General features: G+C 71.0%; 54 protein-coding genes, 1 tRNA gene and 1 pseudogene (2 of these 56 cut by a window edge). 42 read left to right on the forward strand and 14 right to left on the reverse strand.

The window, feature by feature from the left end; translation table 11 throughout:
• The 9 genes and pseudogenes from ACIPUC_RS22445 to ACIPUC_RS22485 form a co-directional block, all read left to right on the forward strand.
• Positions 1-158 carry the 3' end of a DUF2637 domain-containing protein gene (locus tag ACIPUC_RS22445; RefSeq protein WP_446591627.1) on the forward strand. 508 nt of this gene lie to the left of the window's left edge, so the window shows 158 of its 666 coding nt (coding positions 509-666); the start codon falls outside the window, past its left edge; its stop codon occupies positions 156-158.
• 19 nt (positions 159-177) lie between these two features.
• On the forward strand, positions 178-366 hold the full coding sequence (locus tag ACIPUC_RS22450) for a mobile element transfer protein (protein ID WP_392064169.1): 189 nt from the start codon (positions 178-180) through the stop codon (positions 364-366).
• Between the two features lie 20 nt (positions 367-386).
• The gene (locus ACIPUC_RS22455) at positions 387-542 is read left to right on the forward strand and encodes a hypothetical protein (RefSeq protein ID WP_446591629.1); all 156 of its coding nucleotides are present in this window, start codon (positions 387-389) and stop codon (positions 540-542) included.
• A gap of 12 nt (positions 543-554) precedes the next feature.
• The gene (locus ACIPUC_RS22460) at positions 555-887 is read left to right on the forward strand and encodes a SpdD-like protein (RefSeq protein WP_446591630.1); all 333 of its coding nucleotides are present in this window, start codon (positions 555-557) and stop codon (positions 885-887) included.
• Between the two features lie 5 nt (positions 888-892).
• Positions 893-1,435, forward strand: coding sequence for a GGDEF domain-containing protein (locus tag ACIPUC_RS22465; protein ID WP_446591888.1), 543 nt, complete (start codon positions 893-895; stop codon positions 1,433-1,435).
• A gap of 94 nt (positions 1,436-1,529) precedes the next feature.
• The gene (locus tag ACIPUC_RS22470) at positions 1,530-1,709 is read left to right on the forward strand and encodes a hypothetical protein (protein WP_446591631.1); all 180 of its coding nucleotides are present in this window, start codon (positions 1,530-1,532) and stop codon (positions 1,707-1,709) included.
• A gap of 4 nt (positions 1,710-1,713) precedes the next feature.
• Positions 1,714-3,108: pseudogene (gene repSA / locus ACIPUC_RS22475) on the forward strand (replication initiator protein RepSA).
• Between the two features lie 11 nt (positions 3,109-3,119).
• A complete protein-coding gene (locus tag ACIPUC_RS22480; RefSeq protein WP_138903323.1) occupies positions 3,120-3,293 on the forward strand; it encodes a helix-turn-helix transcriptional regulator in 174 nt (57 codons plus the stop codon).
• The gene (locus ACIPUC_RS22485; protein ID WP_446591632.1) at positions 3,290-4,663 is read left to right on the forward strand and encodes a tyrosine-type recombinase/integrase; all 1,374 of its coding nucleotides are present in this window, start codon (positions 3,290-3,292) and stop codon (positions 4,661-4,663) included. Before ACIPUC_RS22480 ends, ACIPUC_RS22485 begins: the two co-directional genes overlap by 4 nt.
• A gap of 217 nt (positions 4,664-4,880) precedes the next feature.
• Here ACIPUC_RS22485 and ACIPUC_RS22490 read toward each other — a convergent pair.
• Positions 4,881-4,952, reverse strand: a tRNA-Arg gene (locus ACIPUC_RS22490).
• 100 nt (positions 4,953-5,052) lie between these two features.
• On the opposite strand from ACIPUC_RS22490, the gene ACIPUC_RS22495 reads away from it, so the two are divergent.
• The 25 genes from ACIPUC_RS22495 (at position 5,053) to ACIPUC_RS22615 (ending at position 31,195) form a co-directional block, all read left to right on the forward strand.
• The gene (locus tag ACIPUC_RS22495) at positions 5,053-5,532 is read left to right on the forward strand and encodes a response regulator (RefSeq protein ID WP_446591890.1); all 480 of its coding nucleotides are present in this window, start codon (positions 5,053-5,055) and stop codon (positions 5,530-5,532) included.
• Positions 5,533-5,741: 209 nt separating this feature from the next.
• Positions 5,742-6,713: an ArgS-related anticodon-binding protein NrtL gene (gene nrtL, locus ACIPUC_RS22500; RefSeq protein ID WP_446591633.1), complete on the forward strand. Its 972-nt coding sequence runs from the start codon at positions 5,742-5,744 to the stop codon at positions 6,711-6,713.
• Positions 6,714-6,732: 19 nt separating this feature from the next.
• Positions 6,733-8,124 carry a diaminopimelate decarboxylase gene (lysA, locus tag ACIPUC_RS22505; protein ID WP_446591635.1) on the forward strand — a complete coding sequence of 464 codons (1,392 nt, stop codon included), beginning with the start codon at positions 6,733-6,735 and terminating at the stop codon, positions 8,122-8,124.
• 160 nt (positions 8,125-8,284) lie between these two features.
• Positions 8,285-9,574, forward strand: coding sequence for a homoserine dehydrogenase (locus ACIPUC_RS22510; protein ID WP_446591892.1), 1,290 nt, complete (start codon positions 8,285-8,287; stop codon positions 9,572-9,574).
• A 6-nt stretch (positions 9,575-9,580) separates the two neighbouring features.
• Positions 9,581-10,651, forward strand: a complete 1,071-nt coding sequence (thrC, locus tag ACIPUC_RS22515; protein ID WP_446591636.1) for a threonine synthase — start codon at positions 9,581-9,583, stop codon at positions 10,649-10,651.
• 281 nt (positions 10,652-10,932) lie between these two features.
• Positions 10,933-11,859: a homoserine kinase gene (gene thrB, locus ACIPUC_RS22520; RefSeq protein WP_446591638.1), complete on the forward strand. Its 927-nt coding sequence runs from the start codon at positions 10,933-10,935 to the stop codon at positions 11,857-11,859.
• Between the two features lie 427 nt (positions 11,860-12,286).
• Entirely contained in the window at positions 12,287-14,428 is a 2,142-nt protein-coding gene (gene rho, locus ACIPUC_RS22525; RefSeq protein ID WP_446591639.1) for a transcription termination factor Rho, read from the forward strand.
• Positions 14,429-14,712: 284 nt separating this feature from the next.
• Positions 14,713-15,813 (forward strand): LCP family protein, encoded by a 1,101-nt coding sequence (locus ACIPUC_RS22530; protein WP_446591641.1) that lies wholly within the window; start codon positions 14,713-14,715, stop codon positions 15,811-15,813.
• Between the two features lie 183 nt (positions 15,814-15,996).
• The gene (gene rpmE / locus ACIPUC_RS22535) at positions 15,997-16,215 is read left to right on the forward strand and encodes a 50S ribosomal protein L31 (RefSeq protein ID WP_446591643.1); all 219 of its coding nucleotides are present in this window, start codon (positions 15,997-15,999) and stop codon (positions 16,213-16,215) included.
• 126 nt (positions 16,216-16,341) lie between these two features.
• Positions 16,342-17,421, forward strand: a complete 1,080-nt coding sequence (gene prfA, locus ACIPUC_RS22540; RefSeq protein ID WP_446591644.1) for a peptide chain release factor 1 — start codon at positions 16,342-16,344, stop codon at positions 17,419-17,421.
• Positions 17,422-17,473: 52 nt separating this feature from the next.
• The gene (prmC, locus tag ACIPUC_RS22545; RefSeq protein WP_446591645.1) at positions 17,474-18,319 is read left to right on the forward strand and encodes a peptide chain release factor N(5)-glutamine methyltransferase; all 846 of its coding nucleotides are present in this window, start codon (positions 17,474-17,476) and stop codon (positions 18,317-18,319) included.
• Positions 18,320-18,377: 58 nt separating this feature from the next.
• Positions 18,378-19,025, forward strand: a complete 648-nt coding sequence (locus ACIPUC_RS22550; RefSeq protein WP_446591646.1) for an L-threonylcarbamoyladenylate synthase — start codon at positions 18,378-18,380, stop codon at positions 19,023-19,025.
• Positions 19,022-19,654, forward strand: coding sequence for an arsenate reductase/protein-tyrosine-phosphatase family protein (locus tag ACIPUC_RS22555; RefSeq protein ID WP_446591647.1), 633 nt, complete (start codon positions 19,022-19,024; stop codon positions 19,652-19,654). Before ACIPUC_RS22550 ends, ACIPUC_RS22555 begins: the two co-directional genes overlap by 4 nt.
• A gap of 170 nt (positions 19,655-19,824) precedes the next feature.
• Complete coding sequence (locus ACIPUC_RS22560; RefSeq protein ID WP_446591649.1) at positions 19,825-21,054, forward strand: serine hydroxymethyltransferase; 1,230 nt, start codon at positions 19,825-19,827, stop codon at positions 21,052-21,054.
• Between the two features lie 116 nt (positions 21,055-21,170).
• On the forward strand, positions 21,171-22,505 hold the full coding sequence (locus tag ACIPUC_RS22565) for an MraY family glycosyltransferase (protein ID WP_446591650.1): 1,335 nt from the start codon (positions 21,171-21,173) through the stop codon (positions 22,503-22,505).
• Positions 22,506-22,779: 274 nt separating this feature from the next.
• The gene (locus ACIPUC_RS22570; protein WP_446591652.1) at positions 22,780-23,217 is read left to right on the forward strand and encodes a hypothetical protein; all 438 of its coding nucleotides are present in this window, start codon (positions 22,780-22,782) and stop codon (positions 23,215-23,217) included.
• Positions 23,218-23,458: 241 nt separating this feature from the next.
• Positions 23,459-24,268 (forward strand): F0F1 ATP synthase subunit A, encoded by an 810-nt coding sequence (gene atpB, locus ACIPUC_RS22575; protein WP_446591894.1) that lies wholly within the window; start codon positions 23,459-23,461, stop codon positions 24,266-24,268.
• Between the two features lie 77 nt (positions 24,269-24,345).
• Positions 24,346-24,570, forward strand: a complete 225-nt coding sequence (atpE, locus tag ACIPUC_RS22580) for an ATP synthase F0 subunit C (protein WP_030545783.1) — start codon at positions 24,346-24,348, stop codon at positions 24,568-24,570.
• 42 nt (positions 24,571-24,612) lie between these two features.
• Positions 24,613-25,155, forward strand: coding sequence for a F0F1 ATP synthase subunit B (locus ACIPUC_RS22585; protein ID WP_362392985.1), 543 nt, complete (start codon positions 24,613-24,615; stop codon positions 25,153-25,155).
• Positions 25,152-25,967: a F0F1 ATP synthase subunit delta gene (locus ACIPUC_RS22590; RefSeq protein ID WP_446591653.1), complete on the forward strand. Its 816-nt coding sequence runs from the start codon at positions 25,152-25,154 to the stop codon at positions 25,965-25,967. The genes ACIPUC_RS22585 and ACIPUC_RS22590 overlap by 4 nt, the downstream gene beginning before the upstream one ends.
• Positions 25,968-26,096: 129 nt before the next feature.
• Positions 26,097-27,692, forward strand: coding sequence for a F0F1 ATP synthase subunit alpha (gene atpA, locus ACIPUC_RS22595; protein ID WP_446591654.1), 1,596 nt, complete (start codon positions 26,097-26,099; stop codon positions 27,690-27,692).
• Between the two features lie 20 nt (positions 27,693-27,712).
• Positions 27,713-28,630, forward strand: coding sequence for a F0F1 ATP synthase subunit gamma (locus ACIPUC_RS22600; RefSeq protein WP_446591656.1), 918 nt, complete (start codon positions 27,713-27,715; stop codon positions 28,628-28,630).
• Positions 28,630-30,072: a F0F1 ATP synthase subunit beta gene (gene atpD, locus ACIPUC_RS22605; protein ID WP_384372729.1), complete on the forward strand. Its 1,443-nt coding sequence runs from the start codon at positions 28,630-28,632 to the stop codon at positions 30,070-30,072. The genes ACIPUC_RS22600 and atpD overlap by 1 nt, the downstream gene beginning before the upstream one ends.
• Positions 30,073-30,212: 140 nt before the next feature.
• Positions 30,213-30,584, forward strand: coding sequence for a F0F1 ATP synthase subunit epsilon (locus tag ACIPUC_RS22610; RefSeq protein ID WP_030008701.1), 372 nt, complete (start codon positions 30,213-30,215; stop codon positions 30,582-30,584).
• A gap of 164 nt (positions 30,585-30,748) precedes the next feature.
• Positions 30,749-31,195, forward strand: a complete 447-nt coding sequence (locus ACIPUC_RS22615; protein WP_257554150.1) for a DUF2550 domain-containing protein — start codon at positions 30,749-30,751, stop codon at positions 31,193-31,195.
• A gap of 64 nt (positions 31,196-31,259) precedes the next feature.
• Here ACIPUC_RS22615 and ACIPUC_RS22620 read toward each other — a convergent pair whose 3' ends face one another.
• From ACIPUC_RS22620 to ACIPUC_RS22630, 3 genes are all read right to left on the reverse strand, one after another.
• Complete coding sequence (locus ACIPUC_RS22620; protein ID WP_446591658.1) at positions 31,260-33,158, reverse strand: glycosyl hydrolase family 18 protein; 1,899 nt, start codon at positions 33,156-33,158, stop codon at positions 31,260-31,262.
• Positions 33,159-33,273: 115 nt separating this feature from the next.
• On the reverse strand, positions 33,274-33,918 hold the full coding sequence (locus tag ACIPUC_RS22625; RefSeq protein WP_446591660.1) for a response regulator: 645 nt from the start codon (positions 33,916-33,918) through the stop codon (positions 33,274-33,276).
• Positions 33,915-35,099 (reverse strand): sensor histidine kinase, encoded by a 1,185-nt coding sequence (locus tag ACIPUC_RS22630; RefSeq protein WP_446591661.1) that lies wholly within the window; start codon positions 35,097-35,099, stop codon positions 33,915-33,917. The genes ACIPUC_RS22625 and ACIPUC_RS22630 overlap by 4 nt, the downstream gene beginning before the upstream one ends.
• 165 nt (positions 35,100-35,264) lie before the next feature.
• Between ACIPUC_RS22630 and ACIPUC_RS22635 the strand changes: the two genes are divergently transcribed.
• Positions 35,265-35,810: a hypothetical protein gene (locus ACIPUC_RS22635; RefSeq protein WP_446591663.1), complete on the forward strand. Its 546-nt coding sequence runs from the start codon at positions 35,265-35,267 to the stop codon at positions 35,808-35,810.
• A 10-nt stretch (positions 35,811-35,820) separates the two neighbouring features.
• On the opposite strand, the gene ACIPUC_RS22640 is transcribed toward ACIPUC_RS22635, so the two are convergent.
• The gene (locus tag ACIPUC_RS22640; protein ID WP_446591665.1) at positions 35,821-36,393 is read right to left on the reverse strand and encodes a cob(I)yrinic acid a,c-diamide adenosyltransferase; all 573 of its coding nucleotides are present in this window, start codon (positions 36,391-36,393) and stop codon (positions 35,821-35,823) included.
• 196 nt (positions 36,394-36,589) lie between these two features.
• Here ACIPUC_RS22640 and ACIPUC_RS22645 point away from each other — a divergent pair, with 196 nt between their 5' ends.
• The 3 genes from ACIPUC_RS22645 to ACIPUC_RS22655 all read left to right on the forward strand — a co-directional run bounded on the left by ACIPUC_RS22645 (position 36,590) and on the right by ACIPUC_RS22655 (position 40,714).
• Positions 36,590-37,438, forward strand: coding sequence for a 3-hydroxyacyl-CoA dehydrogenase family protein (locus ACIPUC_RS22645; protein ID WP_030708166.1), 849 nt, complete (start codon positions 36,590-36,592; stop codon positions 37,436-37,438).
• Positions 37,439-37,631: 193 nt separating this feature from the next.
• On the forward strand, positions 37,632-37,955 hold the full coding sequence (locus tag ACIPUC_RS22650) for an STAS domain-containing protein (RefSeq protein WP_215148886.1): 324 nt from the start codon (positions 37,632-37,634) through the stop codon (positions 37,953-37,955).
• Between the two features lie 182 nt (positions 37,956-38,137).
• On the forward strand, positions 38,138-40,714 hold the full coding sequence (locus tag ACIPUC_RS22655; RefSeq protein WP_446591667.1) for an ATP-binding protein: 2,577 nt from the start codon (positions 38,138-38,140) through the stop codon (positions 40,712-40,714).
• A 56-nt stretch (positions 40,715-40,770) separates the two neighbouring features.
• On the opposite strand, the gene nucS is transcribed toward ACIPUC_RS22655, so the two are convergent.
• Positions 40,771-41,442, reverse strand: coding sequence for an endonuclease NucS (nucS, locus tag ACIPUC_RS22660; RefSeq protein ID WP_446591668.1), 672 nt, complete (start codon positions 41,440-41,442; stop codon positions 40,771-40,773).
• A gap of 220 nt (positions 41,443-41,662) precedes the next feature.
• Between nucS and ACIPUC_RS22665 the strand changes: the two genes are divergently transcribed.
• Positions 41,663-42,055 carry an SCO5389 family protein gene (locus ACIPUC_RS22665; protein WP_446591669.1) on the forward strand — a complete coding sequence of 131 codons (393 nt, stop codon included), beginning with the start codon at positions 41,663-41,665 and terminating at the stop codon, positions 42,053-42,055.
• A 56-nt stretch (positions 42,056-42,111) separates the two neighbouring features.
• Here the strand turns inward: ACIPUC_RS22665 and ACIPUC_RS22670 are convergent, their stop codons facing one another.
• Complete coding sequence (locus tag ACIPUC_RS22670) at positions 42,112-43,143, reverse strand: LLM class flavin-dependent oxidoreductase (protein ID WP_446591670.1); 1,032 nt, start codon at positions 43,141-43,143, stop codon at positions 42,112-42,114.
• 229 nt (positions 43,144-43,372) lie between these two features.
• On the opposite strand from ACIPUC_RS22670, the gene ACIPUC_RS22675 reads away from it, so the two are divergent.
• Entirely contained in the window at positions 43,373-43,699 is a 327-nt protein-coding gene (locus ACIPUC_RS22675) for an ATP/GTP-binding protein (RefSeq protein WP_446591671.1), read from the forward strand.
• Here ACIPUC_RS22675 and ACIPUC_RS22680 read toward each other — a convergent pair.
• The 7 genes from ACIPUC_RS22680 to mce all read right to left on the reverse strand — a co-directional run bounded on the left by ACIPUC_RS22680 (position 43,696) and on the right by mce (position 53,895).
• Complete coding sequence (locus ACIPUC_RS22680; protein WP_446591672.1) at positions 43,696-44,565, reverse strand: ABC transporter permease; 870 nt, start codon at positions 44,563-44,565, stop codon at positions 43,696-43,698. The two genes, ACIPUC_RS22675 and ACIPUC_RS22680, sit on opposite strands and share 4 nt — an antisense overlap.
• Positions 44,562-45,689, reverse strand: coding sequence for an ABC transporter ATP-binding protein (locus ACIPUC_RS22685; RefSeq protein WP_446591673.1), 1,128 nt, complete (start codon positions 45,687-45,689; stop codon positions 44,562-44,564). The genes ACIPUC_RS22680 and ACIPUC_RS22685 overlap by 4 nt, the downstream gene beginning before the upstream one ends.
• Positions 45,690-45,834: 145 nt before the next feature.
• Positions 45,835-46,614, reverse strand: coding sequence for an ABC transporter permease subunit (locus ACIPUC_RS22690; protein ID WP_446591675.1), 780 nt, complete (start codon positions 46,612-46,614; stop codon positions 45,835-45,837).
• A 2-nt stretch (positions 46,615-46,616) separates the two neighbouring features.
• Positions 46,617-47,666: an ABC transporter ATP-binding protein gene (locus ACIPUC_RS22695; protein WP_446591677.1), complete on the reverse strand. Its 1,050-nt coding sequence runs from the start codon at positions 47,664-47,666 to the stop codon at positions 46,617-46,619.
• A 103-nt stretch (positions 47,667-47,769) separates the two neighbouring features.
• Positions 47,770-48,708, reverse strand: a complete 939-nt coding sequence (locus ACIPUC_RS22700) for a cellulose-binding protein (RefSeq protein WP_446591679.1) — start codon at positions 48,706-48,708, stop codon at positions 47,770-47,772.
• 194 nt (positions 48,709-48,902) lie between these two features.
• The gene (scy, locus tag ACIPUC_RS22705; protein WP_446591681.1) at positions 48,903-53,285 is read right to left on the reverse strand and encodes a polarized growth protein Scy; all 4,383 of its coding nucleotides are present in this window, start codon (positions 53,283-53,285) and stop codon (positions 48,903-48,905) included.
• A gap of 181 nt (positions 53,286-53,466) precedes the next feature.
• Positions 53,467-53,895 (reverse strand): methylmalonyl-CoA epimerase, encoded by a 429-nt coding sequence (gene mce, locus ACIPUC_RS22710; RefSeq protein ID WP_446591683.1) that lies wholly within the window; start codon positions 53,893-53,895, stop codon positions 53,467-53,469.
• Between the two features lie 137 nt (positions 53,896-54,032).
• On the opposite strand from mce, the gene ACIPUC_RS22715 reads away from it, so the two are divergent.
• Together ACIPUC_RS22715 and meaB are read left to right on the forward strand one after the other, a co-directional pair.
• Complete coding sequence (locus ACIPUC_RS22715) at positions 54,033-55,235, forward strand: acetyl-CoA C-acetyltransferase (RefSeq protein WP_446591685.1); 1,203 nt, start codon at positions 54,033-54,035, stop codon at positions 55,233-55,235.
• Between the two features lie 52 nt (positions 55,236-55,287).
• Positions 55,288-55,543 carry the start of a methylmalonyl Co-A mutase-associated GTPase MeaB gene (meaB, locus tag ACIPUC_RS22720; protein ID WP_446591687.1) on the forward strand. It continues 707 nt past the right edge of the window, so the window shows 256 of its 963 coding nt (coding positions 1-256); it begins with the start codon at positions 55,288-55,290; its stop codon lies off the right edge, out of view.

Raw genomic sequence — 55,543 nt, forward strand, 5'->3', positions numbered from 1 at the left:
CCGCCGTGCCGGTCCCGCCCGCTCTGCTCGACCACGCCCAGAAGATCGCGGACGCCCACCAGGCACAGACCGGTTCCCCGATCGACTCGGCAACTCTGCGCAGCCGCCTCGGCGTCCCGCCCGCGCTGGCGGACGCCATCGCCGTCCAACTCGCCTGACAGGAAGGGAGACAGACCAATGCGCCCGAACCGCTTCTACCAGGTCATCCGCTTCGGCCCCGTGACGGTCGGCAGCTACAGCGATGGCCGCGGCCGCACCCTGCACACCGCTGTGTGCACCGCCCCCGGCTGCGACTTCTCCGCCGATTACCGCAGTCGCGCCGCCGCCGAACTCGCTGCCCGGACCCACCGCTGCAACCCGCGCTGATCACAAAGGAGACCCGCGTCATGGACGTACCGCTCTGGCTCGCCCTGATCGTCGTCGGCTTCCTCGGCTACAAACTCATCCGCCCGCCGCTGTGGCTCGTGGCTGTGCTCCTCATCGGCGGCTACCTCCTCGCCGACAGCTTCCTCGCCCCGCTCATCGACCCGATCACCAAGTAGGGAGAGCCCGCCATGCTCCGACCCCGCATCCCGGTCAACCCGCTCCCGACCGGCATCGTCACCCCGCTCGTACAGCCCTGCGGCGTCGAACACACCCGTGAGTCCGCGCCGATCGCCCGCGACCACCACGACTCGGCCGCGGCGCCCATCGCCCCGGCCCGCACCACGGTCCAGCTCACCCCCGGCAGCGTGGTCGCCCTCGCCGCCGGCGGTGGAGCCGTCGTCCTCGTCGTCGGCGCTGTCCTCGTCTCGATGCTCCTGGCGGTTGCCATCACCGGTCTCTCCGTGGCCGTGATCGCGGTGGTCCTGCGGCTGCTGGTCAAGGACCTTCAGAGGAGCCGGTGACCGAGATGGACACGCATGTCATCGCTGCGGGCTTACCGGCCCTGGGCTGGGCCCTGCACGGCGGAATGCTTTGGCACCGCCTGTCCACCGCCCGCCGCGACCCCCTGACCGGTCTCCACACCCGCGCAGGTTGGACCGCCCGCGCCGAACGCCTCATCGCCAGGCACCCGGCCGCGTTCGTGCTCCTGGTCGACCTGGACGACTTCAAGGCCATCAACGACACCCACGGCCACGCCGCCGGAGACGCCGTCCTCACCGCCACGGCACAACGGCTGAGTAGCTGGTGCGGACGCCACGGGATCGCCGCCCGCCTCGGCGGAGACGAGTTCGCCGCCGTCATCACCAACCTCGGCGCCGCCAGCCTCTTCGACCTCTGGTCCGCGCTGGACACCCCGGTCACACACAACGAACACGTCGTGCCGGTCTCCGCGTCGGTCGGCAGTTGCAGCCTCGACGCCCTGCCGGTCCCGACCCTCACCGATGCCCTGTCCGCCGCCGACGCAGAGATGTACGCGGCCAAGGGCCACGGCAGGCGCAACACACGCTGAGCGGCCCCCGGGGCGGCCTCGGTCGCCAAACTTCCGCCACCCCGGGCGCCTGGACCCCCTCCTGATCCAACGGACCCGAAAGGGAAGCCTCATCATGCCCCAGCACGCCCAGCCCAAGCCCGTCTGCCGCGACTGCGACGGCTTCGCCACCGCCACGATCACCACCGGCACCCGGACCCCCGAGGGCGCCCGCACCACCATCCGCGTCCACTGCCACGCCTGCCGAGGACTCGGCCACACCGTCCCCGCCGTCCTCGTTCGGATCGGCAGGTGAGCACGTGACTGACGCCGCCACCATGGCGGGCCTGGACCCGGCCACCCTGAGCGACTTGCTCCGGGTGGCCGGGGCCCCCGGCTTCGACCGCCTCCACGAACAGATCCGCCGCACCGGCGGATGTGCCGCCCCGATCCGCCTCTCCGGCGGCACCAAGCTCCTCGACCCGGCCACCCGGACCGTGCTCCACGCCTACAACACCGACACCGAACCCGGCGGCGTCCTCCGCGTCGCCTGCGGCAACCGCCGGGCCTCCCGCTGCCCCGCCTGCGCCTGGACGTACGCCGGCGACACCTACCACCTGATCCGCGCCGGACTCGTCGGCGCACCCGACAAGGGCACCCCCGAGACAATCCGCGATCACCCCCGCGTCTTCGCCACCCTTACCGCCCCGTCCTTCGGCCCGGTCCACAACCGCCCCGGCCCCCGACCCTGCCGCTGCGGCATCGGGCACCCCGAGGACGCGCCCGAACTGGGCACCCCACTCAACCCCGACTCCTACGACTACGCGGGCGCCGTGCTGTGGAACAACCACGCCTCCGAGCTGTGGCGCTACTTCACGATCTACCTCCGCCGAGAGATCGCCCGCCGCGCCGGCCTGACGCAGAAGGCCGCCCGCGAACAGTCCCGCGTCTCCTTCGGCAAGGTCGCGGAGTACCAGAAGCGCGGGGCTGTGCACTTCCACGCCGTGATCCGCTTCGACGGACCGGACGGGCCTGACAGCCCGCCGCCCGCGTGGGCCACCCTCGACCTGCTCACTGACGCCATCCGGGCCGCTGCCGCCCGCGTCCGCGTCGTCGTGCCGGCCAACACGGAGCACGGCTTCGAAGAGGATTGGGTGCTCGAGTGGGGCGAGCAGATCGACGTGCAGCCCATCGGCGCCTTCGGAGACGGGGAGGAACTGACGGAGTAGGCGGTCGCCTCCTACGTCGCCAAGTACGCCACCAAGGCCGCCGAGACCACCGGCACCGTGGACCACCCGGTGGGCAACAAGGAAGCGCTCATCCTCCTCGGCGTGCCCGATCATCCCCGGCGGCTCATGGAAGCCTGCATGGACCTCGACGCTGCCTATCCGGACCGGAGACTGAGGGCCTGGGCTCACATGCTCGGCTTCCGCGGCCACTTCTCCACCAAGTCCCGCCGCTACTCGACCACCCTCGGCGCCTTACGCCAGGTCCGAGCGGACTACCGCGCCGCACAGCAGCGCGCCTCGCTCGGCTTGCCCGACCCCGACGACCACCCGGAGGGCACCCTCCTGGTCGTTGCCCACTGGGCCTACGCCGGCCACGGCCACACACCCGGCGAATCCTGGCTCGCCGCCAACATCCACCGCGACATGCAGCTCAATCGTCAGACCGCCCGCGAAGCCTTGCTCGATTTGGAAGGAGATGTGACGTGAAGGACGAGCTGATGACCACGGCCGAGGTCCTTTCCGAGCTGAAGGGGATCTCGCGGCGCACCTTCTACCGGTGGCGTGAACTCGGCAAGGCTCCTAAGGCGCTCACGCTGCCGAATGGTGAGTTGAGGGTGTGGCGGTCCGACTTTCAGGCTTGGCTGCGATCGCGGGAAGGGGCGGCCGCGTGAAGTCGACGGACGTGAGGGTGTGGTCCATCCGCGTGAAGCCCGGGAAACGTCCCTCGTATCAAGTGCGCTGGAAGGTCGCCGGGCAGCTCTTTTCTGAGACGCGAAAGACGAAGGCGCTCGCTGACAGCTTTCGGTCGAAGCTGCTCCGGGCCACGCGCGACGGGGAGGAATTCGACACGGCATCCGGCCTCCCGGACTCCATGGCGGAGCGAACGGCCAGCCTGAGCTGGTACAGCTTCGCGCTGAGGTACCTCGCGATGAAGTGGCCTCATGCAGCACCCAACACCCGGGACGGCATCAACGAGTCGTTGACCTCCGTGACCCTCGCACTTCTGGATGAGCGCCCTGGCCGACCCGCGGATGCCCTCCTGAGGAAGGCCCTCCGTAGCTGGGCTTTCGTCCTGCCTGGACCGGATGAGCGCGACCTGCCGGACGAGATCGCCAACGCGTTGCATTGGGTCGGCAAGGCCTCCCGCCCGCTTGTGGATCTAGCCGATCCCGTTGTGGGAAGGGCCGTGCTCGATTCCTTGAAGATCAAATTGGATGGCACTGCGGCAGCGGCGGAGACGGTTCACCGAAAGCGGCGGACCTTGGTCAACTCCATGCACTACGCCGTCGACCTCGGTGAGTTCCAGGAAAACCCGCTGTCCGCGGTCCGGTGGCAGAAGCCGAAGGTCGCCAATGACGTAGATCCGCGGGTGGTGGCAAATCCTGAGCAGGCGCGTTCCCTGCTCTGCGCGGTCTCCTACGTCGGCGGCTATCGAAGGGCTCGTGGGCGGCGCCTGGTCGGGCTTTTCGCGGGCATGTACTTCGGGGGCTTCCGGCCGGCCGAAGCGGTGGGCCTGGCCCTTCCGGATCTCACGCTCCCGTCCGCCGGGTGGGGTGAGGCGGTGCTGCACCGCTCCCGGCCAAGCGTCGGCAAGCAGTGGACCGATTCCGGCGAGAGCCACGACGACCGCGGGCTGAAGAATCGGCCTGCCGAGGAGGTCCGCCGGGTGCCGATTCCGCCGCAGCTGGTTGCCGTGCTGCGGGATCACGTGGACACCTTCGGGACTGCCGACGACGGGCGGCTCTTCTACAGCGAGGGCGGGGGAGTGGTGTCGTCGTCCACCTACTACCGGGCCTGGCAGGAGGCCCGGGTCCTCGCCCTGCCGCCGGCCGCGGTCGCTTCACCGCTGGCCCACCGGCCGTACGACCTGAGGCACTCGGCGCTGTCCACGTGGCTGAACGCCGGTGTAGATCCAACTGAGGTCGCCGCACGGGCGGGCAACAGCGTGGAGGTCCTGCTGGGTCGGTACGCGAAGTGTCTCGACGGTCGGCAGGAGGTCGGCAACCGCCGTATCGAGGAGCTGCTCCGCGAGTACGAGTGAGAGCGGCGGAGCTGCTGCGGTCCAAGGCCCCTGGGTGAATCCCGGGGGCCTTCGCATTGCTGGGGCTGACCTGCAAGATTCCGGCGGGGGCTGGGCCGCGAATAGGCCGCAGCGGCTGTCATACGGGTGCACAGGGCGGCAGTTGGCTGCGCATACGCGAAGACCCCGTTCTCAGCGTTCTCGCTGATGGCGGGGTCTTTGGGCACTTCCTGCGAAGTGCCCCCGGCAGGATTCGAACCTGCGCACACGGCTCCGGAGGCCGTTGCTCTATCCCCTGAGCTACGGGGGCGTGTCGTTCGCTGTGCGGCGACGGGTTGAACACTACCAGCTTCCGCGGGGTGATCAGGAACCCGTTTGCGGGGGAGGAGGAGGTGGGTCGCCCGGAGGGGGTGGAAGTGGCGAAAACCCGGACGCGGGGGGTTGGGCGGACCTACTCTCGAGTTGTGCCAGGCGTCTCGGGCCGGGTGCTTGTTGTCGACGACAACAAGGTCATCCGGCAGCTGATCAAGGTCAATCTCGAGCTGGAGGGCTTCGAGGTCGTGACCGCGAACGATGGTGCCGAGTGCCTGGACGTCGTGCACCGCGTGTGTCCTGATGTGATCACGCTCGACGTGGTCATGCCCCGGCTGGACGGGTTCGGGACCGCCGCGCAGTTGCGGGCCGACCCGCGGACCAGTGCGGTGCCCGTCGCGATCGTGAGTGCCTGTACGCAGCACGAGGTCGAGTCGGGGATCGCGGCCGGGGTCGATGCCTTCGTCGCCAAGCCCTTCGAGCCCGCCGAGCTGGTACGGGTCGTACGGCGGCTGGTCGAGGGGAAGGACCGGCGCGACGGGAGGAAAGGGGCCCCCGCCGGGCGGGGGAGGGGATGACCCGGGGGATGACCCGGGGGATGAGCCGCGGGAGGATCCGCGGGAGGATCCGCGGGTGGATGACCACCGCTCGCCGCTCTGCTTCCGTATGTCTGCCGTGCCTCGTCCACGCGTCTTCTGCGTGCCGCCGGTAGGTCTTCGGCGCCGGCTCATTTCACATGGCGAAACCCTTCGCGGGGCGGGCCGCCGTCTCGCCTAGGCTGGGTCTCGTGAATCCCGCCGATCTTCCCGATGCCGTCGTGCGCGCCGTGCGCTGCGCCGTCGAGGACGGGGAGCTGGGCGCGGACGCGGTCGTGCCCGGGCGGGTCGTCGTGGAGCGGACCCGGCCCGGCGGGGTGGGGGACTACGCCACCCCGGTTGCCTTTCAGGTCGCCAAGAGTGCCGGGTGCACGCCGCGCGATGTGGCGGACGTACTGGCACGCCGGCTCGGCGCGGAGCCGGGGATCGAGCGCGTCGAGGTCACCGGGGCGGGGTTCGTCTGTTGCGTCTTGGCCCCTCTGTCCGCGCCGCTGGTGATCCGGGACCTGGGGCGCGTGCTCCTGCCCTCCGGGTCCGTGGGCGCCGGGGCATCCGGGGTGCGTGAGCGCGTCGTCCACGAGGCCGTCCTGCGGCTCGCGCCCTTCGTCCCCGCCTCGTCCTCCGCCGACCTCACCCCCGTCACCCCCGTCGCCCCCGTCGCCCCCGTCGCCCCCGTCGCCAAGCGCGACGGCGACGTCGTGGCCCGTTTCGGGGCCGACGCCGCCCGCTGGGCGATGCTCTCGGTGCCGGTCCGGGAGACCCCCGTGTTCTCCGACGTGCTCCTGATCCAGGGCGAGGCCAGCGAGTTCTTCCGGGTGCGCTATGCCCGGGCGCGGGCCTGTGCGCTGCGCAGCAACGCCGCCCGGCTCGGGTTCGGCGCCGAGCCCGGGGACGTGACCGACGCCCCCGACCTGCTGCGCGTCCTCGCCGAGCACCGGCTCGTCCTCGAAGCCGCCGCGCACCACCGGGCGCCCGAGCGGCTCACCCGGCACCTCGTCGAGCTGGCGGACGCGCTGCTCGGCTTCCAGTACCGCGTACTGCCCCACGGAGACGAGAAACCCTCGGCCGCCCACCGCGCCCGGCTGGCTGTTGCCGAAGCCGCCGGGACGGTGCTGGCCGGCGGCCTGGCCCTCCTCGGCATTGACGCACCTGAACGCCTGTGACCTGCGAAGAGAGAAACCGATGAGCCGTTCCGCGCACCCCGCCGGGCCCCGTCACGCCGATGTCCTGCCCGAGGGGCACTACTCCCCGCCGCCCGCCGACCTGAACGCCCTCGACGAGAAGGTCTGGGCCCGGACCGTCGAGCGTACGGCCGACGGGGTCGTGAGCGTCGGGGGAATCGAAGTCACCCGGCTCGCCGAGGAGTTCGGGACCCCGGCCTACTTCCTCGACGAGGAGGACTTCCGGGCGCGGTGCCGGGCTTGGGCGCACGCGTTCGGGAAGGACGCCGACGTCTTCTATGCCGGGAAGGCGTTCCTCTCCAAGGCCGTCGTGAAGTGGCTGAAGGAGGAAGGGCTGAATCTCGACGTGTGTTCCGGCGGGGAGCTGACCACCGCGCTCGCCGCCGGGATGCCCGCCTCCCGGATCGCCTTCCACGGCAACAACAAGTCCGAGGGGGAGATCAGGCGGGCGGTCGGGGCCGGCGTGGGGCGGATCGTGCTCGACTCCTTCCAGGAGATCGCCCGCGTCGCGCACATCGCCCGTGAGCTGGGCGTACGCCAGCCCGTCCAGATCCGCGTCACGGTCGGGGTGGAAGCGCACACGCACGAGTTCATCGCGACCGCGCACGAGGACCAGAAGTTCGGCATCGCCGTGGCCGACGGGTCCGCCGCCGAGGCCGTGCGGCGGGCCCTCGGGCACGACTCGCTCGAGCTGCTCGGCGTCCACTCCCACATCGGCTCGCAGATCTTCGACATGGCCGGCTTCGAGGTGTCCGCGAAGCGGGTCGTGCGGCTGCTGGCCGCCGTACGCGACGAGCACGGCGTCGAGCTCCCCGAGATCGACCTCGGTGGCGGGCTCGGGATCGCCTACACCTCCGACGACGATCCGCGCGAGCCCCACGAGATCGCCAAGGCGCTCACCGAGATCGTGGCGCGGGAGTGCGAGAGCGCGGGACTGCGCGCTCCCCGGATCTCCGTCGAGCCCGGCCGGGCCATCGTCGGCCCCACCGCCTTCACCCTCTACGAGGTCGGCACTATCAAGCCGCTCGAGGGTCTGCGGACATACGTCAGTGTCGACGGCGGGATGTCCGACAACATCCGGACCGCCCTCTACGACGCCGAGTACTCCGTCACCCTCGTCTCCCGCACCTCCGACGCCGAGCCCATGCTCGCCCGCGTCGTCGGCAAGCACTGCGAGAGCGGCGACATCGTCGTGAAGGACGCCTTCCTGCCCGCTGACCTGGCCCCCGGTGACCTGCTCGCCGTCCCGGCCACCGGTGCGTACTGCCGCTCCATGGCCAGCAACTACAACCACGCGCTGCGCCCGCCCGTCGTCGCCGTCCGCGACGGACAGGCCCGGGTGATCGTCCGGCGCGAGACGGAGGAAGATCTCCTGCGTCTCGACCTGGGATGATTTGCTTATTTCGGGGAGAAGCCCTCAGACCCCCAAAATAGGTGTCTCACTCAATGGACCGAGGGTGGAAACTGCTGTCCATTGAGTGAGACTGGTTCTCACCCCGCGTGCAAGCCGCGTGCGGGGTACTGATGGAAGATCGAAAGGCGTAGGTCGAATGATGCGTACGCGTCCGCTGAAGGTGGCGCTGCTGGGCTGTGGAGTGGTCGGCTCGGAAGTTGCCCGCATCATGACGACGCACGCCGACGACCTGACGGCCAGGATCGGCGCGCCCGTCGAGCTCGCGGGCGTCGCGGTGCGCCGCCCGTCCAAGGTGCGCGAGGGCATCGACCCGGCGCTCATCACCACCGATGCGACCGCCCTCCTCAAACGCGGGGACATCGACGTCGCGATCGAGGTCATCGGCGGGATCGAGCCGGCCCGGACGCTGATCACCACCGCGTTCGAGAACGGCATCTCCGTCGTCTCCGCCAACAAGGCGCTGCTCGCCCAGGACGGCGCCGCCCTGCACGCCGCGGCCGAGACCCACGGCCTGGACCTGTACTACGAGGCCGCCGTCGCCGGCGCCATCCCGCTGGTCCGCCCGATGCGCGAGTCCCTCGCGGGCGACAAGATCAACCGTGTCATGGGCATCGTCAACGGCACGACGAACTTCATCCTCGACAAGATGGACTCCACCGGCGCCGGCTACCAGGAGGCGCTCGACGAGGCCACGGCCCTCGGGTACGCCGAGGCCGACCCGACCGCCGACGTCGAGGGCTACGACGCCGCCGCCAAGGCCGCGATCCTGGCCGGCATCGCCTTCCACACCCGGGTCCGCCTCGACGACGTCTACCGCGAGGGCATGACCGAGGTCAGCGCCGCCGACTTCGCCTCCGCCAAGCGGATGGGCTGCACCATCAAGCTCCTGGCGATCCTCGAGCGCGCCGCCGACGGCGAGTCCGTCACCGCCCGCGTGCACCCGGCCATGATCCCGCTCACCCACCCGCTCGCCTCCGTCCGCGAGGCGTACAACGCGGTCTTCGTCGAGGCGGAGGCCGCCGGGCGGCTCATGTTCTACGGGCCCGGCGCGGGCGGTTCGCCGACCGCGTCCGCGGTGCTCGGCGACCTCGTCGCCGTCTGCCGCAACAAGCTCGCCGAGGCAACGGGGCCGGGCGAGTCGGCGTACACCCAGCTGCCGGTCAGCCCCATGGGCGATGTCGTCACCCGGTACCACATCAGTCTCGATGTGGCCGACAAGCCGGGCGTGCTCGCCCAGGTGGCGACGACCTTCGCGGAGCACGGGGTCTCCATCGACACCGTGCGGCAGCAGGGCAAGGACGGCGAGGCCTCCCTCGTCGTCGTCACTCACCGCGCGCCAGACGCCGCCCTCTCCGGGACCGTCGACGCGCTGCGGAAGCTGGACACCGTCCGCGGTGTCGCCAGCATCATGCGTGTTGAAGGGGAGTAAGGACCCATGAGCAGCAATCGCACCCACCAGTGGCGCGGCATCATCGAGGAGTACCGGGACCGCCTGCCGGTGACGGACACGACTCCCGTGGTCACACTCCGCGAGGGCGGCACGCCGCTCGTTCCCGCGCAGGTGCTCTCCGAGCGCACCGGCTGCGAGGTGCACCTCAAGGTCGAGGGAGCGAACCCCACCGGGTCCTTCAAGGACCGCGGCATGACCATGGCCATCACCAAGGCCAAGGAGGACGGCGCCAAGGCCGTCATCTGCGCCTCGACCGGCAACACCTCGGCCTCCGCCGCCGCGTACGCGGTGCGCGCGGGCATGGTCTCCGCCGTCCTCGTGCCCCGCGGCAAGATCGCGCTGGGCAAGATGGGCCAGGCGCTCGTGCACGGTGCCAAGATCCTCCAGGTGGACGGCAACTTCGACGACTGCCTGGCTCTCGCCCGCGCGCTGTCCGACAACTACCCGGTGGCGCTGGTCAATTCGGTCAACCCGGTGCGCATCGAGGGCCAGAAGACGGCCGCGTTCGAGATCGTCGACGCGCTCGGCGACGCCCCCGACATCCATGTGCTGCCCGTCGGCAACGCCGGCAACATCACCGCGTACTGGAAGGGCTTCAAGGAGTACAAGGCCGACGGCCTGGCCTCCCGTACGCCCCGCGTGTGGGGTTTCCAGGCCTCCGGCTCCGCGCCCATCGTGCGCGGCGAGATCGTCAAGGAGCCGCACACCATCGCCACCGCGATCCGGATCGGCAACCCGGCCTCCTGGGAGTACGCGCTCGCCGCGCGCGACGAGTCGGGCGGCTTCATCGACGAGGTGACGGACCGTCAGATCCTCGCCGCCTACCGGCTGTTGGCCGCGCAGGAGGGCGTCTTCGTCGAGCCCGCCTCCGCCGCCTCCGTGGCGGGGCTGCTCAAGGCCGCCGAGCTGGGCCTCGTGGACCCGGGCCAGAAGATCGTGTGCACCGTCACCGGCAACGGCCTGAAGGACCCCGACTGGGCGATCGCCGGCGCTCCGCAGCCGGTCACCGTTCCGGTGGACGCCGAAGCCGCGGCCATCCGCCTCGGCCTGGTCTGACACGTGAGCCGGTTCCGGAGGCCCCCGGGCCCCCGGAACCGGCAACTCACCCCGTACGGCACCAAAAGTGCGGCCGAAGCCGCGACACGCATCGTGCGCCTCCTGTGCGCCCTATGTCGCGAGAGAACCTTCCTTCGATACGCTGTACTTACATCCGCCACCGCGCATATGACCGCGGTGCTGCCCAGTGGGCCTTCGGGTGTCGTACGTTCTCCAGTACATTCGCAGCGAGCCAGCGAAGAGCGAAGATCTCGCACAGTCACAAGGAGTGTCATCGGACGATGGCCGGTCCAGCGTTCCGCGCCGCCGCCGTACGGGTGCGCGTCCCCGCCAGCAGTGCCAACCTCGGCCCGGGCTTCGACGCCCTCGGCCTGGCCCTGGGGCTCTACGACGACGTAGTCGTCCGGGTGGCCGACTCCGGCCTGAACATCGACATCGCGGGTGAGGGCGCCGACACCCTCCCGCGGGACGAGAGCCACCTGCTCGTGCGCTCCATGCGCACCGCCTTCGACCTGCTGGGCGGGCAGCCGCGCGGCCTCGAGGTCGTCTGCGCCAACCGCATCCCGCACGGCCGGGGCCTCGGCTCCTCCTCCGCCGCCATCTGCGCCGGCATCGTCGCCGCGCGCGCGGTGACCATAGGCGGCGAGGCCAAGCTCGACGACGCGGCGCTCCTGGAGCTCGCCACCGAGATCGAGGGCCACCCCGACAACGTCGCCGCCTGTCTGCTCGGCGGCTTCACCCTGGCCTGGATGGACGGCGGCAGCGCCAAGGCGATCCGGATGGACCCCGCCGATTCCATCGTTCCGGTGGTCTTCGTCCCCTCCAAGCCGGTCCTGACGGAGACCGCGCGCGGCCTGCTGCCGCGCACCGTCCCGCACGTGGACGCGGCCGTGAACGCGGGTCGAGCCGGACTGCTCGTGGAGGCCCTGACCAGGCGCCCCGAGTTCCTCCTGCCGGCCACCGAAGACCGGCTCCACCAGGAGTACCGGTCCCCGGCGATGCCCGAGAGCGTCGCCCTTGTGAACCGACTGCGGGCGGACGGCATCCCCGCGGTCATCTCCGGCGCGGGCCCCACGGTCCTGGCGCTGGTCGACAACGACGCGGCCGACAAGGTCGCGCAGCTCGCGGGCGAAGGGTGGGCGGCGAACCGGCTCGCCCTCGACGCCGTGGGCGCGAGCGTACTTCCGCTGGGAACCCAGGGCGGCTGAGCCGGGCCGGTCAGGGGCGGGCGGCCAGGGCAGGCCGCCCGTGCGGAAGGGCGCGATTGCCGGTGATCGAGAGGGGGAATGTCTGTTGGATCCGGTAGTGTTAGTCTCAAGTGCGCAACCGAAGCCGCCATGGCTCGGTGCTCAGTGTCCCCATCCGGGACCACCTTTCTTCCGGGAGCCTCCCCGACTGCTTTGATCACTTCCAGCAGTTTCGAGCACGCTCCGGAATCGGCGTGACATTCCCACGCTTCCAGCTCGGGGGCTTCTCGCCGGAACCACCCATGCACGTTTCTCTCCGCCGTATCTCTACCGGCGGACCACCGCCCCGGCCGCAGTCCACACCCCATCAGGTCACGGACTGTTGTCGGACAGCACAACCGGTCGCCGAGCCAGACAGGCCGACGTCCGCTCCAGGGAAGGACCCTTCGTGAGCGACACCACCGATCTGATGGGCGCTGCCGACACCTCTGTCGACACCAGTGCCCCCGCCGCGGGCGCGGCCCCCAAGCGTCGCCGCACCGGCACCGGCCTTGACGGCATGGTCCTGGCCGAGCTGCAGCAGGTCGCGTCGGGCCTCGGCATCAGGGGCACCGCGCGGATGCGCAAGAGCCAGCTGATCGAGGTCATCAAGGAGACGCAGGCGGGCGGCGCCGCAGCGCCCAAGGCCGCCTCCTCCGCCGCGGACACCGCCGAGGCCAAGCCGAAGCGCCGCGCCACCAGCAAGGCCCGTGCGGCCGCCGCCGATGCTCCGCAGACGGGTGAGGGCGCCGCTGCGGCGCCCGCCGAGAAGAAGCCTGCCGCGCAGGCCCAGATCGAGATTCCGGGCCAGCCGGCCAGCGACGACGCCCCGGTCGGCGAGCGCCGCCGCCGTCGGGCCACCGCCCCGTCCGGCAGCCCGGAGGCCTCGGCCCCCGCCGCCGTGCAGGTCGAGCAGAAGACCGAGACCGTCAAGGCCGAGGCCGCGACGGCGACCGCCATCGCGCCGCAGACGGACGTGAAGGCCGAGGCCGCCACCGCCGTCTCCGCCCCGGCGCTGGAGGGCGAGGGCCGCGGCCGTCGCGACCGCCGTGACCGCGGCGCCGAGCGCGGCGACCGCCAGCGCGACCGCCGCGACCGCGGTGCCAAGGCCGACGAGCAGGGCCAGGGCGGCCAGGGCCAGGGTGCGCAGGGCGGCCAGGGCGGCGGCCGTCAGGACCGCGCCGAGCGCGGCGACCGCCAGCAGCAGGGCGGCCGCGGCCAGGGTCAGGGCCAGCAGGGTCGTCAGGACCGTCAGGACCGCCAGGACCGCCAGGGTCCCCAGGACAACGGTCCGCAGGACGACTTCGACGACGAGGGCGGCCGCCGCGGCCGCCGCGGCCGTTACCGCGACCGCCGTGGCCGTCGCGGCCGCGACGAGTTCGCCCCGAACGAGCCGCAGGTCGCCGACGACGACGTGCTGATCCCCGTCGCGGGCATCCTCGACATCCTCGACAACTACGCGTTCATCCGGACCTCGGGCTACCTGCCCGGCCCCAACGACGTGTACGTCTCCCTCGCCCAGGTCCGCAAGGCGGGCCTGCGCAAGGGCGACCACACCACCGGTGCCGTGCGCCAGCCCAAGGACGGCGAGCGCCGCGAGAAGTTCAACGCCCTTGTGCGACTGGACTCGGTGAACGGCATGGCGCCCGAATCCGGGCGCGGACGGCCGGAGTTCCAGAAGCTGACGCCCCTGTACCCGCAGGACCGGCTCCGTCTGGAGACCGACCCGGGCGTGCTGACGACCCGCATCATCGACCTCGTGTCGCCGATCGGAAAGGGCCAGCGCGGCCTGATCGTGGCCCCGCCGAAGACCGGCAAGACCATGATCATGCAGGCGATCGCCAACGCGATCACCACCAACAACCCCGAGTGCCACCTGATGGTCGTCCTGGTCGACGAGCGTCCGGAAGAGGTCACCGACATGCAGCGGTCGGTCAAGGGCGAGGTCATCTCCTCGACCTTCGACCGTCCGGCCGAGGACCACACCACCGTTGCCGAGCTGGCCATCGAGCGCGCCAAGCGCCTCGTCGAGCTCGGTCACGACGTGGTCGTCCTGCTGGACTCCATCACCCGCCTGGGCCGCGCGTACAACCTCGCGGCGCCCGCCTCCGGCCGCATCCTGTCCGGTGGTGTCGACTCGACCGCGCTGTACCCGCCGAAGCGCTTCTTCGGTGCCGCGCGCAACATCGAGGACGGCGGCTCGCTGACCATCCTGGCCACCGCGCTGGTCGACACCGGCTCGCGCATGGACGAGGTGATCTTCGAGGAGTTCAAGGGCACCGGCAACATGGAGCTCAAGCTCGACCGGAAGCTCGCCGACAAGCGCATCTTCCCGGCTGTCGACGTCGACCCGTCGGGCACCCGCAAGGAGGAGATCCTCCTCAACGCGGAGGAGCTCGCCATCGTCTGGAAGCTGCGCCGGGTGCTGCACGCGCTCGACTCGCAGCAGGCGATCGAGCTGCTGCTCGACAAGATGAAGCAGACGAAGTCGAACGCCGAGTTCCTGATGCAGATCGCGAAGACGACCCCGTCGGGCAAGAACGACGACTGAGTCCCGCCACGCCGCGTCACAGCCGCCCCCCGTCGCGTCCGCGCCGGGGGGCGGCTGTGTGCGTACGGTGCGACCTTCACCACACACCGGGTCCGGCTGAACCGTGGGCGGCCCTCCTGCGTCCCACGGGAAAACCGCAGGTGGCCGCAGGGGCTGCGGAGTGTTTGCCGCGGAGCGTGCTCGCCTCCGCCCCGGCCCGGGGGCCCCGGCGGCCGTGGAACCCTGGAGGACGTTCGTCCGTCTGTGTCAGAGGACAGGGGACCGCCTTCAGGACTGAGGAGAGCATGAGCCAGGACAGCAACGGCGGCGGCCACCGCGCCGCGGGCCGGCGTCGACGCAAGCCGCCGAAGCGCCGCAAGGCCCTCGTCATCGCCGCGTGGAGCGCGGCCGGCGTGGTCCTGCTGGGCGGGGCGGGCCTCGGCTACTTCTACTTCAAGCTGAACGGCAACCTGAAGACCGTCGACATCGACCAGGCGCTCGGCACCGACCGCCCGCAGAACGTCGACAACGGCTCGATGGACATCCTGGTCCTCGGCTCCGACTCCCGCGGCGGCGCGAACTCCGGCTACGGCCCGGACGACGGCGGCTCCGCCCGCTCCGACACGGCGATGATCGTCCATCTGAACGAGGGCCACACGAAGGCCGGCATCGTGTCGATACCCCGCGACACCATGACCGTGCGGCCCCCCTGCACCACCGGCAAGGGCAAGACCGACCCCGGCGGGACGCGCAAGCAGTTCAACGAGGCGTACACCATCGGCGGGGCGGCCTGCGCGGTCAAGACCGTCGAGAAGATGTCGGGGATCCGCATGGACCACTACATCGAGGTCGACTTCACGGGCTTCAAGAAGATCATCGACACCCTCGGCGGGGTCGAGGTCACCACCGCGAAGCCGATCAAGGACGACTACAGCCACCTGGACATCCCGGCCGGCCCGAACAAGCTGAACGGCGAGCAGGCCCTCGGCCTGGTCCGTACCCGCCACGCCGTCGGGGACGGCGGAGACCTCGGCCGAATACAGCTCCAGCAGGCCTTCATCAAGGCGCTGATCAAGCAGGTCAAGAGCATCGGCCTGTTCGACAACCCGAAGCAGCTGCTCGACCTCGCCGACACCGGCACCAAGTCGATCACCACCGACAAGGCGCTCGGCGATGTGAAATCGCTCATGGGCTTCGCCCAGAGCCTCCAGGGCATCAATGCCCAGGACATGCACATGATCACCCTGCCGGTGACCACGGATGCGATCGACCCCAACCGCGTCGCGCCGCTGAAGAAGGAGTCCCAGCTGGTCTGGGACGCCCTGCTGGCCGACCGGCCGATCCCCGCCGAGGCCACCGCGAACTCGGCCGGAGACAAGGGCACGGCCGGTTCGATCGTCCAGTGAGGACAGGGCGGGGGCCGGGCGGGGGCAGCGGCGGAATAGATGCCGACCCCCTGCCGTTGAGGGAGGCGTCCTCAGAATTTTGACAGGCAGCCCGGTCCTGGCAGACTGGTCTGTCGGCCCCGGTTCACGCAGTGCGCAATTCGGCCCCTGCGACCCGGCGCCCTCCCGAATCTAGGAGACACCTTGAAGAGCGAGATCCACCCCCAGTACGTCGAGACCCAGGTCAGCTGCACCTGTGGCGCGTCGTTCACCACCCGTAGCACCCTCGCCGAGGGCTCCATCCGTGCCGAGGTCTGCTCCGAGTGCCACCCGTTCTACACGGGCAAGCAGAAGATCCTCGACACCGGTGGCCGTGTGGCGCGCTTCGAGGCTCGCTTCGGCAAGGGTGCGGCCAAGAAGTAGCGCGACCCAGGCGCCGGTCAACGGCCGCCCCCTGTCCACTCGGGGGCGGCCGGACCGGCGCCTTTGTCGTCGTCCAGCCCCGTCACCCCCTGCAGTCCCCCGCACTTTTACCCCAGGAGTACCCCGATGTTCGAGGCGGTCGAGGAACTGGTCGGCGAGCACGCCGACCTTGAGAAGAAGCTCGCCGACCCTTCGGTCCACTCCGATCAGGCCAACGCGCGCAAGCTGAACAAGCGCTACGCGGAGCTGACCCCGATCATCGCGACCTTCCGTGCGTGGAAGCAGTCGGCCGAGGACATCGAGACGGCCAAGGAGTTCGCGGCCGACGACCCGGACTTCGCCGCCGAGGTCAAGGAGCTGACGCAGCAGCGCGAGGAGCTCACCGAGAAGCTCCGCCTGCTGCTGGTCCCGCGCGACCCCAGTGACGACAAGGACGTGCTCCTGGAGGTCAAGGCGGGCGCGGGCGGCGACGAGTCCGCCCTGTTCGCCGGCGACCTGCTGCGCATGTACCTGCGCTACGCCGAGCGCGTGGGCTGGAAGACCGAGATCATCGACGCCACCGAGTCCGAGCTCGGCGGCTACAAGGACGTGCAGGTCTCCGTCCGCACCAAGGGCGGCAACGGCGCCACCGAGCCCGGCCAGGGCGTGTGGGCCCGCCTGAAGTACGAGGGCGGCGTGCACCGCGTCCAGCGGGTTCCGGCCACCGAGTCCCAGGGCCGCATCCACACCTCCGCCGCCGGCGTGCTCGTCACCCCGGAGGCCGAGGAGGTCGAGGTCGAGGTCAACATGAACGACCTCCGCATCGACGTGTACCGCTCGTCGGGCCCCGGCGGCCAGTCCGTCAACACCACCGACTCGGCCGTGCGCATCACGCACCTGCCGACCGGTGTGGTCGCCTCCTGCCAGAACGAGAAGAGCCAGCTCCAGAACAAGGAGCAGGCCATGCGCATCCTGCGCTCGCGGCTCCTCGCCGCCGCCCAGGAAGCCGCCGAGCAGGAGGCCTCCGACGTGCGCCGCAGCCAGGTGCGCTCCGTGGACCGCTCCGAGAAGATCCGGACGTACAACTACCCGGAAAACCGGATCTCGGACCACCGCACCGGATTCAAGGCGTACAACTTGGACCAGGTGCTCGACGGCGACCTCGACTCGGTCATCCAGGCCTGTGTCGACGCCGACTCCGCGGCCAAGCTCGCCGCCGCGCAGTAGAGCCGCAACGACCCGTACCACCCCCCGTACGACAGCAGCCCGGAGGACCAGCGTGAACTTGCTGCTTGCCGAGGTGGCCCAGGCCACCCAGCGGCTGGCCGCCGCCGGCGTGCCCTCACCGCGCTTCGACGCGGAGGAGCTCGCGGCCTTCGTGCACGGCGTCAAGCGGGGGGAACTGCACCACGTCAAGGACGCGGACTTCGACGCCCGCTACTGGGAGGCCGTCGCCCGCCGCGAGGCGCGCGAGCCGCTCCAGCACATCACCGGCCGCGCCTTCTTCCGGTACCTGGAGCTCCAGGTCGGGCCCGGGGTCTTCGTCCCGCGGCCCGAGACCGAGTCGGTCGTGGACTGGGCCATACACGCCGTCCGGGCGATGGACGTGGTCGAGCCGCTGATCGTGGACCTGTGCACCGGCTCCGGCGCGATCGCGCTGGCCATGGCGCAGGAGGTGCCGCGCTCGCGCGTGCACGCGGTCGAGCTGTCCGAGGAAGCCCTGCGCTGGACCCGCAAGAACGCCGAGGGCTCCCGGGTCACCGTCCACCAGGGGGACGCGCTGAGCGCCCTCCCGGAGCTCGACGGGCAGGTCGACCTGGTCATCTCCAACCCGCCGTACATCCCGCTCACCGAGTGGGAGTACGTGGCCCCCGAGGCCCGCGACCACGATCCGGAGATGGCCCTGTTCTCCGGCGAGGACGGCCTCGACACCATCCGCGGCCTCGAGCGCACCGCCCACCGGCTGCTGCGGCCCGGCGGCATCGTCGTCATCGAGCACGCCGACACCCAGGGCGGCCAGGTCCCCTGGATCTTCGCCGAGGAGCGGGGCTGGGCCGACGCCGCCGACCACCCGGACCTCAACAACCGCCCGCGGTTCGCGACCGCCCGCAAGGCACTGCCGTGATCCGCGCCAGTTCACCCAGTGACACCGTCACCCCCCTGCTGCACGAGGAGTCCCGCTGATGGCCCGGCGATACGACTGCAACGACGCGACGGACCGCAAGACGGGCCTGCGCGAAGCCGCATCCGCCGTGCGCCGCGGCGAGCTCGTCGTGCTGCCCACCGACACCCTGTACGGGATCGGCGCGGACGCCTTCAGCCCGGAGGCCGTCCACGACCTGCTCTCCGCCAAGGGCCGGGGCCGCGGCATGCCCACCCCGGTGCTCATCGGCTCCCCGAACACCCTGCACGGCCTGGTCACCGACTTCTCCGAGCAGGCGTGGGAGCTCGTCGACGCGTTCTGGCCGGGCGCGCTGACGCTCGTCGCCAAGCACCAGCCCTCGCTGGCCTGGGACCTCGGCGACACCGGCGGCACCGTGGCCGTGCGGATGCCCCTGCACCCCGTCGCGATCGAGCTGCTGACCGAGGTCGGCCCGATGGCCGTGTCCTCGGCCAACCTGACCGGACACCCGGCGCCCGAGGACTGCGACGCGGCGCGCGAGATGCTCGGGGACTCCGTGTCCGTGTACCTGGACGGCGGTCCGACGCCCGGCATCCAGCCGTCGTCGATCGTCGACGTGACGGGGAAGGTTCCCGTCCTGCTGCGCGAAGGGGCGCTCACCGCGGAGCAGCTGCGGGAGGTCGTACCCGACCTCGAGGTCGCCCCGTGAGCCCTGACGGGCGTGGCATAGCTGGGGGAAGTGCTTTCCGCATACTCCACGTCAGCACCGGCAACGTGTGCCGCTCGCCCATCACCGAGCGGCTGACGCGCCACGCCCTCGCCCACCGCCTCGGGGGCCTGGTCAGCGCGGACCTCATCGTGGAGAGCGCCGGCACCTGGGGCCACGAGGGCGCTCCGATGGAGGCGAACGCGGCAGCCGTGCTGGCGGACTTCGGAGCCGATGCTTCCGGTTTCACCGGGCGGGAGCTGCTCGACGAGCACGTCATCCGGGCCGACCTGGTGCTGACCGCGACCCGCGACCACCGGGCGCAGGTCATCTCGATGGGGCACTCGGCGGGGCTGCGCACCTTCACGCTGAAGGAGTTCACCCGGCTGGTCCGGGCCATAGATCCGGCCACCCTGCCGCCCCTGGACGACGGCATGGCCGAGCGGGCGCGCGCCCTGGTACGGGCCGCTGCGGCGCTGCGCGGCTGGCTGCTGGCGCCGTCGCCGGACGCGGACGAGGTGTACGACCCGTACGGGGCGCCGATCACCTTCTTCCGCTCGATCGGCGACGAGATCAACCAGGCGCTGGACCCGGTGGTGACGGCCCTGACGGGCGTCACCGCATCCCGCTGAGCCTGCCGCTGCGCGGGGCCTCCTCCCCCTCCCGCCCGTTCACCGCTCCGCCCGGACCCGAGGTGCGCGGTCCGGGGCGGAGCACCGGCAGCGCGCCCGCGGGGCACGATGGCCGGCTCCGGCCTACAGTGGCTGGTACCGGTCCCCCTCCACCGCGCGGGAGTCGCGCCATGAGCGTCATCACCCAGGCCACGGACGTGCTGCGGCAGCAGGATCCCCAGATGGCCGACATCCTCGCGGGCGAGCGGCAGCGGCAGGCGAGCACGCTGCAGCTGATCGCCGCCGAGAACTTCACCTCGCCCGCCGTGCTCGCCGCACTCGGGTCCCCGCTGTCCAACAAGTACGCCGAGGGGTACCCGGGCGCCAGGTACCACGGCGGCTGCGAGTACGTCGACGTGGCCGAGCAGCTCGCCGTGGACCGGGCGAAGGCCCTGTTCGGCGCCGAGCACGCCAATGTGCAGCCGCACTCCGGCTCCTCCGCGGTCCTCGCCGCGTACGCCGCGCTGCTGCGGCCCGGGGACACGGTGCTGGCGATGGGGCTCCCGTACGGCGGCCACCTCACGCACGGCTCGCCCGCGAACTTCTCCGGCCGGTGGTTCGACTTCGTCGGCTACGGCGTGGACGCGGAGACCGGGCTCATCGACTACGAGCAGGTGCAGCAGCTCGCCCACTCCTACCGGCCGAAGGCGATCGTCTGCGGCTCCATCTCCTACCCGCGCCACCCCGAGTACTCGGCCTTCCGGGAGATCGCCGACGAGGTCGGCGCCTACCTGATCGCCGACGCCGCCCACCCCATCGGGCTGGTGGCCGGCGGGGCCGCGCCCAGCCCGGTCCCGTACGCCGACATCGTCTGCGCGACCACGCACAAGGTCCTGCGCGGTCCGCGCGGCGGCATGCTGCTGTGCGGCGCCGAGTTCGCCGAGCGGACCGACCGGGCGGTGTTCCCCTTCACCCAGGGCGGCGCCCAGATGCACACCATCGCCGCCAAGGCCGTGGCCTTCGCGGAGGCCGCCACCCCCGCCTTCGCCACGTACGCGCACCGGGTCGTGGCCAACGCACGTGCGCTGGCCGAGGCGTTGGAGGACCACGGCTTCACGGTGACCACCGGCGGGACCGACACGCACCTGATCACCGCCGACCCGGCCCCGCTGGGCATCGACGGGCCGACCGCGCGCGGCCGGCTGGCCGCCGCCGGGATCGTGCTCGACACCTGCGCCCTCCCGTACGGGGACCAGCGCGGGGTACGGCTGGGCACCGCCGCCGTGACCACCCAGGGGATGGGCGAGGCGGAGATGCTCCAGATCGCGGCGCTGTTCGCGGCCGCTCTGCACGGGGACGCCGCGCGGACCCGTACGGAGGTCAAGGAGCTGACGATGGGATTTCCCCCTTACGGGGAGTAAGCGGGACAAGAGGGGTGTAGTGGAACCGGGATACCGGCCCCTCGCGTCCTCGGCGGAGGGGACATCACAGCTAATGTGTGGGGCTGAGATGGCCGGCGATACATCTGGGGCAGCCCGTGCGTGAATATCTGCTGACACTTTGTGTCACGGTCGCGGTGACCTACCTGCTGACCGGGCCCGTGCGGAAGTTCGCGATCGCGGCCGGGGCCATGCCGGAGATCCGCGCCCGCGACGTGCACCGCGAGCCCACGCCGCGGCTCGGCGGCATCGCCATGTTCGGCGGTCTGTGCGCGGGCCTGCTGGTCGCCGACCACCTGCACAACCTCAACGGCGTCTTCGAGCTCTCGAACGAACCGCGCGCGCTGCTCTCCGGCGCCGCCCTGATCTGGCTGGTCGGCGTACTCGACGACAAGTTCGAGATCGACGCCCTCATCAAGCTCGGCGCACAGATGATCTCCGCCGGCGTGATGGTGATGCAGGGCCTGACCATCCTGTGGATCCCGGTCCCGGGAGTAGGGACGGTCTCGCTCACCCAGTGGCAGGGCAACCTGCTCACCGTGGCCCTCGTCGTGATCACCATCAACGCGGTGAACTTCGTGGACGGCCTGGACGGCCTCGCCGCCGGCATGGTGTGCATCGCCGCCACCGCGTTCTTCCTCTACGCGTACCGGCTCTGGTTCGGCTACGGCATCGAGCAGGCCGCGCCCGCGACGCTCTTCGCCGCGATCCTGATGGGCATGTGCCTCGGCTTCCTGCCGCACAACATGCATCCCGCCCGGATCTTCATGGGCGACTCCGGCTCGATGCTCATCGGCCTGGTGCTCGCCGCCTCCGCGATCTCGATCAGCGGCCAGGTGGACCCGGACGCGCTGGCCCTGTTCGCGGGCGGCGAGCGCAACGCGACGCACGCGATGATCCCGGTCTTCATCCCGCTGATCCTGCCGCTGACGATCATCGCGATCCCGATGGCGGACCTGGTCCTGGCCATCGTCCGGCGCACCTGGAAGGGCCAGTCGCCCTTCGCCGCCGACCGCGGGCACCTGCACCACCGGCTCCTCGAGCTCGGGCATTCGCACAGCCGCGCGGTGCTGATCATGTACTTCTGGTCGGGGCTGATCGCCTTCGGCACGGTGGCGTACTCGGTGAACTCCGCCTCGATGTGGATCGTGCTGGCGATCGCCGCGCTCAGCGCGGTGGGCCTGATCCTGCTGCTCCTGCCGCGCTTCACCCCGCGCGCCCCGCGCTGGGCGGAGGGCCTGGTGCCGCCGCGCTACCGGCACGCCGCCCGGGCTGCGGAGGCCGCGGCCGAAGCGGCCGCCAGGGACGCCTCGGGCACCGAGCCGGAGCCCGCCAGGCCGATCGCGGCGGGGGTGTCCGGCGTCAACGGGGCGACCGCCATCGGCCCCCGTTCGCGCTTCCCCGACCGGCGTAAGGCTGAATCGACCCGCTGACCGGTGTGGCGCATGTCGGATATGGGTGGCCAATAGCAGGCAAGGGCCCCACTTGTCGCGCACACACGCGCAGGGTCCCTCTCATGTGTGACAGTCAGCACACCCGGCAGGTAAAGGACTCATCAAATAGTTTGTGATACCGTTCACTAAACCCGGCGACAGAGCCGAAGGACCGTAGTGCGACGGTCCATTGGCCCGAGGATCACACTCGGACCGGGCTTACGCTCGTCCCGTACGAGTCCCGTGCCCCCACCACCACGCGGAGCAACCCGCCATGCGGTCTGATGACGTCCGATTCCTCCTGCAAGCTGCCGTACCCACCGCTGCCGCCGGCGCTCTCGCCGCCGTGATCAGCGCTCTGGTCGTCGGCGGCAAGGGTGCGGTCGGCGCCGTCGTGGCGACGCTGCTGGTGATTCTCTTCATGGGCATCGGATTCGTCGTTCTGCAGCGCACGGCGAAATCACTCCCGCATCTCTTCCAGGCCATGGGGCTCATGCTCTACGCGGCCCAGATTCTGCTGCTCTTCGTCTTTCTCGCCGCGTTCAAGAACACCACCCTGTTCCACCCCAAGGCGTTCGCGATCACGCTTGTGGCCACCACCCTCGTGTGGATCGGCGCGCAGACCCGTGCTCACATGAAGGCCAAGATCCTTTACGTCGAACCGGACTCGATGAAGGGCGACAAGCCCGAAAATCAGGGGCCGAAGTCGTGAAGGGTAGGGCCGGGATAAGTGGGCGTTCGAGATCCTGCTATCGTCCGGTGCCAACTGCGGCACTGCGGGCGCGGGCATCTGAGCTGACGCCTGTTCCATCGCGAGGCTCGATGCCTGACTGCCGCCCCACCATCCGTAACACCAGTCCAGTGCCGAACCGCGGCTGCACGCCGCGCCGACACAACGAGGTTGCCGTACCTATGCGCCACGCTGAAGGAGCCCTGCGGTGAGTGCTGCTGACATGACGCTCGCCTTCGATATCAACTGTCATTTCGAAGACACGCCTAGCTGCGGCTTCCCGGGCCCGACCCTGTACTCGTTCCTGTTCGAGCCGATCTTCGGTGACGCGGACAGCAACCTGTACTTCAACAAGACGATGCTGCTCGCCCTGCTGGGCTCGGTCATCATCGTCGGCTTCTTCTGGGCGGCGTTCCGAAAGCCGAAGGTCGTCCCGGGCAAGCTCCAGATGGTCGCCGAGGCCGGCTACGACTTCGTGCGCCGCGGCATCGTCTACGAGACGCTCGGTAAGAAGGAAGGCGAGAAGTACGTCCCCTTCATGGTCGCGACGTTCTTCTTCGTCTGGATCATGAACCTGTGGTCGATCGTGCCGCTCGCCCAGTTCCCGGTGACCGCGGTCATCGCGTACCCGGCAGGCCTCGCCGCGATCATCTACATCATGTGGATGTCGGTGACCTTCAAGCGCCACGGCTTCGTCGGCGGCTTCAAGAACCTGACGGGTTACGACAAGTCCCTCGGCCCGATCCTGCCGATGGTCATGGTGATCGAGTTCTTCTCGAACGTCATCGTCCGCCCGTTCACCCACGCGGTCCGACTGTTCGCGAACATGTTCGCCGGTCACACCCTGCTGCTGCTGTTCACCATCGCCAGCTGGTACCTGCTGAACGGGATCGGCATCGCCTACGCCGGTGTCTCGTTCGTCATGGTCATCGTGATGACCGCGTTCGAGCTCTTCATCCAGGCTGTCCAGGCTTACGTCTTCGTGCTCCTGGCCTGCAGCTTCCTGCAGGGCGCGCTCGCCGAGCACCACTGAGCGAGTTCGCTCCGCAAACCCCCGAATCGTCCGGTGGCCAACCCCCACCGGTCCATGAAAGAGAAGGAAGAACTGGCATGTCCCAGACCCTTGCTGCCGTCGAAGGTTCCCTCAGCTCCGTCGGTTACGGTCTCGCGGCGATCGGCCCGGGCGTCGGCGTCGGCATCATCTTCGGTAACGGCACGCAGGCTCTCGCCCGTCAGCCTGAGGCTGCCGGTCTGATCCGCGCCAACCAGATCCTCGGCTTCGCCTTCTGTGAGGCGCTCGCCCTCATCGGTCTGGTCATGCCGTTCGTCTACTAAGACGAACTCAACGACTAGTCCGAATCGACGAAAGGCACTGATGTGAACCTCCTGGTTCTCGCGGCCGAGGAGCCGGGTAACCCCCTCGTCCCGCCGATCCCCGAGCTCGTCATCGGTCTGATCGCCTTCGTCATCGTCTTCGGCTTCCTCGCGAAGAAGCTCCTCCCGAACATCAACAAGGTTCTGGACGAGCGTCACGCGGCGATCGAAGGCGGTATCGAAAAGGCAGAAGCCGCTCAGACCGAGGCTCAGAGCGTCCTGGAGCAGTACAAGGCCCAGCTCGCCGAAGCCCGGCACGAGGCCGCGCGCCTGCGCCAGGAAGCGCTGGAGCAGGGCACTGCGCTGAAGGAAGAACTGCGCGCAGAGGGCCAGCGGCAGCGTGAGGAGATCATCGCTGCCGGCCACGCCCAGATCGCGGCCGACCGCAAGGCCGCCTCTCAGGCGCTGCGTCAGGACGTGGGCAAGCTCGCCACCGACCTGGCCGGAAAGCTCGTCGGCGAGTCCCTCGAGGACCACGCCCGGCAGAGCCGCACGATCGACCGCTTCCTCAGCGAGCTCGAGGAGAAGGCCGAGGCCGCCCGATGAACGGAGCGAGCCGCGAGGCGCTGGCCTCCGCGCGCGAGCGTCTCGACGCGCTGACGGACAACACGTCCGTCGACGCGGCGAAGCTCGCCGGTGAGCTGGCTGCCGTCACCGCGCTGCTCGACCGTGAGGTCTCGCTGCGTCGGGTCCTCACCGACCCGGCGCAGTCCGGCGAGGCCAAGGCCGAGCTGGCCGGTCGGCTGCTGGGCGGCCAGGTGGGCGGGGAAACCCTCGACCTGGTGTCCGGCATGGTCCGGTCCCGCTGGTCGCAGTCCCGTGACCTGGTGGACTCGCTGGAGGAGCTGGCGAGCACCGCCGACCTCACCGCGGCCCAGCAGGGCGACGCGCTCGACAACGTCGAGGACGAGATCTTCCGCTTCGGCCGGATCGTCTCCTCGAGCACCGAGCTGCGTGCCGCGCTGACCGACCGTGCGGCCACCACCGCCGCCAAGAGCGAGCTGCTGCGCAGCCTGCTCGGCGGCAAGGTGAACGCCGTCACCGAGCGCCTGGTGATCCGTCTTGTCACGCAGCCGCGTGGACGTAGCCTGGAAGCGGGACTCGAGTCCCTTTCCACGCTCGCCGCCGAGCGCCGCAACCGCATGGTCGCCACCGTGACCAGCGCGGTTCCGCTCAGCGACGTGCAGCGGCAGCGTCTCGGCGCGGTGCTGGCCAAGCTGTACGGCCGCCAGATGCACCTGAACCTCGACGTGGACCCCGAGGTCCTCGGCGGGATCTCGGTGCGGGTCGGCGACGAGGTCATCGACGGCACCATCGCGGACCGCCTCGCAGAGGCGTCCCGCCGCATGGCCGGCTGACCAGCCACCAATAGAACAACGCATTCCTAGCGGCCCGGTTGGGCCGTGCAGAACTTGCAGAAGATTCCTGGGGGTCGCCCCCAGACCCCTAAGAAGCTTCAGGCCCAACAAGGAGAGCAGGGAACCCAGATGGCGGAGCTCACGATCCGGCCGGAGGAGATCCGGGACGCACTGGAGAACTTTGTCCAGTCGTACCAGCCGGACGCGGCCTCGCGCGAGGAGGTCGGAACGGTCAGCGTTGCCGGCGACGGCATCGCGAAGGTGGAGGGCCTGCCCTCCGCCATGGCGAACGAGCTGCTGAAGTTCGAAGACGGCACCCTCGGTCTCGCCCTCAACCTCGAGGAGCGCGAGATCGGTGCGGTCGTCCTCGGCGAGTTCAGCGGTATCGAGGAGGGCCAGCCGGTGCAGCGCACCGGTGAGGTGCTCTCCGTCGGCGTCGGCGAGGGCTACCTCGGCCGCGTTGTCGACCCGCTCGGCAACCCGATCGACGGTCTCGGCGAGATCGCGACCGAGGGCCGCCGCGCCCTCGAGCTGCAGGCCCCCGGCGTCATGGTCCGCAAGTCGGTCCACGAGCCGATGCAGACCGGCTACAAGGCCATCGACGCGATGGTGCCGATCGGCCGTGGCCAGCGTCAGCTGATCATCGGCGACCGTCAGACCGGCAAGACCGCCCTGGCCGTCGACACGATCATCAACCAGCGCGACAACTGGCGCTCGGGCGACGTGAACAAGCAGGTCCGCTGCATCTACGTCGCCATCGGCCAGAAGGGCTCGACCATCGCGTCCGTTCGCGGCGCCCTGGAAGACGCCGGTGCGCTCGAGTACACGACGATCGTCGCCGCCCCGGCGTCCGACCCGGCCGGCTTCAAGTACCTGGCGCCGTACACCGGTTCCGCCATCGGCCAGCACTGGATGTACGCCGGCAAGCACGTCCTGATCATCTTCGACGACCTGTCGAAGCAGGCCGACGCCTACCGCGCCGTGTCGCTGCTGCTGCGCCGCCCGCCGGGCCGCGAGGCCTACCCGGGTGACGTCTTCTACCTGCACTCCCGTCTGCTGGAGCGCTGCGCGAAGCTGTCCGACGACATGGGTGCCGGTTCGATGACCGGTCTGCCGATCGTCGAGACCAAGGCGAACGACGTGTCGGCGTTCATCCCGACCAACGTCATCTCCATCACCGACGGCCAGTGCTTCCTGGAGTCCGACCTGTTCAACGCGGGCCAGCGCCCGGCGCTGAACGTCGGTATCTCGGTCTCCCGCGTCGGTGGCTCCGCCCAGCACAAGGCCATGAAGCAGGTTTCCGGCCGTCTGCGCCTGGACCTCGCCCAGTACCGTGAGCTGGAGGCGTTCGCCGCCTTCGGTTCCGACCTGGACGCCGCGTCGAAGGCTTCGCTGGAGCGCGGCAAGCGCCTGGTCGAGCTGCTGAAGCAGGGCCAGTACCAGCCGATGCCCGTCGAGGAGCAGGTCGTCTCCGTCTGGGCCGGTACCACCGGCAAGATGGACGACGTCCCGGTCAACGACATCCGTCGCTTCGAGTCGGAGCTGCTGGAGCACCTGCGCCGCGAGCGCAAGGACCTCCTCACCTCCATCGCCGACGGCGGCAAGATGTCGGACGACACCCTGACGTCGATCGCCGACGCCATCGCCGCCTTCAAGCGCCAGTTCGAGACCTCGGACGGCAAGCTCCTGGGCGAGGACGCGCCGGCCGTCAACGTCTCCAAGTGACGACGGAAGGGACCTGACTCATGGGAGCGCAGCTCCGGGTCTACAAGCGTCGCATCCGTGCCGTCACGGCGACCAAGAAGATCACCAAGGCGATGGAGATGATCGCCGCCTCGCGCATCGTCAAGGCGCAGCGCAAGGTGGCGGCATCGATGCCGTACGCGACCGAGCTCACCCGTGCGGTGACCGCGGTGGCGACCGGTTCGAACACCAAGCACGCCCTGACGACCGAGGTCGAGACGCCGACCCGCGCCGCGGTTCTGCTCATCACGAGCGACCGCGGTCTGGCCGGCGGCTACTCCTCCAACGCCATCAAGCAGGCGGAGCGGCTCACCGAGCGGCTGCGCGGCGAGGGCAAGGAGGTCGACACGTACATCGTCGGCCGCAAGGGTCTGGCCTACTACGGCTTCCGCGAGCGCAAGGTCGCGGAGTCGTGGACCGGCTTCACCGACAGCCCGGCTTACGCCGACGCCAAGCGCGTCGCGGCGCCGCTGATCGAGGCCATCCAGACGGAAACGGCCGAGGGCGGCGTCGACGAGCTGCACATCGTCTACACGGAATTCGTGTCGATGATGACGCAGAACGCGGTGGACGGCCGGATGCTGCCGCTCAGCCTCGACCAGGCTGCGGAGGAGACCGGTGCGAAGGGCGAGATCCTTCCGCTGTTCGACTTCGAGCCGTCGGCGGAGGACGTCCTCGACGCCCTGCTGCCGCGCTACGTCGAGAGCCGCATCTACAACGCACTGCTGCAGTCGGCCGCTTCCGAGCACGCCGCCCGCCGCCGCGCGATGAAGTCGGCCACCGACAACGCCGGAGACCTCATCAAGAGCCTCTCCCGGCTTGCCAACGCGGCCCGCCAGGCCGAAATCACCCAGGAAATCAGCGAGATCGTCGGTGGCGCGAGCGCCATGGCTGACGCGACCGCGGGGAGTGACAAGTAATGACGACCACTGTTGAGACGGCCGCCGCCACGGGCCGCGTCGCCCGGGTCATCGGCCCGGTCGTCGACGTGGAGTTCCCCGTCGACGCCATGCCCGAGATCTACAACGCCCTCAAGGTCCAGGTCGCCGACCCGGCCGAGGACGGCAAGCTCAAGACCCTGACCCTCGAGGTCGCGCAGCACCTGGGTGACGGCCTCGTCCGTACCATCTCGATGCAGCCGACCGACGGTCTGGTCCGCCAGGCCGCGGTGACCGACACGGGCGAGGGCATCACCGTCCCCGTCGGTGACTTCACCAAGGGCAAGGTGTTCAACACCCTCGGTGAGGTGCTGAACTACCCGGAGGAGAACGCCAACGTCTCCGAGCGCTGGCCGATCCACCGCAAGGCGCCCCGCTTCGACGAGCTCGAGTCGAAGACCGAGATGTTCGAGACCGGCGTCAAGGTCATCGACCTTCTCACCCCGTACGTCAAGGGTGGAAAGATCGGTCTGTTCGGTGGTGCCGGTGTCGGCAAGACCGTTCTGATCCAGGAAATGATCTACCGCGTCGCCAACAACCACGACGGTGTGTCGGTCTTCGCGGGCGTCGGTGAGCGTACCCGTGAGGGCAACGACCTCATCGAGGAGATGGCCGAGTCGGGCGTCATCGACAAGACGGCCCTCGTCTTCGGCCAGATGGACGAGCCCCCGGGCACCCGTCTGCGCGTCGCCCTTGCCGGTCTGACCATGGCGGAGTACTTCCGCGATGTGCAGAAGCAGGACGTGCTCTTCTTCATCGACAACATCTTCCGGTACACCCAGGCGGGTTCCGAGGTGTCGACCCTGCTCGGCCGTATGCCCTCCGCGGTGGGTTACCAGCCGAACCTGGCCGACGAGATGGGTCTCCTCCAGGAGCGCATCACCTCGACCCGTGGTCACTCGATCACCTCGATGCAGGCGATCTACGTCCCCGCGGACGACCTGACCGACCCGGCGCCGGCGACCACCTTCGCCCACCTCGACGCGACGACGGTTCTCTCCCGTCCGATCTCCGAGAAGGGCATCTACCCGGCCGTGGACCCGCTGGACTCGACGTCCCGCATCCTCGACCCGCGGTACATCGCGGCGGACCACTACGCCACGGCGATGCGCGTCAAGGGGATCCTGCAGAAGTACAAGGACCTCCAGGACATCATCGCGATCCTCGGTATCGACGAGCTGGGCGAGGAGGACAAGCTCGTTGTCCACCGTGCCCGTCGTGTCGAGCGCTTCCTGTCGCAGAACACCCACGTGGCGAAGCAGTTCACCGGCGTGGACGGTTCGGACGTTCCGCTCGACGAGTCGATCACCGCGTTCAACGCCATCTGCGACGGTGACTACGACCACTTCCCCGAGCAGGCGTTCTTCCTGTGCGGTGGCATCGAGGACCTGAAGGCGAACGCCAAGGAGCTGGGCGTCTCCTGATCCGGCGCGCTCCTCGCGGAGCGCATCCGGTTCGAAGGTTTCACGGAGAGGGGCGGGTATGTCCCGTCCCTCTCCCCACGCCCATTAGAATTTGACCCAACACCCGGCTGACCCGCCGGGTGGTGACCCGAGGAGCCACCTTGGCTGCTGAGCTGCACGTCGAGCTGGTCGCGGCGGACCGCAATGTCTGGTCCGGCGAGGCCACCCTTGTTGTCGCCCGCACCACGTCCGGCGACATCGGCGTCATGCCCGGTCACCAGCCGCTTCTCGGTGTGCTGGAATCGGGCCCGGTGACCATCCGTACCAGCGACGGCAACACTGTCGTCGCAGCGGTGCACGGCGGATTCATCTCGTTCGCGGACAACAAGCTGTCCCTGCTGGCCGAGATCGCCGAGCTCGCGGACGAGATCGACGTCCAGCGTGCGGAGCGGGCACTGGAGCGCGCGAAGGCGGAGGCCGATGCGGCCGCCGAGCGTCGCGCGGATGTCCGGCTGCGCGCCGTAACGGGCTGAACACCCGTCGGAGTTTGAACCGCTGAGTTCCGGAGGGCGACCTCCGGGACCCGGCAACCCTCAGCCGCGGTCCGTTCTGGAATTTTCCAGACCGGGTCGCGGCTGAGGCGATGCAGGTCGTTTTTTTGGCATGCGGTATTCGATGAGCGAGGAGGTCGGTGAAGATGCTCCTCGCTCTGCTTGTGAGCGGCCTGGTCGTAGCCCTGGTGGTGATCGGGCTGTTTGTCTTCGGACTGCGCCGCAGACTCATCCAGCGGTCCGGCGGCACCTTCGACTGCAGCATGCGCTGGGGGGTGCCCGAGGAGGCCGACACCTCCGGCAAGGGCTGGGTGTACGGGGTCGCGCGCTACAGCGGCGACCGGATCGAGTGGTTCCGGGTGTTCTCGTACTCCCCGCGCCCGCGCCGGCTGCTGGAGCGCTCCTCCATCGAGGTCGTCGCCCGCCGCGCCCCCGAGGGCGAGGAGGAGCTGGCCCTGCTCTCCGATGCCGTCGTGCTCGGCTGTGTCCACCGGGGGACCCGCCTGGAGCTGGCGATGAGCGAGGACGCGCTGACCGGCTTCCTGGCGTGGCTGGAGGCGGCGCCTCCCGGGCAGAGGGTGAATGTCGCCTGAGGCGGTTCAGACGTGAAGAAGCCGGGGAGACGGGGGCGGACCCGTCTCCCCGGCTTCGGTCTTGCTACTGCAGCCCGGTGTGGATCGCGCTCGCGAGCTCACCGTTCGAGGTGTCGCCGCTGAACTCCCAGAAGAAGGCTCCCTTGAGCCCCTGCTGCTTGGCCCAGGTCATCTTCCCGGCGATGGTGGCCGGGGTGTCGTAGCTCCACCAGTTGCTGCCGCACTTGGCGTAGGCCGTGCCGGCGACGGTGCCGGTGGCCGGGCAGCTGGTCTTGAGCACCTTGTAGTCCTCGATGCCCTGCTCGTACGTGCCCGGGGCCGGTCCGGTGGCCGTACCGCCGGGTGCGGCCTGGGTGACGCCGGTCCAGCCGCGGCCGTAGAAGCCGATGCCGAGGTTGAGCTTCGAGCCGGCCACGCCCTTGGCCTTGAGCTTGGCGATGGCTTCGGCCGAGTTGAAGCCGGCCTGCGGGATGCCGGTGTAGGAGGTGAGCGGGGAGTGCGGGGCCGTCGGGCCCTGCGCCGCCCAGGCGCCGAAGAAGTCGTACGTCATGACGTTGTAGAAGTCGACGTACTGCGCGGCCCCGGCGTAGTCGGCCGCGTCGATCTTGCCGCCGCTGGAGGCGTCGGCGGTGATGGCCGCGGTGACCAGGTTGTTCGCGCCGAACTTGGCCCTGGTGGCCTGCATGAGGTTCTTGAACGCGGCCGCGCCGCTGGTGTCACAGGACAGGCCGCAGGCGTTCGGGTACTCCCAGTCCAGGTCGATCCCGTCGAACACGTCGGCCCAGCGCGGGTCCTCGACCAGGTTGTAGCAGGAGGCGGCGAAGGCGGCCGGGTTGGCCGCGGCCTGCGGGAATCCGCCGGACCAGGTCCAGCCGCCGAAGGACCACAGCACCTTGATGTTCGGGTAGGCCTTCTTCAGCTTGCGCAGCTGGTTGAAGTTGCCGCGCAGCGGCTGGTCCCAGGTGTCGGCCACGCCGTCGACGCTCTGGTCGGCGGTGTAGGCCTTGTCGTAGTCGGCGTAGGCGTCACCGATGGTGCACTGGCCGTTCTGGACGTTGCCGAAGGCGTAGTTGATGTGGGTGATCTTGCTCGCCGTGCCCGACGTGACCAGGTTCTTCACGTGGTAGTTGCGGCCGTAGACCCCCCACTCGGTGAAGTAGCCGAGCTTGACCTTGCCGCCCGGGTCCGGCGGGACGACCCCGCCGGCCGTGGTCACCGAGGCCGAGCCGGAGGACGGGCCGGTCTGGTCGACGGTGTCGCGGGCGGTGACGGTGTACTGGTACGTGGTGCCCTTGGTCAGGCCGGAGTCGCCGTAGCTGGTGCCCGTGACGGTCGCGATCCTGGCGCCGCCGCGGTAGACGTCGTAGTTCTTGACGCCCTTGTCGTCGGTGGCCGCCGGCCAGCTCAGGGTCAGCGAGGTCTCGGTGACGCTGCTCGCGGTGGGGGTGCCGGGCGCGGTGGGGGGAGTGTCGCCCGGCTGGGTGCCGTCACAGGAGGCGCCGTTGATCTTGCAGCCGCTGGGGGAGCCGCTGCCGGTGCCGTTGAATCCGAAGCTGGCGGTACCGCCGGGGGCGAGGGTGCCGTTCCAGCCGACGTTCTTGCCGGTCCAGTGGGTGCCGGAGCTGGTGACGGTGGCGTCCCAGGCGGAGGTGACCGCGGTGCCGGCCGGGTAGTCCCACTCGACGGTCCACGAGGTGATCGTGGTGGTGCCCGTGTTCTTCACCGTCCACTTGCCCTCGAAGCCGGTGCCCCAGTCGGAGACCTTGGTGTACGTCGCGGTCGCGGACGTGGCGGCCTGGGCGGGGCCTGCCAGCACGACGAGCCCGGTGACGGGCAGGGCGAGGGCGGCCACGATCGCCGCGACCCGCGTGAAGAACCGGGTGCGCCTGGTGCGGGGTGGGGATGCTGTGCTCAAGGGTGATCCTCCGTAGGTCCGTCGCGGTCGTGGGGCCGACGTCGACATGGGGGTGGGACCTGCGCCGCCCGTGAGCACGCTTTGTCATGGCACGCTCACCACAGTGTTGTGCGGTGAGAGTAGAAAGGTCTGGACCAACCGTCAAGAGGTCCAGACCTCCTGCCTAGAGGCCCAACTCCTGGGCCAGCACGGCCGCTTGGACCCGGCTGCGCAGCTCCAGCTTGCCCAGGAGGCGGCTGACGTGCGTCTTCGCCGTCGCCTCCGCCATGTCCAGGCGTACGGCGATCTCCGCGTTCGACAGCCCCGCGCCCAGGCAGGACAGGACCTCGCGCTCGCGGCGCGTCAGCGTCTCCAGCGCCGGCGGCGCGGCGGGCCTGGCCGGTTGCGGCGGAGCGGCGAATTCCGCGATCAGGCGCCGGGTCACCGCCGGGGCGATCAGGCCCTCCCCGCGCGCGACGGTCCGTACCGCCTCGATCAGCTCCGCGGCCTCCGCGTTCTTCAGGAGGAAGCCCGCAGCCCCCGCCCGCAGGGCCCCGAAGACGTACTCGTCGAGGTCGAAGGTGGTCAGCACCAGGACGTCGGCCAGCCCCTCCGCGACCACCTGGCGGGTCGCGGACACCCCGTCGAGCCTCGGCATCTGCACGTCCATGAGGACGAGATCCGGCCGCAGCTCCCGGGCCAGGCGCACCGCCTCCTCCCCGTCGGCCGCCTCGCCCACCACCTCGATACCGCCCGCACTGCCCAGGATGAGCACCAGCCCGGCCCGTACCGCGCTCTGGTCCTCGGCCACCACCACCCTGATGGTCATGCCTCCACCGCCTTTTCTTCCGCGGGCAGAGTCGCCCGCACCCGCCACAGCTCGCCGGCCCGGCCCGCCGAGAACGCCCCGCCCAGCAGCTCCGCCCGCTCCCGCATGCCGATCAGCCCGGCGCCGGAGCCGGGGGCCCGCGGGCCCGGGCGCTCCCCGTACGGGGAGTCCACCGCCACCGTCAGCTGTCCGTCCGACCGGGCCACGCGGATCGTGACCCTGCCCGCGACGGCGTGCTTGAGCGCGTTCGTCAGCGACTCCTGGACGATCCGGTACGCCGCCAGCTCCACCGGGGCCGGCACCGGATCCCCCGGCGGCCGGTCGTCGTGCAGTACGAACTCCAGTCCGCTCCCCGATCCATTGGTACGGGCCTGTCCGAGCAGCGCGTCCAGGCCGTCCAGGGTGGGTACGGCGACCGCCTCCTGCTCCGCCCCCGCGTCCCGCAGCAGCCCGATCAGGCGGCGCATCTCGGCCAGTCCCTGGACGCTGTTCTCCCGGATCACCCCCAGGGCGTCCCGGCTGGTGTCGGCCCGGTCGATGGAGAGCGCGGCGGTGGAGTGGATGGCGATGGCGGACAGGTGGTTGGCCACCATGTCGTGCAGCTCCCGGGCCATCCGGGCGCGCTCGGCGGCGACCGCCTGGCTGCGGTCCATCTCGGCCAGCAGCGCGGTCTGCTCGGCCCGCAGCCGGGCGGCCACGGCGGCCTCGCGGTGGTTGCGCAGGGTGGCGCCGGTCAGCGCCGGGGCGAAGCTGACCAGGCCGGTGACCACGCCGATCAGCAGGGCCTCCGGGGTCCGCAGCCAGGCCAGGAAGCCGATGGTGACGGCCACGGTGACCAGGCCGGTGCTGACCGGGATCCGCCGGGCCGCGGCGGGACTCCCGTAGACGACGGCCGCGTACATCAGGTCGGTGAAGATCAGGACGGTGGCGAGGCTGCCGACCGTGAACTCGTTGGCGATCACGCCGAAGGTGCCGACGGTCAGCGCCAGCTGCGGCCTGGTGCGGCGCAGCAGCTCCAGCGCGCTGAGGACCACGAGGGGCACCAGCGCGGCCCAGGCGGGAAGGAGGTGGCGGCTGGCGCTGCTGTAGACCCCGAGCGACCAGAGCACCAGGCCCGCGAGCAGGCCGACCACCGCGAGCAGGACGTCATGGCGGTGCGGGCGCAGGCTCTTCGTGGTCACGGTCCCATCCAACAGGGTGTGCGGGGCGCCGGCCTCGGCGGAGAGGCCGAGTTGCCGCTACATCGAAGGATGCAGCGGCCTTTCCTCACCGGCGACGACGAAACGGGCCGGATCGGACGGGAGCCTGTGAGGGAAGCGTCAGTCCCGAGCCGAACGGAGAGTCCTGTGATCGTCGCGCTGATCATCGCCTGCGAGGTGGGCTTCTGGGTGCTGCTGGCCGCCGGCCTGGCCCTGCGCTACCTCGCGAAGAAGCCCCGGCTGGGGGCGGCGGTCCTGCTGTGCGAGCCGCTGATGGAGCTGGTCCTGCTGGTGGTCACCACGCTCGACCTCAAGAACGGCGCCGCGCCGGACTGGAAGCACGGGCTGGCCGCCCTGTACGTCGGGTACACCGTCGCCTACGGCCACTACACGATCACGTGGCTCGACGGCCACGCCGCGCACCGGCTGGCCGGCGGACCCAAACCGGCCGGTGCCGGATACGGCAGGGCGAGGGCCGCCCACGAGTGGCGGCTGTGGATCCGGACCGTCATCGCGGCCGCCGTCGCCCTCGGCCTCCTCCAGACCGCGATCTGGTACGTAGGCGACGCGGGCGACGTGAGCTCGCTGAAGGCGTGGCAGTACGGTGCCCTGCGGGCGGTCGGCATCCACGCCCTGGTCGCCGCCGGCTACACGGTGTGGCCGAAAAGGGCCCCGGCGGGCCAGGTCTCGTAGCCCGAACCGGCTAGCGCTCGCCGCCCGGCACCCACAGCACGTCCCCGAGCTCCTTGTTGGCCGTGCGGGCCAGGATGAACAGGAGGTCGGACAGGCGGTTCAGGTAGGTGGCGGTCAGCGGGTTCATGACCTCGCCGTGCACCTCCAGGGCCGCCCAGGTGGAGCGCTCGGCGCGCCGGACCACCGTGCACGCCTGGTGCAGGAGGGCGGCGCCGGGGGTGCCGCCGGGGAGGATGAAGCTGCGCAGCTTCTCCAACTCCTCGTTGAAGGCGTCGCAGTCCGCCTCGAGCTTGTCGATGTAGAACTGCTCCACGCGCAGCGGCGGGTACTGCGGGTTCTCGACCACCGGGGTGCACAGGTCCGCGCCCACGTCGAACAGGTCGTTCTGCACCCGGACCAGGACCTTCACGACCTCGGCCGGCAGGTCGCCCAGCGCGATCGCCGCCCCGATCGCCGCGTTGGCCTCGTTGGCGTCGGCGTAGGCGGAGATCCGCAGGTCGGTCTTGGCCGTGCGGCTCATGTCGCCGAGCGCGGTCGTGCCCTTGTCGCCGGTACGGGTGTAGATGCGCGTGAGGTTCACCATGCCGCCAGGGTAGTCCGGGCCAACTGCGGGCATCCGCCGCACTGCTGGGCCGTACCGGTGTGATGTCCGTCATCTGAGACGTGACGCGTGTTACTTCACGGTCACACCGCACCGGCCGGGCGCTAGTCTCCGCCGGAGTGGCTACGAGACCGGGCCGTTTCATGAGACCGGGCCTGTTCAGAACAAGGGGTGTGCAGTGGCTGGGAAGCTTGCCGTCATCGGTGCCGGCTTGATGGGATCCGGGATCGCTCAGGTCTCCGCTCAGGCGGGCTGGGACGTCGTCCTGCGCGATGTCACCGACGCCGCGCTGACCCGCGGCACGGACGGGATCAAGGCCTCGTACGACAAGTTCGTCTCCAAGGGCAAGCTGACGGCCGAGGACGCCGAGGCGGCGCTCGCGCGCATCACGACCACGACCGACCTCGACGCCGTCGCCGACGTCGACATCGTGGTCGAGGCCGCCTTCGAGAAGATCGAGATCAAGCACGAGATCTTCCGGGCCCTCGACAAGATCGTCCGCGAGGACGCCATCCTCGCCTCCAACACCTCCGCCATCCCGATCACCAAGATCGCGGCCGTGACGGAGCGCCCGGAGCGGGTCGTCGGCGCGCACTTCTTCTCGCCCGTTCCGATGATGCAGCTCTGCGAGCTCGTCCGCGGCTACAAGACGAGCGACGAAACCCTCGCCACCACCCGCGCGTTCGCCGAGTCCGTCGGCAAGACCTGCATCGTCGTCAACCGCGACGTCGCCGGCTTCGTGACGACCCGTCTGATCTCCGCGCTGGTCGTCGAGGCGGCCAAGCTGTACGAATCCGGCGTGGCCTCCGCCGAGGACATCGACATCGCGTGCAAGCTGGGCTTCGGGCACGCCATGGGCCCGCTGGCCACCGCCGACCTCACGGGCGTCGACATCCTGCTGCACGCCACCAGCAACATCTACACCGAGTCCCAGGACGAGAAGTTCGCGCCGCCGGAGCTGATGCGCCGGATGGTGGACGCCGGGGATATCGGCCGCAAGAGCGGGCAGGGCTTCTACAAGCACTGAGGCCGTCAACCGCAAGGCCGCAAGGCCGTGCAGCCGAGCACCACTGTTCGAATGTCATCACCCGTCCGGGTGATTTAGGTATCGGTTCGCTCACGGTCGGCAACTTCCCTGCCCGTGCGGCAGTCAGTTGCAGTGAGAGTTGCCGACCACGGACCAGTCGGACCATACGTACGCAGTACCGCCGGGAGTACACATGCACATCAGGGGCGACCACGCCGAACTCGTCGTCGGGGGTCGCCTCGACGTGCGCAGCGCGGCGGACGCCCGTACGGTCCTCCACACCGCCCTCGACGACGGCCACGGCGACCTCGTGCTCGACCTCACCGGGCTCGACTCCTGGGACGCGACCGGCCTCGGCGTGATCATGGGCGCGCACCGCAGGGCCGGCCGGACCGGACGGCGCCTGGTGCTGCGCGGGGTGCCGCCGCAGATGCAGCGGCTGCTCGTGGCCACCCGGCTGCACCGGATCCTCGCGATCGAGGGCGGGCTGGAAGCGGAGTCCCTGCCCCGCGTGTGAATGTAGCGCTCCGTTTTCCTGCGGAAACGTAACGGTCCGGTGGTGATGGCACCCCCGCGGTTCCCCGCGCGACCGGCCACGGTCTAGGGTTCGGGCGGAAACCGGACCAGTAGCGGCAGCGGCGTGTGCGAAGGCCGGGCGGTACGACGGCGAGGCGCACGGCGCGATCGGGGGACATGGTCATGGACCACATACAGCGGCAGGGCACTCCGGGGGAGCAGTCCGGGGGCGCTGCCGAGCTGCCCGCACCCGCGCTCTCCGCCCCGGCCGTGCCCGCGCCCGTGGCGCCCGCCCGGGTCGTCACCCTCACGGCCGGCGAGTTCACGCTCACCGTCAACCCGGTCGACGGCAGCGAGATCGAGCCGCTCCGCCCCGGTGTCCGCCCCGGCCGCCCCGCCAAGCGCGACGCGGCCGCCCGCGCCGCCCGGGACGCCGCCACCCGGCCGCCCGTACCGCCCGGTGCTCCCGCCGCCGCGAGGCCGCTGCTGGAGCGCGAGGAGGAGTGCGAGCGGCTCGTACGGCTGCTGGGCCGGGGGCGGTCCGTACGCCTGACCGGACCCTCAGGCTCCGGCCGTACCGCCCTGCTCGACGCGGTCGCCGCCCAGTGCGCGGGACTCGCCCCCGACGGCGTCGTACGGCTCTCCGGCTACGGGCACCAGCAGCCCGCCGAGCTGCTCCACGCCCTGTACGCGACCGTGTACGCGGCCTCGGACCAGCGGCCCGACCGGATCGAACTCCTGGCCCGCGTACGGGACATCGGCGCCATCGTCCTCCTCGACGACCTGGAGATGGGCGGGCCCGCCCTCGACGAGCTGCTGCACGCCACCCCCGAGTGCGCGTACCTGCTGGCCGCGACCCCCGAGATCCGCTCTCCCTCCGACGACTCGCACCTCGAGGAGGTCTTCCTCGGCGGGCTGGGCAAGGCCGACTGCCTGGAGCTGCTGGAGACGCGCCTCGGCCGGCCGCTGACCGACCTGGAGACCGCCTGGGCGTCCGACCTGCGGTTCGCCTCCGAAGGGCTCCCGCTGCGCTTCGTACAGGCCGCCGCGCTGCTGCGGCAGCGGGACGAGCTCAACCACACCGGCGAGGACGACGACGAGGAGGAGCCCGGCGTCTTCGACGAGCGCCCCCGCGACGCCGTGGAGGTGCCGCTGCCCACGCTCGCCGAGGGCGCGGCCCCCGCGGAGCTGCTGGCCTCGCGGGTCAGCGAGTCGGGGCGCGCCGCCCTGCGGATCGCCTGCGCGCTGGGCGGGGAGCTGCCGCACCACGCGCACCTGCCGGCGCTGGTGGGGGACACCCACGCCGACTCGGCGGTGGCGGAACTGCTCGACTGCGGGCTGCTGACGCCGGTCGGCACGCGCTACAGGCTGGCCGCGGGCGTCGCCCGGCAGCTGGAGGAGGTCGGGTACGGGGACACCGCGGCCGAGGAGGCCCGTACGGCCGCCCGGCACTACGCCTGGTGGACCGGTCACTCCTCGGTGACGCCGGAGCGGATCGCGTCCGAGGCGGACGCGGTGCTGTGCGCCCTGTCCGGTGCGGACGTGGTGGCCGCCGTACTCCTCGCGCGGACGGCGGCCCCGGCGTTCGCGGCCTCGCTGCACTGGGAGGCGTGGGAGCGGGTGCTGCGCTCGGGCGCGGAGGCCGCGCGCAAGGCCGGGGAGGTCGCCGAGCAGGCGTACTTCCACCACGAACTCGGCGTGCTCGCCCTGTGCGAGGGACGCCTGGACCGGGCGCGGGCGGAGCTGGAGACCTCGATCGGGCTGCGCGGGGCGCTGGCCGACAAGCGGGGCACCGTGGCGGGCCGCAGGGCGCTGGCGCTGGTCGTGGACCGGGAGGCCGCCGCCGAGGTCGTGGTGTCGCCGCCGCTGCGGCTCGAGCCGCCGGCCATCGCCCCGGCCGCGGCACCTGCGGCGCTGCCCGCGGGCTCGTCGTCCGGCGGTTCCGCCGCGTCCGCCGGTTCCGGCTCGGCCGTCGTGCCCGGTCCGGCTGCCGCGCCCGGCGTGACCGCGGGGCACGGCCCGGCCGGGGCGGCCGGTTCGGCCGCCGGACCCGGCTCGGGCGCCCCCAGGGCCGCAGTCGCCCCCGTCGTCCCTGCCGTTTCCGCCGCCGTCTCCGAGGCCGTGACACGGGTGGCCCCGGTGGTGCCCGTCATCCGGCGCCCCGAGGCGCCCACGACCCTCTCGGAGGTGTTCGAGGACGCCTTCCCGATGTCGCCGAAGCCGAAGCCGAAGCCGGAGCCCGCCGCAGCCCCCCGTCCCACCGCCGCCGAACCGGCCCGCGCCGGCGCGGCCGCCCGTCGGCGCCGGGTGCTGCTGGCCGGTGCGGGCGCGCTCACGGTGGTCGCGCTGGGCACGGTGGTGAGCCTCGCGCTGAGCTCCTCGGACACCTCGGCGCCGCCCGCGACGCAGAGTCCGGCGGCGTCGTCCACCCCGGCGCGGACGGCTCCGGCGGCGGTACCGGAGTCCAGCGGGAACGATCCTGCACCGGCGCCCTCCGACCCGGCCGCCCCGCAGCCGTCGCAGTCCGCCGCCCCGGGGGAGACCACCGGCTCGACCCCGGGCCGTACCCCGTCCCGTACGCCCTCGCGCCGCCCGCAGTCCACCCCGCCGCAGCCCCCGGCCTCCTCGCCGGTCTCGCCGCCGCCGACCTCCGCGGAGCCGTCTGCCTCGCCGACGCCGACGGAGACCGCCCAGCCGTCGCCGACGGCCACCACGGGCACGGGTACGGGCACGGCGACGGCCACCGCCACCGGTCCCTGAACGCGCAATGGCTCCGTCCCTCGGGACGGAGCCATGGTGACGCGAAGAGCAGCGGGTCAGAACAGCCGCAGCTTGTCGTCCTCGATGCCGCGCAGCGCGTTGTAGTCCAGGACCACGCAGTCCATCCCGCGGTCCGTCGCCAGGACCTTGGCCTGCGGCTTGATCTCCTGGGCCGCGAAGATCCCGCGGACCGGGGCCAGGTGCGGGTCGCGGTTCAGCAGTTCCAGGTAGCGGGTCAGCTGCTCGACGCCGTCGATCTCGCCGCGCCGCTTGATCTCCACGGCCACCGTCGCGCCGGAGGCGTCCCGGCACAGGATGTCCACCGGCCCGATCGCCGTCATGTACTCGCGCCGGATCAGCGTGTAGCCCTCGCCCAGCGTGTCGATGCGGTCCGCGAGGAGCTCCTGGAGGTGTGCTTCCACGCCGTCCTTGATGAGCCCCGGGTCGGTGCCGAGCTCGTGGGAGGAGTCGTGGAGGACTTCCTCCATGGTGATGATGAGCTTCTCACCCGCCTTGTTGACGACGGTCCACACGCCGGCGTCGTCACCGCTCCCCTCTTTGAGGGTGCACGGGGGCGACATCCAGTTGAGCGGTTTGTACGCCCGGTCGTCCGCGTGGATCGAGACACTGCCGTCGGCCTTCACGAGGATCAGACGGGGTGCCGAGGGCAGATGGGCGGTGAGCCGGCCCGCGTAGTCGACGGAGCAGCGGGCAATGACGAGACGCATGGTCGGCAACGCTACTCGACGGACGGCTCTCCACGCGATTCGCCCCTGAAAGCCCCCTTCGCCGATGGCGCGTTGTATGCGCATTCTCCTGGTGCGTCACCCGTGGGGCGCCTACCGTGGTGAGCGGGAGGTTGCGGAGCGTGCACGCTGCGTCGCGGCCTCCTTCCCTGCCCGTAAGACTCCGGCAACCCAATCGGCCGGGGTCACGAGAGGAGAACCCATGTCGCTCGACGTCTCACCGGCCCTACTCGAACAGGCCGAGCGAGGCGAGGTCGACGAAGCGGCTTTCGTCGACTGCGTCCGGACCTCCCTGCCTTACGCATGGGGGATGATCAGCTCGCTGGTGGCCCAGTTGAAGGTGGACGGCGGACAGTTCGCCGACAACCAGACGCCGCCGCCCGACGAGCAGGCGCGCGGGCAGCTGCTGCGCGCGCTCGCGAGCGACGCGATACGCGGTGCTCTGCAGCGGCACTTCGGAGTGCGCCTGGCGTTCCAGAACTGTCACCGGGTGGCGGTGTTCCCGCTGGACTCCTCGGTGGACGACCGGCTGGCCAAGTTCACTTCGATCCGTGGTCAGCTGCTCAACCAGTCGCCCGGGCTGCGGGACTGCTAAGAGTGCCGTCCGGTCGACCGGGCCGGACGGCACCCGGCAGCGCCGGCCGGTAGGTCTCAGCCGAGACGGGGCAGGACTTCGGTGCCGAGGCGCTGTACGTTCTCCTCCGTCGCGGCGAGATCGCCGGAGCCCTCCGTCAGGAGGGCGAAGCGCGTGATGCCGGTCCGCTCGGAGGTGACCGCCAGCCGGTCCACGGCCAGTTCCGGTGTGCCCACCGGGTGCAGATCGCACAGGAGTTCCGTGTACGCGACCGGGTCCCGCATCGCGCGCACCCGGCCGTCCACCGTCACATGCGCGTCCAGACCCTGTTTGAGCCAGCCCGGCAGCGCCTTCAGCAGCGTCTCGCGCGCGTCCGCCGTACGGTCGGCCAGCTGGCAGACCCCGGCGGAGACGTGGCCCGCGCCGTCGACGTACTCCCGGGAGTGGCCCGCCGCCAGTGCCGTGGACCGCCACAGCGCCACCATGCCGGCCTTGTCCTCGTCCCCGCAGTGCATGCCGAGCAGCATGGGCAGCCCCCGCCGCGCGGCCATCCGTACCGACGTGGGAGAAGTGCAGGCCACGATGACCTCCGGGCCCGCCCCGTCCCCGTCCAGGGCCTCCGAGGGGCGCGGTACGACGGCCACCTCGCGGAATCCGTACCGCTCGCCGGCGGTTCCCACCCGCGCCTCCGTCAGCCAGCGCCGCAGCAGGTCCAGGGACTCCGGGAAGCCGTTGTCGTACGCGTCCAGGCCGCCCCCGAACACCTCCAGGTCGACCCACGGCCCGCCCCGGCCCACCCCGAGGGTGAACCGCCCGCCCGAGGTCAGGTGCAGCAGCGCCGCCTGCTCGCCGAGGGTCACGGGGTGCGTGCTCGGCAGCACGCTGACCGCCGTGCCCACGCGCAGCCGCCGGGTCCGGCCCAGCAGCAGGGCCGCCAGGGTCACCGCCGAGGGGCAGACCCCGTACGGGACGAAGTGGTGTTCGGCGAGCCAGACCGAGTCCAGCCCGGCCTGTTCGGCCACTTCGGCGGTCCGCACCGCCCGGTGCAGCGCCTCTCCCTGCCCCTGACCCGGGAACTGGGCCGCCAGTACAAATGCTCCTACGCGCATCGCCTTTACCCTCCTCGCGGCTGACGCGGCCTCCCCAGGTGGACCGGTTCTTCCTATGGCAACAACGTCTGACACGTGCCAAAGGCACGGGCTGACACGAAAGTTATTGGGATTGTCGGGCCAGTCACCTTCGGGGGACCGCCCTTCCCCAGCCACCCTGCGGGTACCCCGCCTCGCTGCGCGTAGTCTGGGAGAAAGTCACTGCCGTCCGCCCTTCCGTGAGGTATACGTGTCACCGCGCCACAACCGCCCCAGGGGCGGCGAGACTCCGGACGAACGCCCCAGCACCGGTTTCGACCGCTACGGGCTGGAGCGCACCGAGGAGTACCAGGGCGAGGAGTGGAAGGTCCGGCACGTCGCGGGCGCGAGCGCGGCGGGCAAGCGCTACCGCTGCCCGGGCTGCGACCAGGAGATCCCCTCCGGCACCCCGCACCTGGTGGCCTGGCCGGAGTACGGCGGCGTGGACGACCGGCGCCACTGGCACAAGGCCTGCTGGAACGCGAAGGACCGCCGCACCTCGAAGGTGCAGCGGTCCCGTAATGCACCCAAGTACTAGACGTCCCGGCGGGCGACCGTCGCGTACGAGGCGGCCACCGCCGCGCCGGTGATCAGCAGGATGATCACCATGTGGGAGAGCTGGCTGGGCATCGGCCCGCCGCTCGCGGTCTCCCGCATGCCGAACAGCTGCATCAGCGCCACCGGCGCGTTGTGCTCGAGGACCGTCTGTCCGATGGGCGCGGACGCCTCCCAGATGCTGAGCATCCCGCCTATCACCGGCGGCAGCGTGACGACGCCCAGCATCACGGCGATCGCCCCGGCGGAATGCCGCACCAGCGCCCCGACGGCGAGGGCGAGCACCCCGAGCAGGGTGACGTAGAGGCAGCCCGTCAGCGCGCCGAACCACTCGCCGAGCGCGTGCACCCCGGCGGCGGAGCCGTTGTGCACCAGGGCCGCGGAAACCCCGACGAGGAACACCGACATGGCGATGGCGAGGAAGGCCGTGATGCTGAAGACGAGGTACTTCGCCGTCAGCACGCGGTGCCGCTCCGGGGCGGCGGTGAAGGTGGTCCGCACCAGCCCGCTGGCGTGTTCCGAGGTGATCGTCAGGACGCCGAGGACCATCACCGCGATCTGCCCGACCAGCAGGCCGAACAGGGCGGGCGTGGTGAAGGAGATCTCCACGTAGTCCCGGGAACTGGTCTGCACGACGAAGAGCAGCCCGATGCCCACGACGGTCAGCACGAGGGAGCCGAGCGTCCACAGGGTGGAGCGGACCGAGACCAGCTTGGTCCACTCCGAGGCCAGGGCGTGTCCCAGGTGCGGCCGCGGGGTGGGCATCGGCGAGCTGTAGCCCTGCGGCTGCCCCTCCGCGGTCGTCGTCGCGCCGCGGGGCGTGGCGCCGGTGGGCGTGGGGCCGGTCATCGGGAGTCCTCTTGGCTGTCTGCGGTGGTGTTCCGGGCGGCCCGCGCGAGTTCGCCGGGGTCGCTCGGCATCAGGAAGGGCCGGCCGCCGGCTCCGGGCGGCGGAGGCGCGTAGAAGCCCGTCTGCGGGACCTCGGGGGCGGCCGGCCCGTCCTCCCAGGCGGGGACGGTCAGCGGTTCGGGCTCCCACAGCTCGGCCCGCGGGTCGTCGGTGGAGGTGTATTCCAGGGAGGACTGGGTCATCCGCATGTACGCCTCCTCCAGCGAGGCCCGGTGCGGTGACAGCTCCCAGAGCCGTACGCCGGCCTCGTGGGCGAGGTCCGAGATGCGGGGGAGCTCCAGGCCGGTCACGCGCAGTGCTCCGTCGGGCTCCTGGAGGACCCGCCCGCCCGCGCCGGTGAGGGTCGTACCCAGCGCGTCCCGGCCACGGGGATCGGTGTCGGCCGTGCGCACCCGAGCGAATCCGGCCGAGTTGTGCGTGATGAACTCCTGGGTGCCCATGTCGGCCAGCAGGCGGCCGCGGCCGATCACGATCAGGTGGTCGGCGGTCAGCGCCATCTCGCTCATCAGGTGCGAGGAGACGAGGACGGTGCGGCCTTCGGCGGCGAGCCGGCGCATGAGGTTGCGGACCCAGAGGATGCCCTCGGGGTCCAGCCCGTTGACCGGCTCGTCGAACAGCAGCACCTGCGGGTCCCCGAGCAGGGCGGTGGCGATGCCGAGCCGCTGGCCCATGCCGAGCGAGAAGCCCTTCGTCCGCTGCCGGGCGACGTCCTGGAGGCCGACCACGGCCAGCACCTCGTCCACCCGCTTCTCCGGGATCCCCGAGAGCTGGGCGATGGAGAGCAGGTGGGTGCGGGCCCGGCGGCCGCCGTGCACGGCCTTGGCGTCGAGCAGGGCTCCGACGTGCCGCTGGGCGTTCGGCAGCTCCCGGAAGGGGCGGCCGTTGATCGTCACATGACCGGCCGTGGGCCGGTCGAGGCCGACGATCATGCGCATGGTGGTGGATTTCCCAGAGCCGTTCGGCCCCAGGAAACCGGTCACGTGACCCGGCTTGACCTGGAACGACAGCTGGTCGACGGCGGTCTTGGCGCCGAAGCGCTTGGTCAGGCCGACTGCCTCGATCATTGAACTGCCCCTTACCAGGCCGGGACGACTCTCGCCCGCGTAAGGATTAAGAGGATATCGAGTCCCCCGCGGTTCCGTCCCGGGCCGATCCCTGAGCCACCCCTGAGACCGACCCGGGGATCTCCCGTAGTACGTCCGCAGGAGGTCAGGCATCCCTCTTACGGAGGACGAGGTAGCCCCCGAGTACCGCGGCCAGCGTCCAGAGGGCCATGATCCCGAAGCCGCCCCACGGGCCGTACGGCGGCGGCTCGCTGCCCATGGCCCCCGGGATGACCTGCATGATCTTGGATCCGGCCTGGTCCGGGAAGTACTGGGCGACCTTCCGGGTCGCCTCCACCACGCCCAGGATGTTCGAGACCAGGAAGAAGAACGGCATCAGGATGCCGAGCGCCAGCATCGAGCTGCGCAGCATGGTGGCCACGCCCATCGAGAACAGGGCGATCATCGCCATGTAGAGGCCGGCGCCGATCACCGCGCGCAGGACGTTCGGCGCGTCGATGGCGATGCTGCGGTCGCCCAGGATGGCCTGTCCGAGGAAGAACGACAGGAAGCTCGTGACCAGCCCGACGACCAGCGCGAGACCGGTCGCGACGAGCAGCTTGCCGAAGAGGAAGCTGCCGCGCCGGGGCACGGCGGCCAGCGAGGTGCGGATCATGCCCGAGCTGTACTCGGTGCCGACGACCAGGACGCCGAAGACGATCATGGCGAGCTGGCCGAGGGTCATCCCGGCGAAGCTGGTCAGGGTCGGGTCGAAGGTGGCCCTCTCCTCGGCGGGCATGTCCTGGAAGGTGCTGTTGACGAGCGCGCACAGGGCGGCGCTGATGCCGACCGTGACGATGAGGGCTGCGGCCAGGGTCCAGAGGGTGGAGGAGACCGTACGGATCTTCGTCCACTCGGACTTGAGGACGGCGGGGAAGGAGGACATGGTCACTCGCCGCCCTTGCGCTGCGCCTCGAAGCCGGAGCCGGCGCCCCAGGCGGGCACGTCGGCCGGCCGGGCCGGGTTGTCGGGGGCCATGCCCGCCGGGATGACCGGGACACCCGGGATGCCCGCGGCGCCCGGTACCCCCGGCGCGTGGGCGTGGTACTCGACGGAGTCCGCCGTCATGCGCATGAACGCTTCCTCCAGTGAGGCCCGTTGCGGGCTGAGTTCGTGCAGCACGATCCGGTGCTGGGCGGCCAGTTCACCGAGCCGCTCCGGGCCCACGCCGTCGATCTCGAGCGCGCCGGTGGCCGGGACGCTGACGGCGTCGATCCCCGCCTCGTGCAGGACGTCCTTGAGCCGCTCCTGCTGGGGCGAGCGCAGCCGGACGTAGCTGCGGGAGTTCTGGTGGATGAAATCGGCCATCGACAGGTCTGCCAGCAGCTTTCCCTGCCCGATGACGACCAAATGGTCTGCCGTCAGCGCCATTTCGCTCATCAGATGAGAGGAGACGAAGATCGTCCGGCCCTCCGCCGCCAGCGCCTTCATCAAATTCCTGATCCAGAGAATTCCCTCCGGGTCCAGACCATTGACGGGCTCGTCGAACATCAGGATTTCCGGATCACCGAGCAGGGCAGAGGCGATTCCCAGCCGCTGCCCCATGCCCAGGGAAAATCCTTTGGACTTCTTCTTCGCCACGGGCGTCAGCCCGACCAGGTCCAGGACCTCCCCGACCCGGCTCTTCGGGATCCGGTTCGACTCGGCGAGGCAGAGCAGGTTGTTGTAGGCGCTGCGTCCACCGTGCATGGACTTGGCGTCCAGCAGCGCCCCGATGTACTTCAACGGCTCCGGCAGGTCCCGGTAGTGCTTCCCGTCGATCCGGACCGTACCGCTGGTCGGGTTGTCGAGGTCGAGCATCATGCGCATGGTCGTCGACTTGCCCGCCCCGTTGGGGCCGAGGAAGCCGGTCACCACCCCCGGTCTGACCTGGAAGCTGAGGTGGTCCACGGCGGTCTTCGCGCCGAATCGTTTCGTAAGGCCCTCAAGCTCGATCATGCGGGCCACGCTAGAACGCCGAAGGGCCGTACGCCACCTCAAACAGGTGACGTACGGCCCTCGATCGGCCCCTGGGGGTCGAGCGGTTCCGACCCCGGATCCGCTAGCGGCTCTGCTGCGCCGGAACGCCGCGGGTGACCGGCTCGTCGTCGACGATCGGGTTGGCGGCCGCGACCGCCGCACCGGTCAGCGTCGCCAGCATCTCGCGGACGTTGGTCAGCTGCGCGTTGATCGAGTCGCGGCGGTTGGTGAGCGCCGCCAGCTCGCGCTCGGACTCGCTGCGGATACGGTCCGCCTTGGCGTTGGCGTCGGCCACGATGTCCTCGGCCTGGCGCTGCGCGGTCTCCACCGTCTGGCGTGCCCGGCGCTCCGCGTCCGTACGCAGCTTCTCGGCCTCCAGGCGCAGCTGCTCGGCGCGGTGCTCGATCTCGGCGAGACGCTTCTCCGCCTTCGCCTGACGCGAGGCCAGGTCGCGCTCGGACTGCTCGCGGCGCTTGGCCAGGTTGGTCTCGAAGTCCGCGGCGGCCTGGGCGGCCTTGGCGCGGGTCTCCTCGAAGAGCGCGTCGGCCTCCTCGCGCTTGGAGGCCGCGTCCTTCTGGGCCTCGGCGCGCAGGGTGGAGGCGTCGCCCTTGGCCTTCTCGACGATGCGGACGCCTTCGTCCTCCGCCTTCGTCTTGCGGTCGGCGGCGAACGACTCGGCGTCGTTGCGCACCTGCTGGGCAGCCGACTCGGCCAGCTCACGGTGCTGCTCGGCCGCGCGACGGGCCTCCTCGCGCAGGTCCTTCGCCTCCTCCTCCGCGAGGCGCAGGATCTTCTCGACCCGGGCACCGAGGCCGGCGTACGACGGCTCCGCGTCGGTCACCTGGGCCTGGGCGTTCTGCGTCTCGAGGTGCAACTCCTCGATCCGCTTTTCCAGAGAGTTGATACGTCCAAGGGCGCTGTCGCGGTCGGAGACCAGCTTGGTAATGCGGTCGTCCACCTGACCACGGTCGTAACCACGCCGCACGAGCTCGAAGCCGAAGGGGGAGGAAGTGTCGCTCATGGGGTTCCTGTCGAATGAGACCGATGAGGTGCTACGTGAGGTGTTAAGGGGAATCCTAGGCGCCCGAGCGGCGTGTCATCGAGTCAATCCACGTTTGATCTGGACAATGACACCCCTTTTGAGTGGCAAGGCGACGGATTGCTTGTCACTCGTTCGCCTGAACCTCCATCAGGAGCACACGTCCTGTGCACCGACTAGCCCTCTGACGTCTTGCCACCCGAACGAGTGGACCCCGCTGCCGCGCCGGCCTTCACGCCCCCCGCGCCCTGGCCGCCGACCGCGGGCTTTCCGCCGCCCGAAGGCGCCTCGAATGATTCCAACGCCTCAAGAACGTCCTGGACACGGGAGATCTCCGCCTGAATGTCCTCGCGGCGGCGCACCAGGACCTCCAGCTCCCGGCGGCCCTCCTCGACGAGCCGTTCGGCCTCCGCCTTCGCCTCGGCCAGGGCCTTCTCGGCCTGGCGGGCCAGCTCGGCCTTCTTCTGCTCGGCCTCCTTCAGGAGCGCCTCCGCCTTGCGCACCGCCGCGATGCGCACCTTGCTCGCCTCGCTGCTCGCGTCCGACACCAGCTCCTTGGCCTTCGCCTCGGCCTCGACGCTCTGCTCGGTCGCCGCGCGCACCAGCTTGTCCACACGCTCCCCGGCCGACTTCATCTGCTCGGCCGACTCCCGGCGGGCCCGCTCGTGCAGCTCCTCGACCTCGGCCTCGACGCGGCCGCGCAGCTCCTCCGCCCGCTCCCTTATGGCCGAGGCGTCCGAACGCGCCCCGACCAGCAGCTCGTCCGCGTCCGTACGGGCCTTCTCCACCAGGGAGTTGCCCTCGATGGTCGCCTCCGAGGTGATCCGCGCGGCCTCCTTGCGGGCCGCGTCCACCATCGCGTCGGCCTGCTCCTCGGCCGCCGTGGTGGAGGCCAGCGCCTGCTGCTGCGCCTCGGCGGTGAGCTTCTCGGCTTCCGCCGAGGCCTCCGTGATGAGCCGGTCGACCTGCTCGGCGGCCTCGGTCCGGCGCTTGTTGGCCTCCTCGCGCGCTTCGTCCAGCAGCCGCTCGGACTCCGTACGGGCCTCCGCGCGCATGCGCTCCGCCTCGGCCGCGGCCTCCGCCTTGACCCGCTCGGCCTCCGACCGGGTACGGGTCGCGTGCTCCTGGGCCGAGGACAGCGCCTCCGACGCCTCCGCGCGCAGCCGCTCCGCCTCGTTCGAGGCCTCGCCGACCGTGCGCTCGTTGTCCCTGCGGGTCTGCGCGGTGAGCTTCTCCGCCTCGTTCGAGGCCTCGGTGATGAGCCGGTCCGCCTGTTCGGCGGCCTCGGTCCGCAGCCGGTTGGCCTCGGCGCGCGCCTCGTCCAGGGTCTGCTCGGACTCCCGCTCGGCGCTCGCCAGGGTCTCGTTCGCCGCGACCGTGACGCGGTCCGCCTCCGCGGTGGCCTCGCCGATGATCCGGCCGCCCTCCGCCCGGGCGTCGTCCAGGGTCCGCGCCGCCTCGGCGCGCAGCCGCCCGGCCTCCTCGGCGGCCTCGCCGACCGTGAGCTCGTTGGCCGCGCGGGTCTCGTCGACCAGCCGGTCGCCCTCGGTGCGGGCGTCGACGAGGACCCGCGCGGCGTCCCGCTCGGCCGCGGCCAGGGTGTCCGCCGCCTGCTTGGTGAGCCGTTCGGCCTTGGCCGTCGCCTCGGCGAGCGTCGCCTCGTTCGCCGACCGGGTCTCCTCGGTGAGCCGCTCGGCCTCCGACGAGGCCTCGGTGATGAGCCGGTCCGCCTGCTCGGCCGCCTCGGTCCGCAGCCGGTTCGCCTCGGCACGCGCCTCGTCCAGCGTGACGCCCGCCTCCGCGCGGGTGGCGTCCGCGGCCGCCGCCGCCTCGCTGCGGATCCGGTTCGCGTCCTCCCGGGCGTCCGCCCGGGTCCGGGCCGCGTCCCGCTCCGACGCCGCCAGCGCGTCCGTGGCCTCGGTGCGCACCCGCTGGGCGTACTCCGCGGTGTCGCTGCGCAGCTGCTCCGCCTCGGCGATCGCGTCGCCGACCGTCCGCTCGGCCAGCGCCTTCGCCGCGTCCGTCTCCGCACGCGCCTCGCTGCGGATCCGGTTGGCGTCCTCGGTGGCCCGCTCCCGCTCCTCGTACGCGTCGCTGCGGACCCGCGCGGCCTCTTCCTCGGCCTCGGTCCGGGTGCGCTGCGCCGCGTGCTCGGCCGCGCTGCGCAGTCCGGCGACCTCCTCCTCGGCCTGCTCGTGCAGACCGGCCACGGACTCCCGCACCTGCTGGGCGGTGGCCTCCGCCGCCGCCACCAGATCCGACGCGCGCCGCTCGGCCTCCTCGGTCAGCCGGGCCGCCTCGGCCTGCGCCTCCTCGGAACGCTTGCGGGCCGCAGCCAGCAACTCCTCGCTCTGCTCGCGGGCCTGGGCCCGCTCGCTCTCGGCATCCGTCCGCGCCGACGCCAGGGTCTCCTCGGACTCCCGGCGACGCCGGGCTGCCTCCTCCTGCGCGGCGGCCAGCGCCTCCGCGGCCTCCTCGGCGACCCGCTCGGCCGCCGCCTTCGCCTCGGCGCGCAGCCGGTCCGCGGTCTCCTGCGCCTCGGAGCGCACCCGCTCCGCCTCGGCCTCGGCCTCGCCGCGCAGCCGCACCGCGACCTGCTCGGCCTCCGCGCGCACCCGCCCGGCGTCCTGGGCCGCGTCGGTGCGCAGCTGGTCGGCCTCGGCCTCCGCCTGCGTCTGGAGGGTACGGATCCGCTCCGCCGACTCGGCGCGCAGCCGGTCGGTCTCCTCGCCCGTCTCCCGGCGGACGGCCTCCGCCGCCGTCCTGGCGTCGCGCAGGGTCTGCTCGGCCGTGGTCAGCCGGCTCTCGGCGTCCGTGTGCAGCCGTACGAGCTCCTCGTCGGCCTCCGCGCGCTTGGCGGCCAGCGCCTGCTCGGTCTCCGCACGCCGGGCCAGCGCCGCCGCGTCGGCCTCGGCCCGTACGGCCTCCGCCTGCTCCTCGGCGTCGGCGCGCAGCCGCTCCGCCTCGGCGCGGGTCCGCTCCAGGGTCTCCTCGGCCTGCCGGCGCAGGGTGCCGGCCCGCTCGACGGCCTCGGCGCGGACGCGCTCGCTCTCGGCGCTGGCCCCGCCGCGCAGCTCGTCCGCGTCCGCCTTGGCCTTGCCGAGGAGCTCCTCGGCGGTCTTGGCCGCCTCCTCGATCTGCTGGACCGCCTCGCGGCGGGCCTCCCCGCGGATCCGCTCGCCCTCGGCGACGGCCTCCGCGCGCAGCTGCTCGGCCTCGCCGCGCAGCCGCCGGGCCTCCTCCTGGAGTTCGACCGTACGGGCCCGGTACTCCTCGGTGTCGTCCTTCGCGGCGCCCTTGAGCTCGTCGGCCGTGGCCGCCGCCTGGGCGCGCAGCCGCTCGGCCTCCGCCTCGGCCTCGCGCCGGATCCGCTCGGCCTCCTCGGACGCGGCCCTCGTGGTGGCCCGGGCGTCCTCCGAGGCCTTGTTCAGTACGTCCTCTGCGGTGCGGGCCGCCTTCGCCAGCTGCGCCGCGGTGTCCTCGGCCGCGGCCGTACGGGCCTGCTCGCCGGCCTCGGTGCGCAGCCGCTCGGCCTCCGCACGGGCATCGGCCAGGGCCTGCTCGGCCTCCGCCTTGACGGCCTCGGCCTCCTTGGTGGCCTCGCCGACCAGCCGCGCCACCTGCTCCTTGGCGGTACGGGTGCGCTGCTCGTTGACGGATTCCGCCGAGGCGAGCTGCCGCGCGGCGCTCTCCTTGGCCTCCGCGAGCACCTTCTCGGCCGCGGCGCGGGCCTCGCGCAGCGCTCCGTCGGCCTCCTGGATCCGCTGCTCGGCCACCCGGCCGAGGTCGAGGGTCTGCTGGCGGGTCTGCTCCGCCTCGGCCGAGGTGGTGGAACGAAGCCGCTCCGCGTGCTCGGTGGCCTCCTGGGCCTGGGCGGAGGCGGCGGTCAGCAGCCGCTCGGCCTCCTTGCGGGCGCGCAGCAGGGTGGACTCGGCCTCCGCGCGGGAGGCCTCCGCGTCGGCGGCGATCCGGCGCCGGGTCTCCTCGGCGACCCGGGCGGCCTCGGCACGGGCGGCGTTCAGGGACTGCTCGGCCTCGGCGCGGGACTCCTCCATGAGCCGGCGCGCCTGGGACTCCGTGCGGGCGCGCAGCTGCTCGGCCCAGGCCACGTTCTCGTTGACGTGCGCCTCGACGGTCTGGCGGCGCTCGTTGAGCTCCTGGTCCAGGCGCTGGCGCCGGTTGACGGCCTCGGCGTGCAGTTCGGCCTGGAGGCGTGCCTGGTGTTCGGCGTGCTCCTGGAGGATGCGCTGGGTCTGCGCCCGGGCGTCGCGCAGCTCGCGCTCGGCGTCGGAGCGCATCTGGTCGGCCTGGATCTGGGCATTGCGGAGCAACTGCTCCGCCTGGTACCCCATGTCCGCGCCGTCGTAGGCGGGGCGGGACGCCAGAGAACGGCGCACCTCGTGGAGCTTGGCGCGCAGCACCTCGACCTGGTATCCCAGGTCCTCAGCGTGCTGGACGGCCTTCCCGCGCTCCTTCTTCAGCCGCTCCATCTCGGCCTCGAAGCGCGAGAGATGGTCGGCCTCGGCCTGATGGCTCTCCTGGCTTTCGTAGCCCCGCACAGCGCGGTCCCATCCGTCCCCTGGTCGCAAGCTCACTCCCAATGAGCATCGCTCGCCCGCTGAACGACGCCCCCGGGGGAATGGTGTCAGATACCGGGGCAGGGGTCACAGGCCCCGACCCCGTCTCCGCACCGAACCCCGGCCGAGCCATGGCCACTCTACCGGCCGGGGATACGGGACATCAGTGGTCGGGGTTGGAGGTGACGAGCTCGGTCAGGACTCCGTGGCAGTCCTTGGGGTGCAGGAAGGTGATCCGGGACCCCATGGAGCCGATGCGGGGCTGGTCGTAGAGGACGCGGACGCCCTTGCCGCGGATGGCTTCCGAGTCGCCGTCGACGTCCTCGGTGCCGAAGGCGATGTGGTGGACCCCCTCGCCGTTCTTCGCCAGCCACTTGCCCACCGCCGAGTCCTCCCGGGTCGGCTCGAGCAGCTGGAGGTAGGAGGCGCCGCCGTCGGACGTCTCGTTGATTTTGAGCATGGCCTCGCGAACGCCCTGCTCCTCGTTGACCTCGGAGTGGAAGACCTCGAAGCCGTACGTGGCACGGTAGAACTCGACGGTCTTGTCGAGGTCGAAGCAGGCGATTCCGATGTGGTCGATCCTTGTCAGCATGGGACCAGTGCACCGCCGAGAGGGGTGGTCACGCAACGTGCCAGCGATCACACCGACAGCCCGGTGACGCCGCCGGTACTGCTCAGTACATTCAGGTAAACCCTCGTTCACTCCTCATCCTCAAGGGGCTGTGCCTCATGTCCGGAACGAACAACACCACCTCAGTGATCGTCGCCGGGGCCCGCACGCCCATGGGGCGGCTGCTCGGTTCGCTGAAGTCCTTCTCGGGTGCCGACCTCGGCGGGTTCGCCATCAAGTCCGCGCTGGACCGGGCCGGGATCTCCGGCGACCAGGTGCAGTACGTGATCATGGGCCAGGTGCTCCAGGCGGGCGCTGGCCAGATTCCAGCGCGCCAGGCCGCGGTCAAGGCCGGAATTCCGATGAACGTCCCCGCGCTCACGATCAACAAGGTGTGCCTCTCGGGTCTGGACGCGATCGCCCTGGCCGACCAGCTGATCCGCGCCGGTGAGTTCGACATCGTGGTCGCCGGCGGCCAGGAGTCGATGACCAACGCCCCGCACCTGCTGCCCAAGTCGCGCGAGGGCTACAAGTACGGCGCCATCGAGATGCTCGACGCGATGGCCTACGACGGCCTCACCGACGCCTTCGAGAACATCGCGATGGGCGAGTCGACCGAGAAGCACAACACCCGCCTCGGCATCGAGCGCGCCCCGCAGGACGAGTTCGCCGCCTCCTCGCACCAGCGGGCCGCGGCCGCGCAGAAGAACGGCGTCTTCGAGGCCGAGATCACCCCGGTCGAGATCCCGCAGCGCAAGGGCGAGCCGGTCGTCTTCTCCCAGGACGAGGGCATCCGCGCGGAGACCACCGCCGAGTCCCTGGGCAAGCTGCGCCCGGCCTTCGCGAAGGACGGCACGATCACCGCCGGCACCTCCTCGCAGATCAGCGACGGCGCCGCCGCCGTGGTCGTGATGAGCAAGGCCAAGGCCGAGGAGCTGGGCCTGGAGTGGCTCGCCGAGATCGGCGCCCACGGCAACGTGGCCGGCCCCGACAACTCGCTGCAGTCGCAGCCCTCGAACGCGATCCTGCACGCCCTGAAGAAGGACGGCCTGGAGGTCGCCGACCTGGACCTCATCGAGATCAACGAGGCCTTCGCGGCGGTCGCCGTGCAGTCAATGAAGGACCTCGGGGTGACCCCGGAAAAGGTGAACGTCAACGGCGGCGCCATCGCCCTGGGGCACCCGATCGGCATGTCCGGTGCCCGCGTGGTGCTGCACCTGGCGCTGGAGCTGAAGCGCCGCGGCGGCGGGGTCGGCGCGGCCGCGCTGTGCGGCGGCGGCGGCCAGGGCGACGCCCTGATCGTCCGCGTGCCCCAGGCGTAACCGGGTACCGCACCCACCCGTACCCGTATCAGAACCGAGGAGCGCAGCACGTATGACGGCGGTGGACGTCCCCCAGCTGGTGGCCCAGGCACGTGAGGGCAGGCCGAGAGCGGTGGCCCGGCTGATCTCGCTGGTGGAGGGGGCGTCCCCGCAGCTGCGCGAGGTGATGGCGGCGCTGGCCCCGCTGACGGGCAACGCGTACGTGGTGGGGCTGACGGGGTCGCCGGGCGTCGGCAAGTCGACCTCGACCTCGGCGCTCGTGTCGGCGTACCGCAAGGCCGGGAAGCGGGTCGGCGTCCTCGCCGTCG

Source organism: Streptomyces sp. LARHCF249 (assembly GCF_052871255.1).

What these genes read in the sequence shown, in the direction of transcription:
- ACIPUC_RS22480 (WP_138903323.1), top strand. Translation starts at nt 3,120, where the DNA reads ATGACCACGGCCGAGGTCCTTTCCGAGCTGAAGGGGATCTCGCGGCGC.
- atpD (WP_384372729.1), top strand. Translation starts at nt 28,630, where the DNA reads ATGACGACCACTGTTGAGACGGCCGCCGCCACGGGCCGCGTCGCCCGG.
- ACIPUC_RS22665 (WP_446591669.1), top strand. Translation starts at nt 41,663, where the DNA reads ATGTCGCTCGACGTCTCACCGGCCCTACTCGAACAGGCCGAGCGAGGC.
- ACIPUC_RS22695 (WP_446591677.1), bottom strand. Translation starts at nt 47,666, where the DNA reads ATGATCGAGCTTGAGGGCCTTACGAAACGATTCGGCGCGAAGACCGCC.
- ACIPUC_RS22460 (WP_446591630.1), top strand. Translation starts at nt 555, where the DNA reads ATGCTCCGACCCCGCATCCCGGTCAACCCGCTCCCGACCGGCATCGTC.
- ACIPUC_RS22690 (WP_446591675.1), bottom strand. Translation starts at nt 46,614, where the DNA reads ATGTCCTCCTTCCCCGCCGTCCTCAAGTCCGAGTGGACGAAGATCCGT.
- prfA (WP_446591644.1), top strand. Translation starts at nt 16,342, where the DNA reads ATGTTCGAGGCGGTCGAGGAACTGGTCGGCGAGCACGCCGACCTTGAG.
- ACIPUC_RS22470 (WP_446591631.1), top strand. Translation starts at nt 1,530, where the DNA reads ATGCCCCAGCACGCCCAGCCCAAGCCCGTCTGCCGCGACTGCGACGGC.
- ACIPUC_RS22600 (WP_446591656.1), top strand. Translation starts at nt 27,713, where the DNA reads ATGGGAGCGCAGCTCCGGGTCTACAAGCGTCGCATCCGTGCCGTCACG.
- ACIPUC_RS22550 (WP_446591646.1), top strand. Translation starts at nt 18,378, where the DNA reads ATGGCCCGGCGATACGACTGCAACGACGCGACGGACCGCAAGACGGGC.
- thrC (WP_446591636.1), top strand. Translation starts at nt 9,581, where the DNA reads ATGAGCAGCAATCGCACCCACCAGTGGCGCGGCATCATCGAGGAGTAC.
- ACIPUC_RS22560 (WP_446591649.1), top strand. Translation starts at nt 19,825, where the DNA reads ATGAGCGTCATCACCCAGGCCACGGACGTGCTGCGGCAGCAGGATCCC.
- ACIPUC_RS22570 (WP_446591652.1), top strand. Translation starts at nt 22,780, where the DNA reads ATGCGGTCTGATGACGTCCGATTCCTCCTGCAAGCTGCCGTACCCACC.
- nucS (WP_446591668.1), bottom strand. Translation starts at nt 41,442, where the DNA reads ATGCGTCTCGTCATTGCCCGCTGCTCCGTCGACTACGCGGGCCGGCTC.
- ACIPUC_RS22530 (WP_446591641.1), top strand. Translation starts at nt 14,713, where the DNA reads ATGAGCCAGGACAGCAACGGCGGCGGCCACCGCGCCGCGGGCCGGCGT.
- ACIPUC_RS22650 (WP_215148886.1), top strand. Translation starts at nt 37,632, where the DNA reads ATGCACATCAGGGGCGACCACGCCGAACTCGTCGTCGGGGGTCGCCTC.
- atpE (WP_030545783.1), top strand. Translation starts at nt 24,346, where the DNA reads ATGTCCCAGACCCTTGCTGCCGTCGAAGGTTCCCTCAGCTCCGTCGGT.
- lysA (WP_446591635.1), top strand. Translation starts at nt 6,733, where the DNA reads ATGAGCCGTTCCGCGCACCCCGCCGGGCCCCGTCACGCCGATGTCCTG.
- ACIPUC_RS22620 (WP_446591658.1), bottom strand. Translation starts at nt 33,158, where the DNA reads ATGTCGACGTCGGCCCCACGACCGCGACGGACCTACGGAGGATCACCC.
- atpB (WP_446591894.1), top strand. Translation starts at nt 23,459, where the DNA reads ATGACGCTCGCCTTCGATATCAACTGTCATTTCGAAGACACGCCTAGC.
- mce (WP_446591683.1), bottom strand. Translation starts at nt 53,895, where the DNA reads ATGCTGACAAGGATCGACCACATCGGAATCGCCTGCTTCGACCTCGAC.
- atpA (WP_446591654.1), top strand. Translation starts at nt 26,097, where the DNA reads ATGGCGGAGCTCACGATCCGGCCGGAGGAGATCCGGGACGCACTGGAG.
- ACIPUC_RS22655 (WP_446591667.1), top strand. Translation starts at nt 38,138, where the DNA reads ATGGACCACATACAGCGGCAGGGCACTCCGGGGGAGCAGTCCGGGGGC.
- ACIPUC_RS22510 (WP_446591892.1), top strand. Translation starts at nt 8,285, where the DNA reads ATGCGTACGCGTCCGCTGAAGGTGGCGCTGCTGGGCTGTGGAGTGGTC.
- ACIPUC_RS22465 (WP_446591888.1), top strand. Translation starts at nt 893, where the DNA reads ATGGACACGCATGTCATCGCTGCGGGCTTACCGGCCCTGGGCTGGGCC.
- ACIPUC_RS22450 (WP_392064169.1), top strand. Translation starts at nt 178, where the DNA reads ATGCGCCCGAACCGCTTCTACCAGGTCATCCGCTTCGGCCCCGTGACG.
- ACIPUC_RS22685 (WP_446591673.1), bottom strand. Translation starts at nt 45,689, where the DNA reads ATGATCGAGGCAGTCGGCCTGACCAAGCGCTTCGGCGCCAAGACCGCC.
- ACIPUC_RS22615 (WP_257554150.1), top strand. Translation starts at nt 30,749, where the DNA reads ATGCTCCTCGCTCTGCTTGTGAGCGGCCTGGTCGTAGCCCTGGTGGTG.
- ACIPUC_RS22625 (WP_446591660.1), bottom strand. Translation starts at nt 33,918, where the DNA reads ATGACCATCAGGGTGGTGGTGGCCGAGGACCAGAGCGCGGTACGGGCC.
- ACIPUC_RS22715 (WP_446591685.1), top strand. Translation starts at nt 54,033, where the DNA reads ATGTCCGGAACGAACAACACCACCTCAGTGATCGTCGCCGGGGCCCGC.
- ACIPUC_RS22455 (WP_446591629.1), top strand. Translation starts at nt 387, where the DNA reads ATGGACGTACCGCTCTGGCTCGCCCTGATCGTCGTCGGCTTCCTCGGC.
- ACIPUC_RS22670 (WP_446591670.1), bottom strand. Translation starts at nt 43,143, where the DNA reads ATGCGCGTAGGAGCATTTGTACTGGCGGCCCAGTTCCCGGGTCAGGGG.
- thrB (WP_446591638.1), top strand. Translation starts at nt 10,933, where the DNA reads ATGGCCGGTCCAGCGTTCCGCGCCGCCGCCGTACGGGTGCGCGTCCCC.
- ACIPUC_RS22680 (WP_446591672.1), bottom strand. Translation starts at nt 44,565, where the DNA reads ATGACCGGCCCCACGCCCACCGGCGCCACGCCCCGCGGCGCGACGACG.
- ACIPUC_RS22700 (WP_446591679.1), bottom strand. Translation starts at nt 48,708, where the DNA reads ATGAGCGACACTTCCTCCCCCTTCGGCTTCGAGCTCGTGCGGCGTGGT.
- ACIPUC_RS22640 (WP_446591665.1), bottom strand. Translation starts at nt 36,393, where the DNA reads ATGGTGAACCTCACGCGCATCTACACCCGTACCGGCGACAAGGGCACG.
- ACIPUC_RS22590 (WP_446591653.1), top strand. Translation starts at nt 25,152, where the DNA reads ATGAACGGAGCGAGCCGCGAGGCGCTGGCCTCCGCGCGCGAGCGTCTC.